Origin of the sequence: Methylobacterium sp. Leaf111 (genome assembly GCF_001423285.1) — a bacterium.
Classification (GTDB): domain Bacteria; phylum Pseudomonadota; class Alphaproteobacteria; order Rhizobiales; family Beijerinckiaceae; genus Methylobacterium.
In genome coordinates this window covers 1-53,882 of record NZ_LMNE01000067.1, presented here as the reverse complement: position 1 = coordinate 53,882, position 53,882 = coordinate 1, and the positions used below count along the sequence as shown (strand labels likewise).

Annotated in this window: 55 protein-coding genes and 10 pseudogenes (1 of these 65 running past the window's edge); 45 read left to right on the top strand and 20 right to left on the bottom strand. The window is 72.2% G+C overall.

Annotated elements, in window-relative coordinates:
- Together ASF41_RS20820 and ASF41_RS20815 are read left to right on the top strand one after the other, a co-directional pair.
- Positions 1-530 carry the 3' portion of an HK97 family phage prohead protease gene (locus ASF41_RS20820; RefSeq protein WP_056211953.1) on the top strand. The gene continues 37 nt to the left of window position 1, outside the view, so only the last 530 of its 567 coding nucleotides appear in the window; its start codon lies beyond the left edge, outside the window; the stop codon is at positions 528-530.
- Positions 531-580: 50 nt separating this feature from the next.
- Complete coding sequence (locus ASF41_RS20815; protein ID WP_082504731.1) at positions 581-1,879, top strand: phage major capsid protein; 1,299 nt, start codon at positions 581-583, stop codon at positions 1,877-1,879.
- Between the two features lie 536 nt (positions 1,880-2,415).
- On the opposite strand, the gene ASF41_RS20810 is transcribed toward ASF41_RS20815, so the two are convergent.
- Positions 2,416-3,327, bottom strand: coding sequence for a trypsin-like serine protease (locus ASF41_RS20810; protein WP_082501477.1), 912 nt, complete (start codon positions 3,325-3,327; stop codon positions 2,416-2,418).
- Positions 3,328-3,441: 114 nt separating this feature from the next.
- The gene (locus ASF41_RS20805) at positions 3,442-4,230 is read right to left on the bottom strand and encodes a trypsin-like serine protease (RefSeq protein ID WP_082487288.1); all 789 of its coding nucleotides are present in this window, start codon (positions 4,228-4,230) and stop codon (positions 3,442-3,444) included.
- A gap of 40 nt (positions 4,231-4,270) precedes the next feature.
- Here ASF41_RS20805 and ASF41_RS20800 point away from each other — a divergent pair, with 40 nt between their 5' ends.
- Genes ASF41_RS20800 through ASF41_RS20765 form a run of 8 tightly spaced genes read left to right on the top strand, consistent with a single transcriptional unit; the run spans position 4,271 to position 7,912 of the window.
- Positions 4,271-4,840: a hypothetical protein gene (locus ASF41_RS20800; RefSeq protein ID WP_056496644.1), complete on the top strand. Its 570-nt coding sequence runs from the start codon at positions 4,271-4,273 to the stop codon at positions 4,838-4,840.
- Positions 4,841-4,866: 26 nt separating this feature from the next.
- The gene (locus ASF41_RS20795) at positions 4,867-5,235 is read left to right on the top strand and encodes a head-tail adaptor protein (RefSeq protein WP_056496641.1); all 369 of its coding nucleotides are present in this window, start codon (positions 4,867-4,869) and stop codon (positions 5,233-5,235) included.
- Entirely contained in the window at positions 5,232-5,678 is a 447-nt protein-coding gene (locus ASF41_RS20790; protein WP_056496638.1) for a DUF3168 domain-containing protein, read from the top strand. The genes ASF41_RS20795 and ASF41_RS20790 overlap by 4 nt, the downstream gene beginning before the upstream one ends.
- A 23-nt stretch (positions 5,679-5,701) precedes the next feature.
- A complete protein-coding gene (locus tag ASF41_RS20785) occupies positions 5,702-6,109 on the top strand; it encodes a phage major tail protein, TP901-1 family (RefSeq protein WP_056496635.1) in 408 nt (135 codons plus the stop codon).
- A complete protein-coding gene (locus tag ASF41_RS20780; protein WP_056496632.1) occupies positions 6,109-6,432 on the top strand; it encodes a gene transfer agent family protein in 324 nt (107 codons plus the stop codon). Before ASF41_RS20785 ends, ASF41_RS20780 begins: the two co-directional genes overlap by 1 nt.
- Positions 6,429-6,647 (top strand): phage tail assembly chaperone, encoded by a 219-nt coding sequence (locus tag ASF41_RS20775; protein WP_056277409.1) that lies wholly within the window; start codon positions 6,429-6,431, stop codon positions 6,645-6,647. Before ASF41_RS20780 ends, ASF41_RS20775 begins: the two co-directional genes overlap by 4 nt.
- 16 nt (positions 6,648-6,663) lie before the next feature.
- Entirely contained in the window at positions 6,664-7,239 is a 576-nt protein-coding gene (locus tag ASF41_RS20770) for a phage tail tape measure protein (RefSeq protein WP_056496629.1), read from the top strand.
- Positions 7,240-7,258: 19 nt separating this feature from the next.
- The gene (locus tag ASF41_RS20765; RefSeq protein ID WP_056496625.1) at positions 7,259-7,912 is read left to right on the top strand and encodes a DUF2460 domain-containing protein; all 654 of its coding nucleotides are present in this window, start codon (positions 7,259-7,261) and stop codon (positions 7,910-7,912) included.
- On the opposite strand, the gene ASF41_RS20760 is transcribed toward ASF41_RS20765, so the two are convergent.
- Positions 7,893-8,843 carry a pyridoxamine 5'-phosphate oxidase family protein gene (locus ASF41_RS20760; protein WP_056496618.1) on the bottom strand — a complete coding sequence of 317 codons (951 nt, stop codon included), beginning with the start codon at positions 8,841-8,843 and terminating at the stop codon, positions 7,893-7,895. The genes ASF41_RS20765 and ASF41_RS20760 overlap by 20 nt on opposite strands.
- 29 nt (positions 8,844-8,872) lie before the next feature.
- Complete coding sequence (locus ASF41_RS20755) at positions 8,873-9,487, bottom strand: glutathione S-transferase family protein (RefSeq protein WP_056211931.1); 615 nt, start codon at positions 9,485-9,487, stop codon at positions 8,873-8,875.
- A gap of 149 nt (positions 9,488-9,636) precedes the next feature.
- Here ASF41_RS20755 and ASF41_RS20750 point away from each other — a divergent pair, with 149 nt between their 5' ends.
- Genes ASF41_RS20750 through ASF41_RS20740 form a run of 3 tightly spaced genes read left to right on the top strand, consistent with a single transcriptional unit; the run spans position 9,637 to position 11,891 of the window.
- Positions 9,637-10,512: a LysR family transcriptional regulator gene (locus ASF41_RS20750; protein WP_056496615.1), complete on the top strand. Its 876-nt coding sequence runs from the start codon at positions 9,637-9,639 to the stop codon at positions 10,510-10,512.
- 22 nt (positions 10,513-10,534) lie between these two features.
- Positions 10,535-11,416, top strand: a complete 882-nt coding sequence (locus tag ASF41_RS20745; protein ID WP_056496612.1) for a DUF2163 domain-containing protein — start codon at positions 10,535-10,537, stop codon at positions 11,414-11,416.
- 7 nt (positions 11,417-11,423) lie between these two features.
- Positions 11,424-11,891, top strand: coding sequence for an NlpC/P60 family protein (locus tag ASF41_RS20740; RefSeq protein ID WP_244479739.1), 468 nt, complete (start codon positions 11,424-11,426; stop codon positions 11,889-11,891).
- On the opposite strand, the gene ASF41_RS20735 is transcribed toward ASF41_RS20740, so the two are convergent.
- Together ASF41_RS20735 and ASF41_RS20730 are read right to left on the bottom strand one after the other, a co-directional pair.
- The gene (locus ASF41_RS20735) at positions 11,888-12,262 is read right to left on the bottom strand and encodes a helix-turn-helix domain-containing protein (protein ID WP_056211922.1); all 375 of its coding nucleotides are present in this window, start codon (positions 12,260-12,262) and stop codon (positions 11,888-11,890) included. The genes ASF41_RS20740 and ASF41_RS20735 overlap by 4 nt on opposite strands.
- Positions 12,263-12,310: 48 nt before the next feature.
- Entirely contained in the window at positions 12,311-12,565 is a 255-nt protein-coding gene (locus ASF41_RS20730; RefSeq protein WP_056496842.1) for a type II toxin-antitoxin system RelE/ParE family toxin, read from the bottom strand.
- Between the two features lie 85 nt (positions 12,566-12,650).
- On the opposite strand from ASF41_RS20730, the gene ASF41_RS20725 reads away from it, so the two are divergent.
- Both ASF41_RS20725 and ASF41_RS26290 read left to right on the top strand, forming a co-directional pair.
- Positions 12,651-16,544, top strand: coding sequence for a glycoside hydrolase/phage tail family protein (locus ASF41_RS20725; RefSeq protein WP_056496607.1), 3,894 nt, complete (start codon positions 12,651-12,653; stop codon positions 16,542-16,544).
- A 42-nt stretch (positions 16,545-16,586) separates the two neighbouring features.
- The gene (locus ASF41_RS26290; protein ID WP_056496602.1) at positions 16,587-18,095 is read left to right on the top strand and encodes a DUF2793 domain-containing protein; all 1,509 of its coding nucleotides are present in this window, start codon (positions 16,587-16,589) and stop codon (positions 18,093-18,095) included.
- A gap of 10 nt (positions 18,096-18,105) precedes the next feature.
- Here ASF41_RS26290 and ASF41_RS20715 read toward each other — a convergent pair whose 3' ends face one another.
- The gene (locus ASF41_RS20715; protein ID WP_056211916.1) at positions 18,106-18,315 is read right to left on the bottom strand and encodes a hypothetical protein; all 210 of its coding nucleotides are present in this window, start codon (positions 18,313-18,315) and stop codon (positions 18,106-18,108) included.
- 98 nt (positions 18,316-18,413) lie between these two features.
- Between ASF41_RS20715 and ASF41_RS20710 the strand changes: the two genes are divergently transcribed.
- The 6 genes from ASF41_RS20710 (at position 18,414) to ASF41_RS20685 (ending at position 21,605) form a co-directional block, all read left to right on the top strand.
- A complete protein-coding gene (locus ASF41_RS20710; RefSeq protein ID WP_056496600.1) occupies positions 18,414-19,109 on the top strand; it encodes a lysozyme in 696 nt (231 codons plus the stop codon).
- A 50-nt stretch (positions 19,110-19,159) separates the two neighbouring features.
- The gene (locus ASF41_RS20705) at positions 19,160-19,741 is read left to right on the top strand and encodes a hypothetical protein (RefSeq protein WP_244479738.1); all 582 of its coding nucleotides are present in this window, start codon (positions 19,160-19,162) and stop codon (positions 19,739-19,741) included.
- Between the two features lie 45 nt (positions 19,742-19,786).
- Positions 19,787-20,134 carry a hypothetical protein gene (locus tag ASF41_RS20700; protein WP_056277385.1) on the top strand — a complete coding sequence of 116 codons (348 nt, stop codon included), beginning with the start codon at positions 19,787-19,789 and terminating at the stop codon, positions 20,132-20,134.
- Between the two features lie 10 nt (positions 20,135-20,144).
- Positions 20,145-20,354 carry a hypothetical protein gene (locus ASF41_RS20695; protein ID WP_056211911.1) on the top strand — a complete coding sequence of 70 codons (210 nt, stop codon included), beginning with the start codon at positions 20,145-20,147 and terminating at the stop codon, positions 20,352-20,354.
- A 100-nt stretch (positions 20,355-20,454) separates the two neighbouring features.
- The gene (locus tag ASF41_RS20690) at positions 20,455-20,826 is read left to right on the top strand and encodes a PepSY domain-containing protein (protein ID WP_056211910.1); all 372 of its coding nucleotides are present in this window, start codon (positions 20,455-20,457) and stop codon (positions 20,824-20,826) included.
- Between the two features lie 101 nt (positions 20,827-20,927).
- Positions 20,928-21,605, top strand: coding sequence for a response regulator transcription factor (locus ASF41_RS20685; protein WP_056211908.1), 678 nt, complete (start codon positions 20,928-20,930; stop codon positions 21,603-21,605).
- Positions 21,606-21,607: 2 nt separating this feature from the next.
- Here ASF41_RS20685 and ASF41_RS20680 read toward each other — a convergent pair whose 3' ends face one another.
- Together ASF41_RS20680 and ASF41_RS20670 are read right to left on the bottom strand one after the other, a co-directional pair.
- The gene (locus tag ASF41_RS20680) at positions 21,608-21,814 is read right to left on the bottom strand and encodes a hypothetical protein (protein WP_056350955.1); all 207 of its coding nucleotides are present in this window, start codon (positions 21,812-21,814) and stop codon (positions 21,608-21,610) included.
- Positions 21,815-22,054: 240 nt separating this feature from the next.
- Positions 22,055-22,312, bottom strand: coding sequence for a type II toxin-antitoxin system prevent-host-death family antitoxin (locus ASF41_RS20670; protein ID WP_056211904.1), 258 nt, complete (start codon positions 22,310-22,312; stop codon positions 22,055-22,057).
- 240 nt (positions 22,313-22,552) lie between these two features.
- On the opposite strand from ASF41_RS20670, the gene ASF41_RS20665 reads away from it, so the two are divergent.
- From ASF41_RS20665 to ASF41_RS20630, 8 genes and pseudogenes are all read left to right on the top strand, one after another.
- Positions 22,553-23,971, top strand: coding sequence for a sensor histidine kinase (locus ASF41_RS20665; protein WP_056211902.1), 1,419 nt, complete (start codon positions 22,553-22,555; stop codon positions 23,969-23,971).
- Between the two features lie 207 nt (positions 23,972-24,178).
- On the top strand, positions 24,179-25,708 hold the full coding sequence (ccmI, locus tag ASF41_RS20660) for a c-type cytochrome biogenesis protein CcmI (protein ID WP_056496597.1): 1,530 nt from the start codon (positions 24,179-24,181) through the stop codon (positions 25,706-25,708).
- Positions 25,709-25,853: 145 nt separating this feature from the next.
- Positions 25,854-26,375: a cytochrome c maturation protein CcmE gene (ccmE, locus tag ASF41_RS20655; protein ID WP_056211898.1), complete on the top strand. Its 522-nt coding sequence runs from the start codon at positions 25,854-25,856 to the stop codon at positions 26,373-26,375.
- Between the two features lie 76 nt (positions 26,376-26,451).
- Complete coding sequence (locus ASF41_RS20650; protein ID WP_056350958.1) at positions 26,452-28,452, top strand: heme lyase CcmF/NrfE family subunit; 2,001 nt, start codon at positions 26,452-26,454, stop codon at positions 28,450-28,452.
- Positions 28,449-28,919 (top strand): cytochrome c-type biogenesis protein, encoded by a 471-nt coding sequence (locus ASF41_RS20645; RefSeq protein ID WP_056496594.1) that lies wholly within the window; start codon positions 28,449-28,451, stop codon positions 28,917-28,919. The genes ASF41_RS20650 and ASF41_RS20645 overlap by 4 nt, the downstream gene beginning before the upstream one ends.
- Before the next feature lie 219 nt (positions 28,920-29,138).
- Complete coding sequence (locus ASF41_RS20640) at positions 29,139-29,834, top strand: DUF1007 family protein (protein WP_056211892.1); 696 nt, start codon at positions 29,139-29,141, stop codon at positions 29,832-29,834.
- Positions 29,825-30,832, top strand: a complete 1,008-nt coding sequence (locus tag ASF41_RS20635; RefSeq protein WP_056496591.1) for a nickel/cobalt transporter — start codon at positions 29,825-29,827, stop codon at positions 30,830-30,832. Before ASF41_RS20640 ends, ASF41_RS20635 begins: the two co-directional genes overlap by 10 nt.
- A 121-nt stretch (positions 30,833-30,953) precedes the next feature.
- Positions 30,954-31,666, top strand: a pseudogene (locus ASF41_RS20630) (hypothetical protein).
- Positions 31,667-31,674: 8 nt separating this feature from the next.
- Here the strand turns inward: ASF41_RS20630 and ASF41_RS20625 are convergent.
- A complete protein-coding gene (locus ASF41_RS20625) occupies positions 31,675-32,259 on the bottom strand; it encodes a histidine phosphatase family protein (protein ID WP_056211886.1) in 585 nt (194 codons plus the stop codon).
- 152 nt (positions 32,260-32,411) lie between these two features.
- On the bottom strand, positions 32,412-32,921 hold the full coding sequence (gene irr / locus ASF41_RS20620; protein WP_056211884.1) for a Fur family transcriptional regulator Irr: 510 nt from the start codon (positions 32,919-32,921) through the stop codon (positions 32,412-32,414).
- A 337-nt stretch (positions 32,922-33,258) separates the two neighbouring features.
- Between irr and fabA the strand changes: the two genes are divergently transcribed.
- From fabA to fabI, 3 genes are all read left to right on the top strand, one after another.
- On the top strand, positions 33,259-33,834 hold the full coding sequence (fabA, locus tag ASF41_RS20615) for a 3-hydroxyacyl-[acyl-carrier-protein] dehydratase FabA (protein ID WP_056211882.1): 576 nt from the start codon (positions 33,259-33,261) through the stop codon (positions 33,832-33,834).
- 114 nt (positions 33,835-33,948) lie between these two features.
- Positions 33,949-35,175 carry a beta-ketoacyl-ACP synthase I gene (fabB, locus tag ASF41_RS20610; RefSeq protein ID WP_056496587.1) on the top strand — a complete coding sequence of 409 codons (1,227 nt, stop codon included), beginning with the start codon at positions 33,949-33,951 and terminating at the stop codon, positions 35,173-35,175.
- Between the two features lie 405 nt (positions 35,176-35,580).
- Positions 35,581-36,414 carry an enoyl-ACP reductase FabI gene (fabI, locus tag ASF41_RS20605; RefSeq protein ID WP_056211878.1) on the top strand — a complete coding sequence of 278 codons (834 nt, stop codon included), beginning with the start codon at positions 35,581-35,583 and terminating at the stop codon, positions 36,412-36,414.
- Positions 36,415-36,515: 101 nt separating this feature from the next.
- On the opposite strand, the gene ASF41_RS20600 is transcribed toward fabI, so the two are convergent.
- The 5 genes from ASF41_RS20600 to ASF41_RS20580 all read right to left on the bottom strand — a co-directional run bounded on the left by ASF41_RS20600 (position 36,516) and on the right by ASF41_RS20580 (position 40,130).
- Positions 36,516-37,085, bottom strand: coding sequence for an NUDIX hydrolase (locus ASF41_RS20600; RefSeq protein ID WP_056382871.1), 570 nt, complete (start codon positions 37,083-37,085; stop codon positions 36,516-36,518).
- 75 nt (positions 37,086-37,160) lie between these two features.
- Positions 37,161-37,340, bottom strand: coding sequence for a hypothetical protein (locus tag ASF41_RS20595; RefSeq protein WP_156653419.1), 180 nt, complete (start codon positions 37,338-37,340; stop codon positions 37,161-37,163).
- A 23-nt stretch (positions 37,341-37,363) separates the two neighbouring features.
- On the bottom strand, positions 37,364-37,816 hold the full coding sequence (locus ASF41_RS20590) for an RNA polymerase sigma factor region1.1 domain-containing protein (protein ID WP_056496581.1): 453 nt from the start codon (positions 37,814-37,816) through the stop codon (positions 37,364-37,366).
- Between the two features lie 198 nt (positions 37,817-38,014).
- Positions 38,015-39,058 carry a YihY/virulence factor BrkB family protein gene (locus ASF41_RS20585; RefSeq protein WP_056496578.1) on the bottom strand — a complete coding sequence of 348 codons (1,044 nt, stop codon included), beginning with the start codon at positions 39,056-39,058 and terminating at the stop codon, positions 38,015-38,017.
- Between the two features lie 64 nt (positions 39,059-39,122).
- Positions 39,123-40,130: a LysR family transcriptional regulator gene (locus tag ASF41_RS20580; RefSeq protein ID WP_056496575.1), complete on the bottom strand. Its 1,008-nt coding sequence runs from the start codon at positions 40,128-40,130 to the stop codon at positions 39,123-39,125.
- Positions 40,131-40,245: 115 nt separating this feature from the next.
- Between ASF41_RS20580 and ASF41_RS20575 the strand changes: the two genes are divergently transcribed.
- From ASF41_RS20575 to ASF41_RS20535, 9 genes and pseudogenes are all read left to right on the top strand, one after another.
- Positions 40,246-40,866: a YceI family protein gene (locus ASF41_RS20575; protein WP_407067311.1), complete on the top strand. Its 621-nt coding sequence runs from the start codon at positions 40,246-40,248 to the stop codon at positions 40,864-40,866.
- 34 nt (positions 40,867-40,900) lie between these two features.
- Complete coding sequence (locus ASF41_RS20570; protein WP_056496564.1) at positions 40,901-41,503, top strand: cytochrome b; 603 nt, start codon at positions 40,901-40,903, stop codon at positions 41,501-41,503.
- A complete protein-coding gene (locus tag ASF41_RS20565; protein WP_056496559.1) occupies positions 41,500-42,081 on the top strand; it encodes a YceI family protein in 582 nt (193 codons plus the stop codon). Before ASF41_RS20570 ends, ASF41_RS20565 begins: the two co-directional genes overlap by 4 nt.
- A gap of 328 nt (positions 42,082-42,409) precedes the next feature.
- Complete coding sequence (locus tag ASF41_RS20560; protein ID WP_056496556.1) at positions 42,410-43,888, top strand: MmgE/PrpD family protein; 1,479 nt, start codon at positions 42,410-42,412, stop codon at positions 43,886-43,888.
- Between the two features lie 40 nt (positions 43,889-43,928).
- Positions 43,929-45,179, top strand: coding sequence for an MFS transporter (locus ASF41_RS20555; RefSeq protein WP_244479737.1), 1,251 nt, complete (start codon positions 43,929-43,931; stop codon positions 45,177-45,179).
- A gap of 154 nt (positions 45,180-45,333) precedes the next feature.
- A pseudogene (locus tag ASF41_RS20550) lies at positions 45,334-45,717 on the top strand (transposase); the annotation flags it as partial.
- Between the two features lie 54 nt (positions 45,718-45,771).
- Positions 45,772-45,901 (top strand): annotated as a pseudogene (locus ASF41_RS25295) (IS630 family transposase); the annotation flags it as partial.
- Between the two features lie 93 nt (positions 45,902-45,994).
- Positions 45,995-47,194: pseudogene (locus tag ASF41_RS20545) on the top strand (IS256 family transposase).
- A 66-nt stretch (positions 47,195-47,260) separates the two neighbouring features.
- Positions 47,261-47,698, top strand: a pseudogene (locus ASF41_RS20535) (winged helix-turn-helix domain-containing protein); the annotation flags it as partial.
- Between the two features lie 237 nt (positions 47,699-47,935).
- On the opposite strand, the pseudogene ASF41_RS24410 reads toward ASF41_RS20535, so the two are convergent.
- Positions 47,936-48,796 (bottom strand): annotated as a pseudogene (locus ASF41_RS24410) (IS110 family transposase); the annotation flags it as partial.
- Between the two features lie 241 nt (positions 48,797-49,037).
- Positions 49,038-49,237: pseudogene (locus ASF41_RS26720) on the bottom strand (IS110 family transposase); the annotation flags it as partial.
- A gap of 174 nt (positions 49,238-49,411) precedes the next feature.
- Here ASF41_RS26720 and ASF41_RS24405 point away from each other — a divergent pair.
- Positions 49,412-49,738, top strand: coding sequence for a transposase (locus ASF41_RS24405; protein ID WP_162242140.1), 327 nt, complete (start codon positions 49,412-49,414; stop codon positions 49,736-49,738).
- A 129-nt stretch (positions 49,739-49,867) separates the two neighbouring features.
- On the opposite strand, the gene ASF41_RS24400 is transcribed toward ASF41_RS24405, so the two are convergent.
- Positions 49,868-50,308 carry a transposase gene (locus ASF41_RS24400; protein ID WP_082504716.1) on the bottom strand — a complete coding sequence of 147 codons (441 nt, stop codon included), beginning with the start codon at positions 50,306-50,308 and terminating at the stop codon, positions 49,868-49,870.
- Positions 50,309-50,547: 239 nt separating this feature from the next.
- Here ASF41_RS24400 and ASF41_RS20515 point away from each other — a divergent pair.
- From ASF41_RS20515 to ASF41_RS20505, 3 genes and pseudogenes are all read left to right on the top strand, one after another.
- Positions 50,548-51,106: pseudogene (locus tag ASF41_RS20515) on the top strand (transposase); the annotation flags it as partial.
- Positions 51,107-51,269: 163 nt separating this feature from the next.
- A complete protein-coding gene (locus ASF41_RS20510) occupies positions 51,270-52,133 on the top strand; it encodes an IS481 family transposase (protein WP_156653417.1) in 864 nt (287 codons plus the stop codon).
- Positions 52,130-52,615 (top strand): annotated as a pseudogene (locus ASF41_RS20505) (transposase); the annotation flags it as partial. The gene ASF41_RS20510 and the pseudogene ASF41_RS20505, both read left to right, overlap by 4 nt.
- A gap of 525 nt (positions 52,616-53,140) precedes the next feature.
- Here the strand turns inward: ASF41_RS20505 and ASF41_RS20500 are convergent.
- A pseudogene (locus ASF41_RS20500) lies at positions 53,141-53,882 on the bottom strand (IS701 family transposase); the annotation flags it as partial.

Below are 53,882 nucleotides of genomic sequence, written 5' to 3'. Positions count from 1 at the left end.
GCGTGCCCGATCTCGGGCGCGACGTGGTGGCGCCGGGCGCCTTCGGGCAGAGCCTCGCGGCGCGGGGCGTCGCGGGGGTGCGGATGCTCTGGCAGCACGATCCGGCCGAGCCGGTGGGGCGCTGGCTCGCCCTGCGCGAGGATGCCCGCGGTCTGCGGGTGGCGGGCCAGCTCAACCTCGCGGTTCAGCGCGCCCGCGAGCTCGACGCGCTGCTCGGCGCGGGCGGCCTCGACGGGCTCTCCATCGGGTTCCGCACGGTGCGGGCGCAGCCCCAGCGCGGCGGCCTGCGCCGGCTCGAGGCGATCGACCTCTGGGAGATCTCCCTGGTCACCTTTCCGCTCCAGGCGGGCGCGCGGATCGCCGCCCCGGCCCAGGCGGGCCTCGCCCCGGCTCGGGCCGCCGCCCTGGCGCAGGACATCCGGGCTCTCGCCCACCGCATGGCGCCGCCCCGGCGCGCGGCTTCCCCCTCCACCCGGCCCGGGCCCCGGCCCGCCGCCATCCTGCCCGCCCGCTCCGCGAGGTTCGCATGACCGTCCCCGTCCCGTCCGAGACCCACGCCGCCGCCCCGCGCGCCCCCGAGATGAAGGGCGCCTGGCCGCCCCTGGAGGACAAGGCCGCGGGCCGTGCCTCGAACGATCCGGCCCCGTCCGACCCGGCGGTGGGCACCGCCATGGCCGAGCTCGCCCGCGCCTTCGAGGCGTTCAAGGAGACCAACGACGCGCGCTTGGCCGCCATCGAGGGCCGCGCTCCGGGCGACGTGCTCACCGAGGAGAAGCTCGCCCGCATCGACGCCGCCCTCGATACGGCGCGCACCCGCCTCGACCGCCTCACCCTCGACGGCCGCCGCCCGCCCTTGGGAAGTGGCGCGCCCCTGGGCCAGGGCGGGCCGGCGCCGCGCGACGGGGCCAGCCTCGAGCACAAGGCGGCCTTCGACCTCTACGTCCGGTCCGGCGAGAGCGGCGGCCTCAAGCGGCTCGAGGCGAAGGCCCTCTCGGCGGGGTCCGGCCCAGATGGCGGCTACCTCGTGCCGGCCGAGGTCGAGCGCATGGTGCTGACGCGCCTCGCCACCCTGTCGCCGATCCGGTCGCTGGCCACGGTCCGGGTCATCTCCGGCGGGCAGTACAAGCGCGCGGTCTCGGTGCGCGACGCGGTCTCGGGCTGGGTCGCCGAGACGGCGCCGCGACCGCAGACCGACTCGCCGGTCCTGTCCGAGCTGACCTTCCCGGCCATGGAGCTCTACGCCATGCCGGCGGCGACGCAGACGCTCCTCGACGACGCCGTCGTGGACATCGATGCCTGGCTCGCCGACGAGGTCGAATCGGCCTTCGCCGAGCAGGAGGGCACGGCCTTCGTCACCGGCAACGGGGTCAGCCGCCCGCGCGGCTTCCTGACCTACGAGCTCGTGGCGAACACCGCCTGGGTGCCGGGCAAGATCGGAACCGTCGCGACGGGCGTGTCGGGCGGCTTCGCGGCCGCGAACCCGTCCGACGTGCTGTTCGATCTCGTCTACGCCCTGCGGGCGGGCTACCGGCAGAACGCCACCTTCGTGATGAACCGGCGCCTGCAGAGCACGATCCGCAAGTTCAAGGACGCCGACGGCAACTACCTGTGGCAGCCGCCCCTGGCCGCCGACCGCGCGGCCACCCTCATGGGCTTCCCCGTGGCCGAGGCGGAGGCGATGCCCAACACGGGCGCCAACAGCCTCTCCCTCGCCTTCGGCGATTTCCGCCGCGGCTACCTCGTGGTGGACCGCGCCGGCCTGCGGGTGCTGCGCGACCCCTATTCGGCCAAGCCCTACGTGCTGTTCTACACCACCAAGCGCGTCGGCGGCGGCGTCCAGGACTTCGACGCCATCAAGCTCCTGTCCTTCGGCGCGTGAGCCCGACACCCCCGGGCCCCCGGGCCCGGGGGTGTCCGCTCCGAAGAGCGGGATCAATCTCTGGCTCGGGCCCGAGACCCAGCGTGACGGCGGGACCGGCAGGCTTCAGGAACCCCATCCGTGCGGCTCTCCCGCGAATGGCAGTGATCCGATGGCAGACCGTCCCGATGGCGCGGACGCCCTGACCGTCATGATCTCGGGCGGCTTCGCCCTGGCCTACCAAGCGGCGCTGCCGGCCTTCGAGGCGATGACGGGCTGCGCGTGCGGACCCTGTCGGGCGCCTCCCAGGGCCAGGGTCCGAAGACGATGCGCCATCAGCGAGAGCACGGCGCGGCGGTCGACGTGGTGCCCCTCTCAAACGAGGGCCTGCACAACCCGGTGAAGGCGGGGTGGATCGCCGCAGGTTCGACTGTCGCTCCGGCGAGCCCCCCTCACCTCGGATCGGACCGCGGACGCGATCCGCAGCACGGACATGACCCCCGCCAAGCCCGGCCCGGCCCCGTAGGTCGGCAGCCGTTGTCGCCGAGCGCCTCGGCCTACCGCCGGCCCGGCTTGGCCATCCAGTCCGACCGGGTCGCGCCGATGGCGGCGCCGGAGGGCATGCGGGCGAAGTCGGCCGCGCGGGCGTTGATCCAGCCGGCATGCTCGCCGGTGGGCGTCACGGCGGTGAAGCCGCCGCAGGCGGTGCGGGCCTTCCGGTCCTGGCGCATGGCGCCGCTGGACCAGCTCACCACGCCGACGATCTGGTAGCCGCCGGGGCCGCCGCGCAGGATCGGGCCGCCGGAATCGCCCAGGCAGGCACCGGCCCCCGCCGTCTCGGCCATGCGGCGGCGGTCGGTGACCACCGTGACCCGGTTGGCGACCTGCAGCGAGCCGATGGAGACGAGGTGGGCCTGGCGCAGGGTCCGGGCGGTGTTGCGCCGGTTCTCCGCGACCACGCCGAAGCCCGCGATGTCGACGGCGTCGCCGGTGTTGATGGCGCCGCCGCGGGGATCGAGGGGCTGGAAATCGCCGCTCAGGGGCTCGGCGAGCTTGATGACCGCGAGGTCGATGCCCGGCTGGTCCTCCGGCGTGGTGCCGGGCACGAAGTCGGGATGCATGGCAAAGGCGATGGCGTTGATGCGGCGCGAGCGGAACGCCCGGTCGACCGCCACCACGCTGTAGCCGGCCTGATGCATGACGCAGTGGGCGGCGGTGAGCACGAGGTCGCGGGCGATGAGCGTGCCCGAGCAGATCTCGCCCTGGGTGCTCTCGATCCGCACCACCGAGGCGCGCAGGCCGTTGGGATCGCGCGAGACCTCGCCGTTGATCACCGCGGAGGCCGGCAGGGGCGCCAGCGCGCCGAGGGCCGCCGCCAGCACCGTCGCTCCGATCCGGAGGCGGGTGGGACGGGTCGTGTGGCGCACAGCCTTGCTGGGGGCAGCCTTGCGCAGCGCGGTCGGCAACATCGTGTCTCTCCCGCGTCCGGCGATGTTCTGGACGAGAACGGCGTGGAGCCTATCGGAAGGCAATGGCTCGGCCAAGCTCTGGTTCCGCGGACCTTTCGTCATCCGGAGACCCGTTCAGACGCCGGACCAGCGCGCGGCGCTGCCCCAGCCCGACAGGGTCCGGTCGATCCAGTCGCGCTGCGGCCCGAGGAGGACGCCCTGCGAAACGCCGCCGCAGGCCTTGCCGGCGGCCCAGGCGGAGACCGCGAGGACGGCGGGCCCCGCGCCGATCGGCCCGCCGGAATCGCCCTGGCAGGCGCTGGCGCCGCCGGGACCGGCCCCGAGCCAGACCAGGAGGCGGCTCGGTCCGTGGGGCTCGATCACGCCGAGCTCGACGCTGCGGTAGGTCCCGGTGCTGCGGGCATCCCCGGCGGCGGCGACGCCGTAGCCGGACAAGGTCAGGCGCTCGCCCGCCCGCGGCAGCGCGGCGCTGAGGGCGGCCGGCACGAAGCGGCCCGGCAAGGGGGCGGCCAGGCGCACCAGGGCGAGGTCGACCGAGCGGCGGCGCCCCGCCACCGCACCCGCATCGTAGCCCGGATGGAGCGCGCGGGCCGTGATCTCGGCCAGCACCGGCGCGCCGGCCGCGTCCTTGTAATGCACCCGGTGCTCGGCCCGGGCCGCCACGCAGTGGCCGGCGGTGAGCACCGCGTCCGCCGCCACGACGATGCCGGTGCAGACGCCGCCGTTCGAGGACAGCACCATCACGGCCGAGCCCGCCGCCTCGGGGGCGGGGCGGCCGCCCACCACGGCGCCGGCCGGCCCGGAGGCCGGCGGTCCCAGCACGGCCAGCAGCACCGGAAGCCCCAGCAGGGCCGGGGCCCCGCGCCGCGCCGCGCGGCGGGTCCGGCCAGCGTTGCGCGCCATCGGGATCCCTTTCCTGGACGGCCCCCACACGGAGACGACGATGACCCCGATACGCGTCGACGATGCCCGCGTCGAGCCGGTGACGCTGGCGGAGATGCGCGGCGTCCTGCGCCTGGACCCGGACGATGGCGGGGCCGAGGATCCCCTGGTGGAGCGCCTGATCGCGGCGGCCCGGGCGCAGGTGGAGGTGGCCACCCGGCGCATCCTGGCGCCGGGGCGCTACCGCGTGATGCTCACGGCCTGGCCCGGCGACGGCTGGCTGCCCCTGCCGCTCAGCCCCCTCGTGGCCGTGGCGCGGACGGGCCTCGTCGATCCCGGCGGCACCGTCACCGACCTCGCCGCCGGGCTCGTCCGGCCCGGCGCGGACGGGATCGACGCGCCCGGCCTCGTCATCGACCCGGCGGTGCCGGCCCTCGACCGGCGCGCCGCCCTGATCGAGGTCGACGCGGGCTACGGCGGCGCCGGGCCGCCGCTGCCGCCGGCCCTGGCCCAGGCGATCCGGCTCCTCGTGGCCCACGCCTTCGAGCATCGCGGCGACGGGGCCGGCGACGACGTCCCGCCGCCCGCCCTTGCCGCCCTGGTCGCGCCGCTGCGGCGGCTGCGCCTGTAGCGCGCCCCGTCCCGGAGATCGCCGCCATGCCCCAGCCCCTCCCCCCCGTGCCCATCGGCGCGCGCCGCCGACGCTTCGTGCTCGAACGTCCCGTGGAGACGCCGGACGGCTTCGGCGGCGTGGTGCGCCGGTTCGAGGCCGGCCCGCTGCTCTGGGGGGCGATCGAGCCCCTGCGCCCGGTCGAGCGGCTCCGCTTCGGCCGCGCCGAGGCGGTCGCCACCCACCGGATCCGATTCCGCTTCGGCCCCACGATCACGCCGGCGATGCGCCTCGCCAGCGGCCCGCGCCGCTTCGCCGTGCGCAGCGCGGGCGATCCGGACGGGCGCCGGCGCGACCTCGTCTGCCAGGTCGAGGAACTCAACGTCGAGGAACTCGGTGCCGGGGCCGCCGCATGAGCCTCGCCCCCGCTCCCGCCGGCTCGCCCACCAGCCCGCTCCTGGCGCTGCGCGCCGCCATCCTCGCCTGGCTCGCCACCGACGCGCCCCTGGCGCGGCTGATGGGCGGGTCCCTGCGCCTGGCCGACGAGCCGCCCCGGGGCGCCGCGCCGGTCTACGCCCTGTTCGGGGACGCCGAGATCCGCGACGATTCCGTCGACGGCGCCCGGCGCCACCGGCACGCCCTCGGCCTGACGGTCTTCGCCCGGCCGGGCTCGCTCCGCAGCGCGGTGGATGCCGCCGAGCGCATCGCCGACCTCCTGCACGACGCGCCCCTCGCCCTCGCGGGCCACGTCCTCGTGCGCCTCGACCTGGAGGCCATCGCCGTGCGGCGCGATCCCGCCAGCGGCGAGGCCCGCGCCACCCTGACCCTGCGGGCGATCACCGAGCGCCTCTCCGCCTGACCCCTCGATCCACGGAGCCCCCCATGGCAGCCCAACGCGGCAAGGACCTGCTCATCCGCATCGCCTCCGGCAGCGGCTTTCTCGCGGTGGCGGGCCTGCGGGCGCGCCAGTTCGCCTTCAACGCCGAGACGGTGGACGTGACGAACGCCGATTCCGCCGGGCGCTGGCGCGAACTCCTGGCCGGGGCCGGGGTGCGCCGGGCCGCCCTGTCGGGCTCCGGGGTGTTCCGCGACGAGGCCTCCGATGGCCGCCTGCGGCAGGTGTTCTTCGACGGCAGCCTGGAGACCTACCAGATCGTGGTGCCGGCCTTCGGCACCCTGGAGGGCGTCTTCCAGATCACCAGCCTGGAATACCGCGGGGATCACGCCGGGGAGGTGACCTTCGACCTGGCCCTCGACTCGGCCGGCCCCCTCGCCTTCACGGACGCCTGATGGCCAACCGCCGGCGCGGCGAGGTGACCCTGGCCCTGGGCCCCGAGCGCTACACCCTCTGCCTCACCCTCGGGGCCCTGGCCGAACTCGAGGATGCCCTCGGGGCCGCCGACCTCACCGAGCTCGCCGCCCGCTTCGGCGAGGGGCGGCTCAGGAGCCGGGACCTCATCGCGCTCCTCGGCGCGGCCCTGCGCGGCGGCGGCCACGACCTCGACGCGGCCGCCGTCGCGGCCCTGCCGCTGGCGGGCGACCTGGAGGCGATCGGAACGGCGATCGGCGCCGTGCTCGCCGCGGCCTTCGGCGAGGCCCCCGAAACCCCTTGAGCCCCACGGGCGGGACCGCGCCGGAGCCGCCCTCCGCCTTCCCGTGGGACGAGGCGCTGGCGCTGGGCCTCGCCCGCCTGCGCTGGCGCCCGCGCGACTTCTGGCGCGCCACGCCGCGCGAACTGATGGCCGCCGCCGGCCTGACCGGGGCCCGCACCGCCCTCGACGGGGCGGCCCTGCGGGACCTGATCGCCCGCTTCCCCGACCCGACCTGATGCGAGGAACCCCGCCATGGCCGAGACCGACCCCGACCGCAGCACCGCGGCCCGCGCCCGGCAGCTGGAGACCCTCGACCGGCTCGCCCAGCGCTTCGGCCGGAGCCTGTCCCAGGCGCTGAGCCTCAATGTCGGGGCCGGGCGCCAGCTCGACAGCGTCCTCGGCACGCTGGCGACGAAGCTCTCCAGCGTGACGGTCAAGGCGGCCCTGAGCCCGGTCAAGGCCGGGATCACCCGGCTGGTGAACGGGCTGATCGGGTCGGGCGCGGGCAGTGCCGAAGCGGCCTTCGCCGACGGCGGGGTTCTGCAGCGGGGCCGGGTCCGCCCCTTCGCGGCCGGCGGCGTCGTGGCCGCCCCGACCTACTTCCCCATGCGCGACGGCCTCGGCCTGATGGGCGAGGCCGGGCCGGAGGCGATCCTGCCCCTGAAGCGCGGCAGCGACGGGCGGCTCGGCGTCGCGACGGGCGGCCAGGCCTCCGCCCCCGTGACCATCCACATCGCCACTCCGGACCTCGAGAGCCTCCGCCGCTCGGAGGCGCAGGTGGCCGCCGGCCTCGCCCGGGCGGTGGCCCGGGGCCGGCGCGGCTTGTGAGGCGAAAGGAGGAATCCAGATGGCCGAGGACCCGCCGAGCGACTTCCACGAGGTCCGCTTTCCCCTCGATGTGGCCCTGCGCGGCAGCGGCGGCCCGAGCCGGCTGACCGAGATCGTCACCCTGGCCTCGGGCCGCGAGCATCGCAACAGCCGCTGGGCCGATTCCCGCCGGCGCTACGATGCCGGCTTCGGCATCCGCACCCTCGACGCCCTGCACGCGGTGCTGAGCTTCTTCGAGGAGCGGCGGGGCCGGCTCTACGGCTTCCGCTACCGCGACCGGGTCGATGCGACCTCCGGGCCGCCCTCGCGCCCGATCGCGGCCACCGACCAGCTCCTCGGCCTCGGGGACGGGGCCACCCGGGTGTTCCAGCTCGCCAAGACCTACGGCACCGGGCCCGCGCCCTATCGGCGGACCATCGCCAAGCCGGTGGCCGAGAGCGTGCGGGTGGCGGTGGACGGCGTTGCGGTGCCGGTGGCCAAGGTCGCCTGCGAGGCCGCCACCGGCCGCCTTACCTTCGCGGCCGACGCCGTGCCGGCGGCGGGCGCGCGGGTGACGGCGGGCTTCGCCTTCGACATCCCGGTCCGCTTCGACACCGACGACCTCACCATCGACCTCTCGGCCTTCGCCGCGGGAGAGATCCCGCGGGTGCCGCTCATCGAGATCGTGCCGTAGGGGGCGCGAACCGCAGCGGCCAGGCGCCCGGGCGCCGGATCACTTTGCGGGGCGTGACGCGCCAGAGGCGCTCGGCGCCGGGGTGGTCCGCGAGGTCGGGAGCGTCGAGGACGACCTCGGAATGCCCGGTCATCTGCACGAGGTCGCCGGTCGCGAAGTCGATGAACAGAAGCCCGGCGCGCGGGTTGGCGAGCAGGTTGCCCAGTGTGTTGAAGAACCGGTTGCCGGCATAATCCGGCACCGTCAGGACCCCGTCCGCGCCGATTCGGACGAAGCCGGCGGGACCGCCTCGATGCGAGACGTCGACCTGCCGGCGGCCATCGGCGCCGACGGCGTAGCTCGCCACGAACATCGTCTCCGCGCTCCCGATGAGGGCGCGGGCCTGCCCGTCGAGGTGGTGCGATACCCGGGGCGCGGCCAGCGAGGCCGGGACTGGCGCCGGATCGGTCCGGACGCGGATGTATTGCGGGCAGTTGCCGAAGCTCTGCGCCATGCGGACCGCGAAGCCGTCCGGGCGGTCGCGCACCACCGTGCCGTTCAGGCGGTTGCGCCGCCGCGTGCCGAGGTCGATCCCGAGGAGGCCGAGGGCGGCGCCGTCCGAGAGCCCCGCCTCGGCGGGATCGTCGGGCTCGGGAGCCGCCCGGATCCGCAGGTGCCCGGGATCGGGTGCGTCGAGGAAGCCCGGCGCCCCGGTCCGCACCGTCGCCCAGGCCTCGCCGTCCGGGGCGACCGTCCCGAGCACCACGAAGGGGAGTTGGCGGTAGAAGGCGCGGTGCTGCGCGATCAGGTGGTCGCGGATCACCCGAGGACCCAGTTCGGCCATCCGCTCGGCGACGCCGACCCGGGCCTGGAGGGCGGTCTCGCCCGCGTGCCAGGGCGGGGTGGGCCGGGTTTCCGGGAGGGCGCGGGAGGGGTAGTCGGTGGGAGACATGGGCGTTCTCCTGACGGGAGGGATGGGACTCAGGCGGCGCGCAGGCCTGCCGGCGTCTGCGGGAAGGGCACGAAGCCCGGCAGCGCCTCGATGCGGGCGAGCCAGGCGCGGACGGCGCCGTAGGGGGCGAGGTCGACGTTCCCCTCCGGCGCGGCGGCGACGTAGCTGTAGAGCGCCACGTCCGCGAGGGTCGGGTGGTCGGCGGCGAGCCAGGGCCGCTCGGCGAGTTCGGCCTCGATGCGGCCGAGGATGGCGTGGGCCCGGGCGATGACCTCGGCCGCGTCGAAGGCGGCGCCGAAGACCGTGATCAGGCGGGCGGCCGCCGGCCCGAAGGCGATGGGCCCGGCCGCCACCGAGAGCCAGCGCTGGACCCGCGCCGCGCCGGCCGCGTCCTCCGGCAGCCAATCGGTGCGGCCGAGGCGCTTGGCCAGGTAGACCAGGATGGCGTTGGAATCGGGGACGACCGTCTCGCCGTCCACGAGCACCGGCACTTGGCCGAAGGGATTTAGCCTCAGGAAGTCCGGCGTCCGGTGCTCGCCCTTCGCGAGATCGACCGCGACGATCTCGCAGGGCTGGCCGACCAGGGACAGGAACAGGCGGGCCCGGTGGGCGTGGCCGGACAGGGCGACGTGGAACAGCTTCATGGGAGGCCTCATCGGGGACGGGGACAGAACCAGGGCCGGGGCACCGGCGACATCCGCATTCAAGACCAGGGTCCGGACGGGGAGAATGCGCTTTCCGCGCAAGCCACTGTTCCGCAAAATGGAACAATCGCGAGTCGGCGGAGGACGGCATGGATCGGTGGCAGGCGATGCGGGTCTTCGTCCGGGTGGCGGAGGGCGGGGGCTTCGCCGAAGCGGCGCGCCAGCTCCACCTCAGCCCGCCGGCCGTGACCCGGGCGGTGGCGGCCCTCGAGGCGCGGATCGGGGCGCGGCTCCTGACCCGGACCACCCGCTCGGTGAAGCTCACCGAGGCGGGCGGGCGCTACCTGGAGGATTGCCGGCGCATCCTGGCGGAGATCGCGGAGGCGGAGGCCGCCGCGGCGGGCTCCTACGCCACGCCCTCCGGCACCCTGACGGTGACGGCGCCGGTGCAGTTCGGCCGCCTCTACGTGCTGCCGGTGATCACCGAATACCTGGCCCATCACGCCGCCGTCTCGGCGCAGGCCCTGTTCCTCGACCGGATCGTCAACATGATCGAGGAGGGTGCCGACGTGGGCGTCCGGATCGGCGCGCTTGCCGATTCCGGCCTCGCGGCGATCCGGGTCGGCACCGTCCGCCGGGTGCTCTGCGCCGCACCGGCCTACCTCGACCGGCACGGGACGCCCGGGACGGTGCGGGACCTGCGCGACCACGCCGTGATCGGCTCGGCCAGCACCGGCCCCGGGACCGTCGCCCTGCGGCCCCGGCTGACCTGCAACACCATCGACGCCGTCCTGGCGGCGGCGCTGGCCGGCCAGGGCCTCGCGCAGCTCCTGTCCTACCAGGTCGCCCCGGCCGTGGCGGAGGGGCGCCTGCGCCTCGTCCTCGACGATCCGGAGGCGGCGGCGATGCCGGTCCACGTCGTGAGCCCCGAGGGGCGGCGCGCACCCGCCAAGGTGCGGGCCTTCATCGATCTCGCGGTGGCGCGGCTCCGGGCCGACCCGCGGGTCAACCCGACCCGTTCCTGACATTCTTCGGGGCTTCCAGACCATGCGCGACCTCGCCGCGCATCTCGCCGGCGGGGCGACCACGCTGTGCCATTGCTGGGCCCTGACCCGGCGCGACGGCGTCCGCCTCGGCTTCACCGACCACGACCGCGACCTCAGCTTCGGCGGCCTGACCTACGCCGCCCGCTCCGGGCTGGAGGCGGCCGAAGCCAGCGCCGAGCTCGGCTTTGCCATCGGCGGCGGCGAGGTCGCCGGGGCGCTCTCGGCGGTCGGGCTCACCGACGCCGACATCGCCGGCGGCCTCTACGACGCCGCCTCGGTGGAAACCTGGCTGGTGGATTGGCGCCGCCCCGAGACGCGCCTGCTCCTCGAAATCGGCACGGTCGGCGAGGTGCGCCGGGCCGGCACCGCCTTCGTGGCCGAGTTGCGCGGGCTGATGGACCAGCTCGACGCCGAGCGCGGCCGGACCTACCGTGCCACCTGCGGGGCCGATCTCGGCGATGCCCGCTGCCGCGTGGACCTGACCGATGCCCGCTTTGCCACGACCGGCACGGTGCTGGCGGCGCCGGAACCCGGCCGCCTCGCCGTCGCCCTGGCGGGAGATTTCGCGCCAGGGTGGTTCGCCGGGGGGCGCCTCGCCTGGATCGGCGACGGCCAAGCCGGACAGGAGGCCGAGATCCGCGACCAGGCCGGCGCAACGGGGACGATCCGCCTCGACCTCTGGCAGGCCCCGCCCCGCCCGGTGGCGCCGGGCGACCGCTTCCGCCTGACGGCGGGCTGCGACAAGCGCCTCGCCACCTGCCGCGACAAGTTCGCCAACGTGCCGAACTTCCAGGGCTTCCCGCACCTGCCGGGCAACGATTTCGTGCTGCGCCCCGCCCCTGGCGCCGGCCCGGGCCTCGACGGCGGCAGCCTGTTCCGGTGAGGCCGCCATGACATTCGAGACGATGACATCCGAAACGATGACGCCCGAGAGGATCGTCACCCTGGCGCGGGCCTGGATCGGCACGCCCTATCGCCACCAGGCCTCCCTGAAGGGCGTCGGCTGCGACTGCCTCGGGCTGCTGCGCGGGGTCTGGCGCGAGGCCCTCGGCCCGGAGCCCGAGGCGGCCCCGCCCTACGCCGCGTCCTGGGCCGAATCCGCGCCGCCCGGCTGCGATCCCCTGGCGGACGCGGCCGCGCGCCACCTCCTGCCCGTCGACGGTCCGCCATCGGCCGGCGACGTCCTGCTGTTCCGCTTCCGCGCCCACCTGCCGGCCCGGCACTGCGCCCTCGCCACCGGCGCCGGCACGATGATCCACGCCCATGACGGCGCCGCCGTCACGGAGGTCGCCCTGACGGCCTGGTGGCGCCGCCACCTCACCCAGGTCTTCCGCTTCCCGGGCGTGGAGGGCGGCTAACCGACGAGGTCGTCGATCGTGACGGACAGGACCTCGGCGATCCGGCGCAGGGTGTCCACGGTGCCCTCGCGCTTGCCGGTCTCGATCTGCGACAGGAACGGCTGGGCGATCCCGGCGGCCTCCGCCAGGGCGCGGGCGGTAAGGCCGCGGTGCTCGCGCCAGACGCGGATGCGGTTCTCCCCGCCAAGGATGCGGTCCACCATCCCGGAGGGCAGCAACTCCTCCTCGCCGGCGGCGAGCCGACGGCGGAATTCCTGGATCGCGAGGCGGTCGGCATTGTCCTCGGCCGCCTCGCTCAGGGCGCGAAAATCGGCTTCCGACAGGACGACGAGGCGCTCGCCGGCCGGGGTGACGATGGTCTGGGCGTTCATGGGCGAAGGTCCGTTCCGGCAGTGTCCGATGCGACGGGTTCGTCGGGGTCAGTCATAGGCGCTGCCCCGGGGGGCGACCCGGATCACGGCGAGGATCTCGCCCTCGTCCGTATAGAGGACCCGCCAGTCGCCGACCCGCAGGCGGAAGACCCCGGGTTCGCCCTTGAGGGCCTTCACGTTGTTGGCCTGGGCGGCCGGATCGGCCGCCAGCAGGGCGATCTTCGAGCGGATCATCGCCGAGACGTTGGCCGGCATCCGGCTCAGCGTCTTCAGGGCAGCCTTGCTGTAAGCGATCCGTTTCACCAATGAAAAATAGCACATCGCTATAATACCGCAAGGGCGAGTTGCCCCGAGATCTCAGACCTCGCCCCCACTCCCGGAGTCCGCCATGGCCACGCTGATCCTGCAAACCGCCGGGGCGGCGGCCGGTACGGCGCTGGGCGGGCCGATCGGCGGGATCATCGGCAGTGCCCTCGGGGCGGCGGCGGGCTCCGGCCTCGACGCCGCCCTGTTCGGGGGACTGGCGGGCGGGCGCACGGTCGAGGGGCCGCGCCTCTCCGACGTGGCGGGCCTCAGCTCCGGCGAGGGCGACCCCATCCCGCGGGTCTACGGCCGGGCCCGCATCGGCGGCACCCTGATCTGGGCGACCCGGCCTCTGGAGGTGGCGAGCCCCGCCGCCGCCAGCGCGGCCGGCGGCAAGGGCATCGGCGGCGGCAAGGTCAAGCGGACGGCCTATGCCTACTTCGTCGACCTCGCCATCGGGCTCTGCGAGGGCCCGGTGGCGGGCCTCCGGCGGGTCTGGGCGGACGGGCGCGAGATCGACCTGACCACGGTCACCCTCCGCCTGCACGTCGGCGACGGGGACCAGGCACCGGACCCGCTCATCGTCGCCAAGGAGGGGGCGGCGAACGCCCCCGCCTATCGCGGCCTCGCCTATGTGGTGTTCGAGCGCCTCGCCCTGGCCGAGTTCGGCAACCGGATCCCGCAATTCGCCTTCGAGGTGCTGCGCCCCGTGGCAGGCCTTGCCGGGATGATCCGGGCGGTCTGCCTCATCCCCGGCTCCACCGAGTTCGGCCTCGATCCGCTGCGCGTCACCGAGGAGGCGGGCTACGGCACGACCCGCCCGGCCAACCGGTTCCAGCTGCAGGCGGGCACCGACGTCACCGCCTCCCTCGACGCGCTCCAGGCGCTCTGCCCGCGGCTGGAGCGCGTCTCCGTGGTGGCGAGCTGGTTCGGGGACGACCTGCGCGCCGGACTCTGCACCCTCGCCCCCCGGGTCGATTCCACCGCCAAGGTGACGAGCGGCGACGCCTGGTCGGTGGCGGGCCTGGGCCGCGACCAGGTGGCGCCCGTCTCGACCGGGCCCGAAGGCGGGCCGGCCTATGGCGGCACGCCCTCGGATGCGGGCCTGACCCGCCTCGTGGCCGACCTGCACCGGCGCGGCCTCGCGGTGGTGCTCTACCCCTTCGTGATGATGGACGTGCCGGCGGGCAACCGCCGGCCGGACCCGCGCGACCCGGCCGCCGCCGGCCAGCCGGCCTATCCCTGGCGCGGGCGCATCACCTGCGACCCCGCCCCCGGGCAGCCGGCGAGCCCGGACGGCACCGCCGCGGCCGGCACGCAGGTGGCGGCCTTCCTCGCGCAATATCGCCCCTTCGTGCTGCATTACGCGACGCTCGCGGCCGCCTGGGCCGCCGCGGGGATTCCCCTCGCCGGCTTCATCCTGGGCAGCGAGTTCGTCAGCCTCACCCGGGTGCGGGCGGAGGCGGGGCGCTACCCCGCCGTGGAGGGCTTCCGCAGCCTGGCGACGGCCCTGCGCCAGCGCCTCGGCCCGGACGTCGCGCTCGTCTACGCCGCCGACTGGACCGAGTACGGCGCCGACGTGCGCGACGGCGGCGCCACGGTCCGCTTCCCACTCGACGCCCTGTTCGCGGACCCGGCCATCGACGCGGTGGGGATCGACTACTACCCGCCCCTGACCGACTGGCGCGACGGGGACGCCCATGCCGACCTGGCGCTCGCCGATTCGATCTACGACCCGGCCTATCTCAAGGGGCGGCTCGGCGCCGGCGAGGCCTTCGACTGGTTCTATGCCGGTGCGGCCGACCGGGCCGCGCAGGTCCGCACGCCGATCACCGACGGGGCCGCCGCCAAGCCCTGGATCTTCCGGGCCAAGGACCTCGTTGGCTGGTGGGCGAACCCGCACATCGAGCGGGAGGACGGGCGCGAGACCCGGGCGACGGCGTGGGTGCCGCGGGGCAAGCCGATCTGGCTCACCGAGATCGGGGTGCCGGCGGTGGACAAGGGCACCAACGGCCCCAACGTCTTCCCCGACCCGAAATCCGCCGAGAACGCCAGCCCGCCCGCCTCGCGCGGCACCCGCGACGACCTGATCCAGGCGCGCGGCCTCGCGGCGATCCTGGGGCGGTTCGACCTCGACCTGCCCGGCTTCGAGGCCGCCCACAACCCGGTCTCGCCGGTCTATGGCGGGCCGATGGTGCCGGCGGAGGGGATCTTCGTCTGGTGCTGGGACGCCCGGCCCTACCCGGCCTTTCCCGACTTCGACACCGTCTGGGCGGATGCGGGCAACTGGCCGGTCGGCCACTGGATCACCGGGCGGATCGAGGGGCTGGAACTCGACCGGCTCATCGCCGCGATCCTGGCCGACCTCGGGATCACCGTGCCGGCCGCCATCACCGCCGACGCGACCCTCGACGGCTACGTCATCGACCGGCCGATGTCGGCCCGGGCGGCCCTGGAGCCCCTGGCGCAGCTCTACGGCCTCGACGTCTCCGCCGCGGCCGGCGCGCTGATCGTGCGCGGGCCGCGCCGGGAGGTGCCGCAGGCGATCGCGGCGGACGACCTCGTGGTCCTGCGCGACGCGGAGGCCCCCCTGGCCCAGGTCCGGGCCGAGGAGGCGGAGCTGCCGCGCTCCCTGGCGATCGGCTTCACCGACGGCGAGACCGCCGAGTACCGCCGGGCGAGCGCCGCCGCGACCCGGCCGACCGGCCGGCGCCGGCGCGAGACCCGGATGGAGGCCGCCGTGGTGACCCGGCGCGCCAGCGCCGAGGCCCTGGCGGAGGCCGCCCTCGACGCCGCCCTCGCGGCCCGCGACACCGCGCGCTTCACCCTGAGCCCGCGCCGGATCGACCTCGCGCCGGGCGACCTCCTGGCCCTGCCGGGGGAGCGGCTGCCGCACCGGATCCTGCGCATCGCAGACAGCCCGCGCGGGCGCGCCATCGAGACGCGGGGCGTCCCCCGTCACGGCCGGGCGCCGCGCGCGGGCGAACCGGCCGGACCGCGCCCGCGCCGGGCGGTGCCGGCCCTGGCCGGGCCGCCCTTCGCGGTCGCCCTCGACCTGCCGGCCGACCGCGGCACCCCGACCACCCTGCAGGCGCTGGCGGTGACGGCCGACCCCTGGCCCGGGCCGATGGCGATCTGGCGGGCGGAGGGCGAGGCCGCCCCGCTGGTGCCGCAGGGCTTCGTCGACCACCCCGCCTGCCTCGGCGAGACCCTGACGGCGCTGCCCCCCGGCCCGCTCTGGCGCTTCGACCGGGGCGCGGCCCTCACAGTCCGCCTGCGCCACGCCGGGGACCTCGACGCCATCGGCGAGGCGGCGGCCCTCGCGGGCGGCAACCTGTTCGCGGTGCGCAGCGCCGGGGACGGGGCGATCGAGCTGATCGCAGCCGCCGGCGCCACGCTGGTGGGGCCGGGCACCTACCGGCTCACCGGGCTCCTGCGCGGGCTGGCCAGCAGCGAGGCGCAGGCCGGGCGCGCGGCCCCGGCCGGCAGCCTAATCGTGCGCCTCGACGGGGCGGTGGTGCCCCTGGTCGAGCGCCTCGACGAGGCCGGCCGCCCGTTCCGCTACCGGCTCGGCCCGGCGGCGCGCGATCCGGCCGATCCGGCCACCGTCGCGCTGCGCGCCACGGCGGGCCTCACCGCCCTTAAGCCCCTGCGCCCCGTCCATCTCCGGGCACGGCGGGCGCCAGGGGGCGTGCGCCTCGCCTGGATCCGGAGGGCCCGGCGCGACGGGGATTCCTGGGACGCCGTCGAGGTCCCGCTGGAGGAGCCCGAGGCCTACCGAGTCACGTTCTACGCCGCCGCGGGCCACCCCCTCCGGACCCTGAGCGCGGAGCGGTCGGACCTCCTTTACGCCGCGGCGGACGAGGCGGCGGATTTCGGCACGCCCCAGGACCGCCTCGACGTGGCGGTGGCGCAGGTCGGCGCGGCGGCCGGGCCCGGCCCCGAGACCCGGGCGCGGGTTCCGGTGGAGCCCGCCTGAACCCGCGATTCAACCCAGTCCCGAGACACCCGGAGCCCGACGATGCCCGAGACCACCCCGATTCTGGCGCTGCCGCTGATCGCGGCCGGCCAGGCCCAGAAGCACGTCACCCACAACGAGGCCCTGATCCAGCTCGACGCGGTGGTCCAGCTCGCCTGCCGCGACAAGGACCTCGCCGCGCCGCCGGCCGCCCCCGCCGAGGGCGACCGCTACCTCGTGCTGAGCCCCGCCCCCACCGGGGCCTGGGCGGGGCTGTCCGGCCAGGTCGCCCAGTTCCAGGACGGGCGCTGGCGGGGCCTCGCGCCGAAACCTGGCTGGCTCGCCTGGATCCTCGACGAGGACGAACTCTACATCTTCACGGCCGCCGGATGGGTCAGGTTCCGCAGCACCCTCCGGCAGCTTCAGACCCTGACGCGCCTCGGCCTCGGCACCACGGCGGACGCCGCCAACCCCTTCGCGGCCAAGCTGAACACCGCCCTCTGGACCGCCCTGACGACGGCCGAGGGGGGCACCGGCGACCTGCGCTGCACCCCCAACAAGCAGGGGCCCGGCAACGTCCTCTCCCTGCTGTTCCAGAGCGCCTTCACGGGACGGGCCGAGATCGGGCTGTCGGGCAGCGACGATCTCACGATCAAGGTCGCGCCCGACACCGGGGGGTTCCGGGAAGCCCTGCGGATCGACCGGGCGACGGGCCGGGTCGACGTCGCCGGGCCGGCGCCCGCCCCTCTCCTCGGAGCGCCAGCCCTCCGCCTGACCCAGGACCTCGCCACGGATGGCAGCCTGCTGGCCGGCGGCCTGACGATGCAGGCGTCGAGCGGGGGCCTCGCCTGGACCGTCGCCGGCCTGGCCGGAACGGGCGGAACGGCGGGCGGCTTTGCGGGGGGCCTCGCGGTCTTCGTCAAGCCGGCGGACGGAGCCCGCCCCGGCGCCCTGCGCGAGGCGGCGCGCTTCGGGCCGGAGGGCAATCTGGGCCTCGGCACCAGCGCCCCCCTGACGACGCGGCTCGGGGTCGCCGGCATCATCGCCCACGCCGCCGACAACACCTGGAGCCTCGGCACGCCGGCGCTGCGCGCCTCGGTGCTCTATGCCGGGACCGGAGCGATTAGCACGTCCGATGCCCGCGAGAAGACGCCGGTCGCCCCCCTCTCGGAGGCCGAGATCGCCGCCGGCCGCGCGCTGGCCCGGGAGATCGGCCCCTTCCGGTTCCATGACGCCGTGGCGCGGAAGGGGGACGGGGCCCGGCGCCACGTCGGCCTCACCGTCCAGCGGGCCGTCGCGATCCTAGAGGCCGAGGGCCTCGATCCCTTCGCCTACGGCTTCGTCTGCCGCGATTCCTGGCCGGCGGTCGCCCCGCAGGAGGCCGGCCCGGCCACGGAGGCCGTGCGCGACGCGGACGGCGCCACGATCGCGCCGGCGGTCCCGGCACGGGCGGCCTGTCCCGGGCGCGCGGCCGGCGAGCGCTACGGCTTCCGCACCGACCAGCTGCTGCTGTTCCTCGCCCGCGGCTTCGAGGCGCGGCTTACCGCCCTGGAGGCGGCCGCCGGTCCCTGATCCGCGCGGGTCAGCGCAGGTATCCCGCCGCCCGCAGGTCGGCCTCGACCGCCTCGCACAGGGCCGCCAGCGGGTTGTCGTTCCGGGCGGCGGGCGGCTCGACCGGCCGCATGGGCGGGAACGCGAGGTCGGGCGGCCGCGCCGACCCCTCACGGGCGATGTCGCCGGTCTCAGTCTCGGTCTCGCGTCGCAAGGCCGTCGAGATGAGCTTTCGCAGCATGTCCGCCCCCGACCCCGCGGTCCTTCCAAGTATCGCGTCAGTTATCGCGTCGCGTATCGCGCAAGTCTAGCTGCCACGCCATCAAGCGGAGACAGGCCATGAACTTTAGTGCCATCGGCGAAGCCGTGCTCATCGCGCGCGAAGGGCGCCGCCTCACCGCCTATCGCGACAGCGTCGGGATCTGGACCATCGGCATCGGCCACACCGCGGCGGCCGGGCCGCCCCTGGTGACGCCGGGCCTGCGCCTGACCGCGGCCGCCTGCGACGCCCTCTTCCGGCGCGACGTCGCCCGCTACGTCCGGGCGGTGGACGATGCCATCCAGGACGCCTTGCCCGACGCCTTGCCCGACGCCTTGCCCGACCACGCCTTCGACGCCCTGGTCTCGCTCTGCTTCAACATCGGCCCGTCGGCCTTCGCGCGTTCCACCGTCGTCCGGCGCCTGAAGGCCGGCGACCGCGACGGCGCCGCGGCGGCGATCCTGCTCTGGAACCGCCCGGCCGCGCTGATCCCGCGGCGCGGCGCCGAGCACGACCAGTTCCTGACGCCCTACGACCGCGCCCTGCCGCGGGCGCGCCGGAGCGACGCGGCGCCGGTTCCCGCGGCAAGTGCCCTGACCCCGTCCCTGCAGCTTCCCCTGACCCCGTCCCTGCCCGTGCAGCGCCGGACGGTGCCGCGCATCCCGCCGCTGCCACGCCGCGGCCTCGAGCCGGCCCCCGATCCGGCGCCCGGGCGGCCCGTCGCCCTGGCCCGCCTGTGGGCGACCCTCCGCAACCGCCTGCGCGGCGGCCCCTGAGGGCCGGCCCCTCCGCCTTCGCTTCGATGTCCCCACCGATGGAGTCCGCGATGATCCGATTCGTCCCCGTTTCCTCGCGCGCCCGCCCCTTGCGCGCCCGCCCCTTCGCCGCCCCCTTCGCCGCCGGCGTCGGCCTCGCCCTCTTGGCGGTCGCAGCGGCCTCGGTCGCGGGGGCTTCGGCGGCCCCTTCGGCCGCACCGGCGACCGCCGCCGTGACCGTCCCCTGGGGCGACGCCCTCGCGGCGGCCGTCCAGGGCATCGGGAGCGTGGTGGTGCCCCTCGCGGTCACCGCCCTGACGGCGGCCCTGGCGCGGATCGCCGGGCCCGTGCGGGTCCTGATCACGGCCAGCCTGGTGGAGCGTCTGGTGCGCAATGTCGGCGCCTACGCGGTCAACGCGGTGGCGGGGGCGGCGCAAGGCCGCACGCTGACGGTCCCGATGGGATCGCTGGTGATCGCGGGCGCGGTTCAGCGCGGCCTCGACGCGGCTCCGGGCTGGCTCATCCGGGCCGCAGGCGGCGTCGACGGCCTCGGCGAGAAGGTGTTTCGCAGCCTGCCCCTGGCGGAGGAGGCCACGGTCGCCAACACGCTTCTGCCCGCGCTCCGGGCGGCGCGGGCGCACCGCCCGGCCTGACGGACGGGGTCCGCGGGCGGGGGGAATCTCACGAGGGAGGGGGCCTTGCAGAAGATCGCCCTGGAGGCCGCGCACCTGCTCGTCTCGCAGGAGGGCGCGGGATGGATCGTCGCCGTCCTCCTCGGCCTCGCCTGCTTCCATCTCCACCGGGACTCGGTGCGCGCCCAGGAGGCGCGCCTCGGGGATACCGGCGCCACCGCCACCGCCCTCGAGCGGGCCTCGCAGAGCCATGCCGCCGTGGCGGCCGCCCTGGAGAGCCGGACCCGGGTGCTGGACGACCTCGCCCGCGTGATCGCCGAGCTCGCGCGCAGCGTCGAGCGCAACGACGAGCGGGCGCGGGAGAAGCTGGACGACATCCTGCGCCGGCTCGCCGAGATCCGGCCGCGCCCCTGAGGACACCGCCATGGACCGCCTCGCCCTCCTGCTGAATCGCCGCCGCGACCGCCGCCGGGTGGCGGCCCTGCGCCTGCACGCCGCCCGGACGGGGTTCGACCGCTCGTCCCAGGCCCTGCGGCGGGCCGCCCTCGCGCATATCGACAGCCAGGCCCTGGTCGGAGCGACCCTCCGGGCGACCCTCGCGCGCCTCGCCGCCCAGGCCCCCGGGCCGGCCTGAGCCGCGAGCCCCCGGGAGCCCGGCGGGAACCGAATGGCCGAGGTTGGGCTTGGGTCGGCATTCAGGGCACATTCAGTGCATCCTTCCTAAACGTCATCGCATGCGCATCCTCCTCGCCCTGGTGTTGATCGGACTGACCGTCGCGGGCTTCGCGACGGGTTCGATCGACACGTTCGCGGAGGAGACGACGACGGGCACCAGCGCGGTCTCGGCGCCCTTGATCGCGATGCCCCGCAGCGAAACCTGTCTCAGTCCGGCGGACCTGCGCGAGGCCGTCGCCGAGAAGCGGGTGATCGCCCCGGTGGCGGCCATCCGCGCCGCCCGCCAGGTGATTCCCCGCGCGGAGATCCAGCGGGCCCGCCTGTGCCGGAGCGACGACACCCTCGTCTACCTGCTCACGGCCCTGCGCCGGGACGGCCAGTTCGTCCACGTCGTCGTCGATGCCACCACCGGGCAGGTCAGCGGACCGTGAAGGCTTTCGGCCGGAAGCCGTTTCGCGCCGGCGCGGAGACGTCTAACGTGCGCGCCGCGCCGACCCGCGGGTCCGGGCCATCATCGTAGGAGTTCGGGACCGTGCGGTTGCTCGTCGTGGAGGATGACCGGGACATCAACCGGCAGGTGGTGAACGCCCTCGAGGAGGCCGGCTACGTCGCCGACAAGGCCTTCGACGGCGAGGAGGGGGGCTATCTGGGCGAGAGCGAGCCCTACGACGCCATCATCCTCGACATGGGCCTGCCCAAGACCGACGGCGTCAGCGTTCTGCAGAAGTGGCGCCGGGCCGGCATCAAGACCCCGGTCATCATCCTCACCGCCCGCGACCGCTGGTCCGACAAGGTCGACGGCTTCGATGCCGGGGCCGACGACTACGTCACGAAGCCGTTCCACATGGAGGAGCTGATGGCGCGCGTGCGCGCTCTGCTGCGCCGCGCGGCCGGCCACGCCACCAGCCAGATCGCCTGCGGTCCGGTGGTGCTCGACACCCGCTCGGGCCGGGTCTTCGTGGACGGCAACCCGGTCAAGCTGACCAGCCACGAATACCGCCTGCTATCCTACCTGATGCACCACACCGGCCGGGTGGTCTCGCGGGCCGAACTGACCGAACACCTCTACGACCAGGATTTCGACCGCGATTCCAACACCATCGAGGTCTTCGTCGGCCGCCTGCGCAAGAAGCTTGCCGTCGATCTGATCCAGACCGTGCGGGGCCTCGGCTATCTCGTCGACCCGAACCAGCCCGCGCCGCGGGTGTGATCTCAACGACGCGGACTCACCGCGAGCCGCCTCGCCCGGATCAGGGTCTGCATGTGCGCGAGCACGAGGGCGAAGAAGCGCCGCGGCACGGTTCCGTAGATCACGCTCGGCGGGTCGTGGTCGGGAATGGACCGTAGGTCCGGTCCCGGCCAAACGAAATCGTTGCCCGCGGACACGATGACCCACTGTCGCCGGTCATCGAGGCCCACGCTTTTGCAAACCTCCGCGGAAATTTACAGGCCGACGGTTCGGCCCTCGGGCTCCCGATGGGTGATCGGAACCACGATGCAGCTTCCGTCCGTGGGTTTGCGTGCGATGACCAGGACGGCGGGTCGGTCCTTCCGCGCCGATTCCAAACCCTCGCGACTCTCGTCCGACCAGAGGAACGCGTACCGGATCACGGTTCCGGCGATCGGCGGCTCGCCCGGGACCATGGTCGGAGACCTGCGCTAATCCGTGTCCGTCAGGCCTTTCGGGACCTCGGCGCTCAGGATCGCGTCGGCGATGTCGTCCGGGATATCATCGATCGTGAACGAACGCCGGTCGCGTTCGCGCAGGCGGATGAATTCGTCATAGGCCACGAGGACCGTCTTCGGGCGCCCGTTCTTGCTGATCACGACCGGGTTACGGATCACCTCGTCCTGATAGAATCCTGCGCGCTTGGCGAAGTCGGTGGCATCCGTATCGATCAGTTTGAACAGGTTCATACCGATCCAAGCCTCGACAACAAGCGGAGACAGATCCGTATTCTGCGGATTATACGGATCGAGTCATGGTGAGACACGGGCCTGCGCCCAGGCTAGAATGGGCGTGCCGGTCAAGCCGGAGTCGATCGAAATCTCAGGCGACCACCCCAAGACCCGTGCGATCGGCGGCGGCACATCCTCGGCCGTCGCGTTGATTTTCGGCTGCAACGCAGATCGGCTGCAACCCAGACTTTGGCCAGCATGATTCCCTCCCCCTCCTGGCTCCCGATGCGCCGCCGCTCGATCGCGGTGCGCCTCGCCACCTCGGCGCTGCTGGCGAGTTCGGCGATCCTGCTCATCGCCGCCTGGATCCTCACGACCCTGTACCGCGAGAACACCGAGCGCGCCTTCGACAGCCGCCTGCTGGTCTACGCCAACAACCTCGCCACCGACCTCGTCTCGCCCAACGACCCCGAGAGCCGGTCCTTCACCCTGAGCGATCCGCGCTTCGACCTGCCCCTGTCGGGCTGGTACTGGCAGATCGGCCGGCCCGACGCGAAGCCGCGCGACCTGCGCACCTCGCGCTCCCTGGTGGGCGTGCCCCTGAAGGCTGCCGCCACCCCCGACAGCAAGGCGGGCATCGGCCAGATCCGCCAGGGCTACGGCCGGGCCCAGGACGAGCGCCGCCTGCGCATCATCGAGCGCGACGTCGATCTCGGCGAGGAGGGCCGCTACACCGTGCGGGTGGCCGGCCCCGCCGACGAGATCGAGAACGACGTCGACCGCTTCCGCTTCTCGCTGATGGTCACCTTCGGGCTCCTCGGCCTGTCGCTCGCCCTGACGACCCTGCTGCAGATCCGCTTCGGCCTCGCGCCGCTCGCCAAGCTGCGCACGGCGCTGGGCGCCATCCGGCGGGGCGAATCGGACCGCATCACCGGCGAGTATCCGCGCGACATCGCCCCCCTGGCGGGCGAGGTGAACCTTCTCATCGAGACCAACCGGGAGATCCTGGAGCGGGCGCGGACGCAGGTCGGCAACCTCGCGCACGCCCTGAAGACCCCGCTCTCGATCATCGTCAACGAGGTTGGCGCCGCCGATGCACCCGACGACCTCGCGGCCAAGATCCGCGAGCAGGCCGCGGTGATGCGCGACCAAGTGAACTACCACCTCGACCGCGCCCGGGCCGCGGCACTCGCCGGCACCCTCGGCACCTCCACGGAAGTCGAGCCGGCGCTGGCCGGCCTCGTGCGCACCTTCGGCAAGATCTACCGCGACAAGGACATCGCCTACGAGGTCCACGTGCCGGCCGGCCTGCGCTTCCGGGGCGAGCGCCAGGACTTCGAGGAGATGATCGGCAACCTCGTCGACAACGCCTCGAAATGGGCCCACGGCCGCGTGGCGATCCGCGCCGAGGCGGTGGGCAAGAACGATTATCCCCACCTTCTCGTGGCGATCGAGGATGACGGCCCGGGCCTCGCCCCGGAGGACCGGGCGGACGTGCTCGGGCGCGGCCGCCGCCTCGACGAGACCAAGCCCGGCTCCGGGCTCGGCCTCTCGATCGTGGCCGATCTCGCGGCCCTCTATCGCGGCCGCTTCCGCCTGGAGGAGGCGACGCTGGGCGGCCTGCGGGCGGTGATCGAGGTGCCGGGCGATGCGCCGGCCGGCGTGGCCCCGCACTGAGCCGCGGACTCGCGGAGCGCCGTGCAGCGGCGTGAGGGCCGCCGATCCCCGGCCGGGATCCCGGGACCCGGTTTCCCCGCAAGCCGTCATGCTCTAGGGTTGCGTCCTCCCCCCGACGTGCTGCGCGTGACACCGTGTCGCCCGAGGCCTGCATCGTGCCGGCGGGGGCCCGCGTCTACATGCAAGCGGGGCAGCGTTCGGGGCGTGATGACGGCACTTTGGTTCATACTGGCGGTCATGACCGGCGCGGCGGTGTTCGCCCTGCTTTGGCCGATGTCGCGCCGGGCCAATCCCGCCGCCCCGCCGGAGGGCGGTGGCCTCGCCACCGAGACGGGCTTCTACGAGGACCAGCTCCGCGAGATCGAGCGCGACGAGGCCCGCGGCCTGATCGCGCCCCCCGAGGCGGAGGCCGCGCGCACCGAGGCGGCCCGGCGCCTGCTGCGCGCCAACCGCGCCGGCGTCCCGGCGGCCCAGGACATCGCCGAGCCGGCCCTGCGCCAGCGCCGGGCGGCCTCGGCCTTCGCCCTCTCCACCATCCCCCTGGTCGCACTCATCGCCTACGGTCTCTACGGCTCGCCGCACATGCCGGCTCAGAGTGCGGCGGAGCGCCAGTCCGCCCAGAGCGGCGACCAGGACCTGCTCAAGGCCATCGGCCAGATCGAGGCGCGGCTCGCGGCCGATCCCACCGACGGGCGCGGCTGGTCCGTGCTCGCCCCCGTCTACATGCGGATGGGCCGCTTCGACGACGCCGCCCATGCCTACGAGGCCGCCACCCGCATCCTCGGCGAGACGGCGCAGCGCCTGTCCGACTGGGGCGAGGCCCTGGTGGCGGCGGCCAACGGCGCGGTCACGCCCCAGGCCAAGGCCATCTTCCAGCGGGCGGTCGACCTCGACGGGCAGGTCGCCAAGCCGAAATTCTACCTGGCGCGGGCGGCCGAGCTCGACGGCGACATTCCCCAGGCGATCCAGCGCCTCCAGGCCATGGCCGACGCGGCGCCGGCCGACGCCCCCTGGCTGCCCCTCGTCCGCGAGAACCTGGCGCGCCTGAAGGGCGAGGCCGCGCCCGGCGAGACGAAGGCCCCCGAGGCCGGCGCCGCGGCCGCCCTCCAGGCCCTGCCACCGGCGAGCCGCGACGGCGCCATCCGCGCCATGGTCGACAGCCTCGACAAGCGCCTGGCCGACCGGGGCGGGAGCCTGGAGGACTGGCTGCGCCTCGTGCGCTCCTATGGGGTGCTCCAGGAGCGCGACAAGGCGAAGGACGCCCTGGAGCGGGCGCGCAAGGCCCTGGGCGACGATCCCGAGGCGAAGACCCGCCTCGACGCGATCGCCGCCGAGGCCGGTCTGGCCGCGGCCCCCGCGGATGCGGCTGCGGCCACGCCCTCCGCTCCTCCCGCCCGGACCGGTTCGGCCTCCGACGAGGCCGCCCGAGCCGGCACGGAGGCCGCCGTCGCGGCCGTCAAGGCGATGCCGGTGGCCGAGCGCGACGCCGCCATCCGCGGCATGGTCGCGGGTCTCGACCGCCGCTTGGCGGCCAAGGGCGGCAGCGTCGACGATTGGCTGCGCCTCATCCGCTCCTACAGCGTGCTCGGCGAGCGCGAGCGCGCCCTGCAGGCCCTCGATCGGGCCCGCATGGCCCTGAGCCCCGATGCGGCGGCCATGGAGCGGCTCGGCGAATTGTCGCGCGAGCTCAGCCTCCAGCCCAATGCGAAGCCCGGCAATGCGGCGGCAAAGCCTTGAGCCCCTGACAATCGGTCCCGGCCCCGGCCCTTGACCCGGGTGGCGCCCCGGCCGACACCGGAACCTGCAAGAAACCCCGCCGGGCGGTCCGGCGTGGAACGCGCGCCGCCCCACCGTCCGAGCCATCAACCGGGATCCTGTCCACGTGACCCGCAAGAGCCGCCGCCTGATCCTGATCGCCGCCTGCGGCGCCGTGCTGGCGTTGGCGCTCGGCCTGATCCTGTCGGCCATGAGCGGGTCGATCGTGTTCTTCCGCTCGCCCACCGAGGTGGCCGCGCAGACCGTGGCCCCGGGCACGCGCTTCCGCCTGGGCGGCCTGGTGAAGGACGGCTCGCTCCAGCGCGGGCCGGACCAGACCGTCGACTTCGCGGTGACGGACACCAACGCCACCATCGCGGTCCAGTACCGCGGCCTGCTGCCCGACCTGTTCCGCGAGGGCCAGGGGGTGGTCGCCGAGGGCACCCTGCTGCCGGGCGGCCTGTTCCGGGCCGACACGGTTCTGGCCAAGCACGACGAATCCTACATGCCGCGCGAGGTCGCCGACGCCCTCAAGGCGCAGGGCCGGTGGCAGGAGGGCAAGGGCCTGGTCGACAAGCCCGCTGCGGCCGCCCCCGAGGCCCAGACGGTCGCCGGCGACAAGACCCTCGGCCAGCGCAGCGAGCGATGATGCCCCGCGCGCCCCGGCCCGTCCCCCGTCGGCCCCGCGTCCCGCGGCACATCCTCCCTTGGAAGGACACCCCGCCTTGCTGATCGAGGTCGGCCATTTCGCGCTCGCTCTGGCGCTCGCCCTGTCCCTGGTCCAGGCGGTGATGCCGGTCTGGGCCGCCCGCTCGGGCGACCAGGCCCTGCGGGCCGTGGCGACGCCCGCCGCCCTGGGCGCCTTCGCCTGCATCCTGTTCAGTTTCGGGGCGCTGACCTACGCCCACGTCACGTCGGACTTCTCGGTCCTCAACGTGATCGAGAACTCCCACACGGCCAAGCCCTTCCTCTACAAGATCTCCGGCGTGTGGGGGAACCACGAGGGCTCGATGCTGCTCTGGGTCCTCATCCTCGCCCTGTTCGGGGCGCTGGTGGCTGTCTCCCGCGAGTCCGTGCCGCCGACCCTGCGGGCGAACACCCTGGCGGTGCAGGGCCTGATCACCTTCGTGTTCGTGCTGTTCATCATCACGACCTCGAACCCGTTCACCCGTGTGAGCCCGGCCCCGGTGGAGGGCAACGACCTCAACCCGCTGCTCCAGGATTTCGGACTCGCGGTGCACCCGCCGCTCCTCTACGTCGGCTATGTCGGCTTCTCGATCACCTTCGCCTTCGCCATCGCGGCGCTGATCGACGGGCGCATCGACGCGGTCTGGGCCCGGGCCGTGCGGCCCTGGACCCTGATCGCCTGGAGCTTCCTGACGCTCGGCATCGCGATGGGCTCGTACTGGGCCTATTACGAGCTCGGCTGGGGCGGCTGGTGGTTCTGGGACCCGGTCGAGAACGCCTCGCTGATGCCCTGGCTCGCCGGCACCGCCCTCCTGCATTCCACCGTAGTGATGGAAAAGCGCGACGCCCTGAAGGTCTGGACGGTGCTGCTCGCCATCCTCACCTTCTCGCTCTCGCTCCTCGGCACCTTCATCGTCCGCTCGGGCGTGCTGACCTCGGTCCATACCTTCGCCACGGACCCGACCCGCGGCGTCTTCATCCTGGCGATCCTGATCCTGTTCATCGGCGGCTCGCTCACCCTGTTCGCCTGGCGGGCGCCGATGCTGCGCCAGGGTGGCATCTTCGCGCCGATCTCCCGCGAGGGCGCGCTGGTGATGAACAACCTGTTCCTGGCCGCCGGCTGCGCCACCGTCTTCGTGGGCACCCTCTACCCGCTGCTGCTGGAGATGCTGACCGCCGAGAAGATCTCGGTGGGGCCGCCCTTCTTCAACTACACCTTCGTGCCCCTGGCGATCCCGCTGCTGCTCATCGTGCCCTTCGGCCAGACCCTGGCCTGGAAGCGCGGCGACGTGCACGCGGCGACGCAGCGCCTGTTCGCGGCCCTGGCCGCCGCGCTGGTGGTCGGCCTCGCCGTGACGGCCCTGACCTGGGGCGGCCCGATGATGGCACCCGTCGGGATCGGCCTCGGCGCCTACCTCGTCATCGGCTCCGCGATGGAGATCGTGTCCCGCGCCCGCGGCTACGGCGGCAACCGCGCCCGCGGCGCCGCGATCTGGCGCCGCGCCGCCGGCCTGCCGCGCTCCGCCTGGGGCACCGCGATGGCCCATGCGGGCGTCGGCGTCGTGGTCCTGGGCATCGCCGCGCAGGGCTGGGCGACGGAAGGGCTGAAGACCCTGAAGCCCGGCGAGTCCCTCGCCTCCGGCCCCTACGTGGCGACCCTCGACCGGGTCGGTCCGCGCACCGGCGAGAACTACGCCGAGACCACCGCCTTCCTGACCATCCGCAACGCGGGCGGCGACTTCGTGGGCACGGTGGAGACCGGCAAGCGGTTCTATCCGAGCCGCAAGATGACGGTGACGGAATCCGGCCTGCTGACCATCGGCGCGAGCCAGGTCTATGCCAGCCTCGGCGAGGTCCTGCCGGAGGGCGCCATCGGCCTGCGGCTCTACTACAAGCCCCTCGTGCTGCTGATCTGGCTCGGCGCCGTGGTGATGGCGCTGGGCGGCGCGATCTCCCTGACCGACCGGCGCATGCGCGTCGGCGCCCCGGCGCGGGCACGGGCCAAGCCCGTCCCGCCCGGCATGGCCCCCGCTGAATGAGCCGGGCCGTGCTCCCGCACCTCGCCCTGGCGCTCGGGCTAACGCTGGCCTCCGTCGGCGGCGCCCTGGCGGTCCAGCCGGACGAGGTGCTGAAGGACTCGGCCCTGGAAGCGCGTGCGCGGGACATCTCGTTGGGCCTGCGCTGCCTCGTCTGCCAGAACCAGTCCATCGACGATTCCGACGCTCCCCTCGCCCGGGACCTGCGCCTCATCGTGCGCGAGCGCCTGACCGCCGGCGACGACGACAAGCAGGTCCAGGCCTACGTGGTCGGGCGCTACGGCGAGTACGTGCTGCTGCGCCCCGTCTTCGCCCTGCACACCCTGCTCCTGTGGCTGACCCCGGTCGCGGTGATCGGCCTGGGCCTGTTCGGGCTCTGGCGCCTGTCCCGCCGCCGCCCGGCCGCGGCCGCCGCGGGCCTCAGCGCCGAGGAGCGTGCCGAGATCGCCGCTCTGACCCGGCGAGACTGACCCCGGCCGGCTGCGGGCCGAGCGCGGTCGGCGTCGCTCCCACCCGCCTGCGCGACACGGCCTCCGAGGTCCCGGGGCGCGTGCTCCGGAGGCACAAGCGCCCATGGGCCTACGCCTCGCTTTTGCCCCAGTGAGGCGGGAGACCGGTCAGCAGCGACGGACCCCGCGGCCGGCGCGGCTTTACGAAGTCTTTACCCTGACTCGCGAGCGTCCCGTGCCATGCCGACCGCCTCGCTTTTCCGCCTCGCCGCCCTGGCCGGAGCCGCCCTTGGGGCCGCCCTGTCCGCGCTCCCCGCCCAGGCGCATCCCCACGTCTGGGTGACTACCAAGGCCGAGATCGCCTACGGCGAAGGCGGCCGCGTCACCGGCGTCCGCCACGCCTGGACCTTCGATGCCTCGTATTCGGCCTTCGTGACCCAGGGGCTGGACACGAACAACGACGGCAAGCTGACGCCGGACGAACTCGCAGGCCTCGCCGCCGAGAACACCGCCAACCTCGCCGAATTCGCCTACTTCACGAAAATGAAGGTCGGCGGCAAGGAGCAGGCCTTTGCCGATCCCGTCGAGCCCCGCATGGCGATGGAGGGCGACAAGCTGACCCTGAGCTTCCTCCTGCCCCTGAAGACGCCGGTGGCGCAGGGCCGCGGCGTCACGGCCCTGGAGGTCTACGACCCGACCTTCTTCGTCGCCTTCAGCCTGGCGGAGGGCGTGGATGCCGCCCGCCTCGCCGGGGCGCCGACCGGCTGCGCCGCCACCCTCACCCGACCCAAGACCGAGACCCCGGACGCCAAGACCGCCGATGCCAAGCCCGGCGATGCCAAACCGGGCATGTCGGAGGCGTTCTTCGAGGCGCTGACCTCGGCCTCGAACTACGGCGTCCAGTTCGCCAACCGGATCATCGTCGCGTGTCCGTAGGCACCGCCCTCGACGCCGCCCGCCCGGACGGCCGGTCCCGCCTCACCCGGCAGGTCGTCCTCGTCCTGGCGGCCGTCGCCCTCGCGACCCTGGTCGTTGCCGGCCTCGCCTGGCTGGTGAGCCCGAGCGTCACCGCGCCGCCGCCGCGCTCGCCCTTCGGCATCGGTTTTCGCGAGGCCACCCCGTCCGCCAGCGGCCTCGGGGGCCGGATCCTCGCCCTGCAGGCGAGCTTCTCCCGCAGCCTCCAGGCCGCGGTGCAGTCCCTCAAGGCGGGCGGCGCCTGGGGGCCGATGATGCTCCTCGGCTTCGCCTACGGCGTCTTCCACGCCGCCGGACCGGGCCACGGCAAGGCGGTGATCGCCGGCTACATCGTCGCCGGCGAGCGGGCCCTCACCCGCGGTTTCAGCCTCAGCTTCGCCGCCGCCCTGCTCCAGGCCCTGGTCGCCATCGCCCTGGTGGGCATCGGGACCCTGGTGCTCGGCGCCACCGCCGCCGGCATGACCCGCGCCGGCACGGTGATCGAGACCGTGAGCTTCGCCCTCGTGGCGCTCCTCGGCCTCAGCGTCACCTGGCGCAAAGCCGGCCGACTGGCCGGCCGCACCGATCCGGCCTGCGCCCCCGGCTGCGGCCACGTCCACCTGAACGACGCCGCGGCCCTGGCCCGGCTCGACTCGTGGCGCGAGCGCGCCGGCGTCGTGCTGGCCGCGGGCACGCGCCCCTGCGCCGGGGCGGTGCTGATCCTGGTCTTCTCCGCCTCGCAGGGCCTGCTGGCCGCCGGCATCGCCGCGACCCTGGCCATGGCCCTCGGCACCGCGCTGACCACGGGCACGCTGGCGAGCCTCGCGGTCTTCGCCAAGGCCTTCGCCCTGCGCCTCGCGGGCGGACGCGGACGGGCCGGGGTGCTCGCGGTCGGCGGCCTCGAACTCCTGGCCGGCGCCTTCGTGCTGGTGCTCGGCCTCGCCATGCTGGCCGGGCTCGCGGCCGATCTCGGCGGCTGACGCCTCTGGCGCCCTTACTCGCCAAGCCTTCCCTCGCCAAGCTCTCCCTCGCCAAGCTCTCCCTCGCCAAGCCCGTGAGGCCGTGGCACTCTCGCGATCCGAAGACGGAGAGAGCGCGGGCATGGCGGCGGGCTTCGAGCATATCCTGAACTGGCGGCTGCTGGCCGGCTCGCACGATTTTCCGGTCCGGATGGCGGCACCTGCATCAACGAGGCGGCGATCGTGGCCGCCGGCCTGCCCTATCGGGCGATCCGCGCCTCGGCCGATTGCCCGCCCTGTTTCTCGCCGCCCCTGTCCGCCTACGCCCTCGGCCTGAACGATGCGATGCCCGATGCCGAGCGGCCGCGCCTGATGGCCTTCGTGCTGCGGCTCTCCGGCTCGGCGGACGTCCCGGCCGTGGAGGCCGAGCGCGTCGCCTTCCTCGCCCTGGCGAGCGTCCGTCGCATCCTGCCGCCCCTCCTGGATCTGGCGGGCCTGCCCACCCTGGCCGCGGCCTGCGACGGGGCCGCGGATTCGGACCGGGCCCGGGCGGTCGCCCGGGACGCCGCCTGGCAGGGCGGCGCGCGGGCGCAGGAGGCCTCGCAGCGCGGGGCCTGGAGGCAGGGCGCTCGGGCCGCGGCGGTCGCCCGGGCCGCCACCGCCGCCGGGAAGGCCTTCGCGGATGCGCGCTGTGCGGCTGAGGTCGCGGAGGGTGCCGCGGCCTTCGTGCCGGAGGTCTGGGCGAGCGCCGTGGCGATCCTCGACGAGGCCCTGGAGATCGGCCGCCGGGCGGCGCCTCTCGAGCGCGCGCTGGTGCAGCGGCGCCTGGACGCCGCGCGGTCGGGGCTCGCGTAGAGCCCGGCTCAGACCGGGGCGGGCGCCGCCATCGGGTCGAAGGTCACGGTCTGGCAGTTGTCGAGCCAGACGCCCGTCAGGTGATAGAAGAAGGTGCCGTGGCCGACCACCGCGATGCTGTGCTCGGGCCGAGCCGCGAGCCAGTCGCGAAAGCCGAGGACGCGGGCGTCGAAGAGGGTGCGCGGCTCGATATGCACGCCGCGGGCGTCGGGCGCGCCCTCGGCATGCCACCAGATCTCCGGCAGATGGTCGACGGCGACGTCCGGGAACTCGGCGGCCAGCACCGAGGCGGCCCGGCCAACATCGCAGCTGCTTTCCTGGCACTCCCGATGCAGGACCTCGACGAGGATGCGCGGGCGGCTCGGATGGTCGCCGAAGATGCCCTGGGTTGTCTGGATCGCCCGGGTCAGGGGCGAGGTCACCACCAGATCGAAAGGGATGTCGTGCAGGGCCGCCCGGGCCGCCCGGACCTGGCCCTGCCCCCGCTCGGTCAGGCGGGCGTCGACGTGGCCGGGATCCTGTCCGGTCAGGCGGTGCGCGGCGTTGAAGGTCGATTCGCCGTGGCGGACGCAGACGATGCGAGTGGGGGCCATATGGGTCCGGTTTCGATGGGATGGGGGAACGGCGCGCCGGCGATAACTTCGCGAGGCGCGCCATCGTTGCGCGGCGCGTCAGGGCACCGCGCCAAAGAAAAAGGCCCGGTTGCCCGGGCCTCGATGACGGTGCGTGCGGATTCGGCGGGCGGTCAGGCCTTGCGGGCGACCGGGCCACGGCGGCGCAGGCGGACGATCACCTCGACGCCGGCGATCTCCATGCCCTCGGGGGCGTCCGGCAGGGAATCCACGGTGATCCCGCAATCGGGCATGTCCAGCACCTGGCCCTCGTCCTCGAGGAAGAAGTGGTGGTGCTCGCTCGGGTTGGTGTCGAAGTAGGCCTTCGAACCGTCGAGGGCGAGCTGACGCAGGAGGCCGGCCTCGGTGAACTGGTGCAGCGTGTTGTAAACGGTGGCCAGCGACACCGGCACCTTGGCGCGCATCGCCTCGTCGTAGAGCATTTCCGCCGTGAGGTGGCGATCGCCGCGGCCGAACAGCAGCCAGCCCAGGGACAGGCGCTGGCGGGTCGGGCGCAGGCCCGCCCGGCGCAGGCGATCGCGCAGATCCGACAGCGGGCAACCGCGACGGCCGGCGGCCATGTCGCCGCCGGGAACGGAGGCCCGCGCGTTCAGCACGGCCTGCAGGGGCAGAAGGTTCGACATCGGGCGTACAAACATCCCACGCGGAAAACGGGAAACTCAGCGGATATGTATACGGAACCCGCTGCCGCATCGCAACCCGAGCTGCACGCGGGGCTGGCCCTGCCCTATGCGGCGGCCCCCTCCGTCCCGTCGTGCCTCCGAGCAGCGGCCGCGGATTGGGACGCTTCGAACGGGCGGGCAGCTTTGAGGCGCACAAGCCCTGTGTTAACGAAGCGCCGATTTCACGCCGCAGCGCCGGCCGGATCGGCCCGTGCCGTGTCCGTTCCGGCGCCGACGGCGCGACGCCGAGGGGGCCACGCGCGCCCCGGACCCAACCCTGAGGACCGATCCGCTCATCATGTCTTCCGCTTCCGATCCGAACGCTCCGTCGGGCACCGCCCCGGCGACCGCCGCGCCCCAGCGGGCCTCGCACTATTCCTACGAGGAACTGCTCGCCTGCGGCCGTGGCGAGCTGTTCGGCGCCGGGAACGCGCAGCTGCCCCTGCCGCCGATGCTGATGTTCGACCGCATCGTCTCGATCGGCTCCGAGGGCGGCGCCCATGGCAAGGGCCACGTGCTGGCCGAGTTCGACATCCGACCGGACCTCTGGTTCTTCGGCTGCCACTTCAAGAACGATCCGGTGATGCCCGGCTGCCTCGGCCTCGACGCCCTCTGGCAGCTCGTCGGGTTCCATCTCGGCTGGCTCGGCGCCCCCGGCCGCGGCCGGGCGCTCGGCGTCGGAGAGGTCAAGTTCACCGACCAGGTCCTGCCGACGGTGACCAAGGTCGTCTACGGCATCGACATCAAGCGGGTGCGCCTCGGCAAGCTCGTGCTCGGCATCGCCGACGGTTGGCTCGAGGCCGACGGCACCCGGATCTACGAGGCCAAGGACCTGCGCGTCGCGCTGTTCCAGGCCCAGGCGGCGGGCGGCTGAGCCCGACGCGGTTGAGATCGGGACGCCCGAGTCCTACCTGAATCCACGCGAAGGTGCCGTCTCGAGAACAAGCACCGCGAAGAACAAGCCCCGGCGGCGGAGAGCATCGTGTCCATGCGGCGTGTCGTGATCACCGGGATGGGCATCGTCTCATCCATCGGCAACAACACCGAGGAAGTCCTCGCCTCCCTGCGCGAGGCCAAGTCCGGCATCGGGCGTTCGGCCTCCTACGCTGAGCTCGGCTTCCGCAGCCAGGTCGAGGGCCGCCCCACCCTCGACCCGGAGGGCGTCGTCGACCGGCGCGCGATGCGCTTCCACGGCGGCGGCACCGCCTGGAACCACGTCGCCATGGACCAGGCGATCCGGAACGCCGGCCTGGAGGCGGGCGACATTTCCAATGATCGCACCGGCATCATCATGGGCTCGGGCGGGCCGTCCACGAAGGTCATCGTCGAATCCGCCGCCATCGCGATCGACAAGGGTCCCAAGCGCGTCGGCCCCTTCGCCGTGCCCAAGGCCATGTCGTCCACCGCCTCGGCGACCCTGGCGACTTGGTTCAAGATCAAGGGCGTGAACTATTCGATCTCCTCGGCCTGCGCGACGTCGAACCACTGCATCGGCAACGCTGCCGAGGTCATTCAGGGCGGGCGCCAGGACATCATCTTCGCGGGTGGCTGCGAGGACCTCGACTGGACGCTCTCGGTGCTGTTCGACGCCATGGGCGCCATGTCCTCCAAGTACAACGACACCCCCGCCCGGGCGTCCCGCGCCTACGACGCCAACCGCGACGGATTCGTCATCGCGGGCGGTGCCGGCGTGCTGGTGCTCGAGGAATTGGAGCACGCTAGGGCGCGCGGCGCGACGATCTACGGCGAGATCGCCGGCTACGGCGCCACCTCGGACGGGCACGACATGGTCGCCCCCTCCGGCGAGGGCGCGGTCCGCTGCATGCGCCAGGCGATCGAGGGCCTGAAGGGCGCCAGGATCGACTACATCAACCCGCACGCCACCTCGACGCCCGTGGGCGACGACAAGGAGATCGAGGCGATCCGCGAGGTCTTCGGGCGCGGCGACGACTGTCCGCCGATCGCCGCCACCAAGTCCCTCACCGGCCACTCCCTCGGCGCGACGGGCGTGCAGGAGGCGATCTACGCGCTGCTGATGATGAACAACGACTTCATCTGCGAGAGCGCCCATATCGACGAGATCGACCCGGCCTTCGCCGATATGCCGATCCTGCGCCAGCGCCGTGACGGGGCCAAGCTCGGGCACGTCCTGTCGAATTCCTTTGGATTCGGCGGCACCAACGCGACGCTCGTCCTCAAGCACGTCGACGCCTGAGGGCGACGGATCCGGATCAGGCTTAACGTCCGGCCCGGCCCGTTAAGGAACTGGAGAGACCTTCCGCCGTTCCTTGTTTCTCGGGATTGCTGGAAGGCACAGCCATGTTGTGGTTCACGCTGGGAACCGTCGGCGGCCTCGCCCTTGCCGGGACCACGGCCGTCTACATCAAGCAGGTCATGATAGACCGCGCCAATTGCGACACCGACGGCTACTTCTAGCCGCCGCGCCGCCCCGCCTGCACCCAAAGGCCCCGTCGCGGCTCCCGCACGACGGGGCCTTTGCGTTTCGGCGAAGGCGCCTTCGGCTCCGGTCGGATTGGACAGGGCCACGACCCCCGCGCTAAGCCTCCCACCAACGATGACGGGTCCGAGGGGCCCGAGGATCCGCGACCGGGGGACGTGCATGACGGGTTTGATGGCGGGAAAGCGCGGCCTCATCATGGGGGTCGCCAACGATCACTCGATCGCCTGGGGCATCGCCAAGGTCCTGCACCGCCACGGGGCCGAGCTGGCCTTCACCTACCAGGGCGACGCCCTCGGGCGCCGGGTGACGCCGCTGGCGGCCTCCGTCGGCTCGGACATCGTCCTGCCCTGCGATGTCGAGGACATCGCCAGCGTCGACGCGCTGTTCACCGCCCTGGACGCGCGTTTCCCCGAGGGCCTCGACTTCGTCGTCCACGCCATCGGGTTCTCCGACAAGGGACAGCTCAAGGGCCGCTACGTCGACGTCACCACCCGCGAGAATTTCTCGCGGACCATGACGATCTCCTGCTTCTCCTTCACCGAGATCGCCCAGCGCGCGGCCAAGCGGATGCCCCGCGGCGGCTCGCTCCTGACGCTGACCTATGGCGGCTCGACCCGGATCATGCCGAACTACAACGTCATGGGGGTCGCCAAGGCGGCCCTCGAGGCCTCCGTGCGCTACCTCGCGGGCGACCTCGGCCCGGACGGCATCCGGGTCAACGCCCTCTCGGCGGGCCCGATGCGGACCCTGGCCGGGGCCGGCATCGCCGATGCCCGCCTGATGTTCAACCACCAGAAGGCGCACGCCCCCTTGCGCCGGACGGTGACCCAGGAGGAGGTCGGCGGCTCGGCGATGTACCTGCTCTCGGATCTTTCGGGCGGCGTCACCGGCGAGATCCACTTCGTCGATTCCGGCTACAACATCATCTCGATGCCCCGCCCCGACGTGCTGCAGGCCCAGGACGAGGCCGGGGTCATCGGCGACGCGGTCTAGCGTTTGTCGGGGATCAGTGGAAACCGGTTATCCCGAACAGATAAACGAGACGAAAGGACCCGAGAATCTGTCAGGTTCAGGACTCCGGACAGACTCTCGGATCAGCCCGAGAACAGCGCGGGCCGGCGGGCGCGCAGGGCGAGGACCAGGGTCAGGGTCTTGAGGTCGGTCAGCTCGCAGCGATCGGCCATTCGGGCGAGTTCGGCCAACGGCATCTCGACGACCCGGATGTTCTCGTGCTCGCCGTCCGCGCCCCCGCCCCCGTCCACCCGGTCGGTGGCGGCGTAGGCGGCCAGGAACAGGTGGATGCGCTCCGTCGAGATGCCGCCGCAGGAATAGGTGGCGCCGACGAAGTCGAGGTCGCCGAGGCGCAGGCCCGCCTCCTCCAGCACCTCCCGCCGGGCATTGTCCTCCGGGGTGCCGTCGTCGATCAGGCCGGCGGGGGCCTCGAGCTGGCTCTGCTCGCCGGCGACGTAAAGGGCGGGCACCCGCAGCTCCCGCACCAGGGTCGCGACCCGGCGCACCGGATCGTAGGGCAGCACGCCCACGGAGTTGCCGTGGTCCTCGATCTCGCGCTCGGCCTCGCTGCCGTCGGCGAGGCGGACCCGCGCCAGCGAGTAGCGGCTCCAGCCCTCGTGGAGGGTCCGTAGGCTGAGGATCTCGGCTTTCATCGCGGGACGGTCTTTCTCGCCCGGGGGGCGCGTTCCGGCTGGCCCGGGGGCGCGGGCCTGTCGTGCGGGTGGCCGTCAGGGGCCACCTGCCGGGGCGCCCTCGATCCCCATGATGGGCTCGCCGCGGTTGATCCGGCCGTCGATCGTCAGGTAGCCCGGTTCGCCGGCCTCGACCCTGTGGTCCTGCTCGCTCGCCTCGGCCCGGCACTTCAGTTCGACGACGATCGCCGCCGCGAGGGGCGTCTGGATGTCCATGTCGGTCTCCCGAGCGCCGCGCTTCATCGGCCGAGGGCGATCAGGACCGCCCCCATCAGCACCAGCACGATCAGGGCCGCCACCAGCACGGCGTTCCGGACCCGGTGCCCCTCGGCCGGTGGGGTCGCGGGACCCGGTTCCGCACCGGCGGCCACCGGCGCGCCGGCCCGGGACGCCGGCGCGTCCGGGCGCGGCGCGGCCGGTGCGGCGTCGAGGGAGGGCGGTCCGGGCGCGGGCGCGAGGGGCAGCGGCGCAATTCCGTCGGGATGGGCCCGCCCCGTGAGCAGGTCCTCGAGCTCAACCGGAATTCCGGCGGCCTCGAGGTCCAGGACCACCTGTGCGATCGCCTCGGCGCTCATGCCGTGGATCGGTAGGGCAGCCTGGAGGTCGGCCGGGGAGAGCTCGCCCTTCTGCCGCCCGAGGGCGATCAGCCGGCCGAGATCCCGTTGCGCGACGGTCGCCGAAGCGCTCACCATGGGCGCGACCCCGTCACGGCTGCGCCTCCGCCGGCCCGCGCCGCGGCGGCCCCTGCTCCGCCCGGCCCGGGTGGTCGTGCGTGTTGTCGTCCGGCCATCCGCCACTCCCGACGCTCTGCCGTCCGGAAACCCGTCGGGCGTCGGCGCTGTTCCCGGGCTCAGGGGGGGCGACGGCGCCGCCCGGCTCCGGGCTCCCGCTCAGTCCTGGCTCGGCCCGACGCTGTCGGCGGCGAAGGCCTGGCGGACGCCCAGGGGCTTCGGCCGGCCCTCGGTGCTGTCGCAGGCGGTCTGGCGCTCCATCTCCGAGTTGATCTCGGCCCCCACGAGAACGATGACGATGGACAGCCACATCCAGGTCATGAACCCGATGCCGGCTCCCAGCGACCCGTAGATGCGGTTGTAGCTGTCGAAGCTCGCCACGTACCAGGAGAACATTCCCGAGGCGCCGACCCAGAACAGCGCCGCGAGGCTGCTGCCCCAGGTCACCCAGCGCCACTTCGCCCGGTTCCGGCTCGGGCCGTAGCGATAGATCAGCGACAGGCTGAGGGTGACCACGCCAAGGAGGGCCGGCCAGCGCACGATCTGCAGGACGGTGTCGGTGGCGGTGATGAAGCCGAGGCGGTCGAGGATCGCCGGCAGCAGCACCACCGCGCCGGTGGAGACGAGGAAGAACACCACGCTGGTGATCGTGAACAGGAAGGTGGTGGCGTAGAAGCGGACCAGGCTGCGCTTCTCGCGCTCCTTGTAGATCACGTTAAGGGCGTCGAAGAGCGCGCTCACCCCGGAATTGGCGCTCCACAGGGCGATCAGCAGACTGATGCCGGACGTGGTGCTCAGGGAGCCGGTGCTGCGCTGCGCGATCCGCACCAGCTGGTCCGAGACCAGTTCGAGGGCGCCCGGCGGCAGGATGTCCGTCAGCAGGCTGACGTGCTGGCTGATGACGTGGGGATCCGAGAACAGCCCGTAGATCGACACCACCGCGACGAGGCCCGGGAACACCGCCAGCAGGGCGAAGAACGCGACGCCGCCCGCCGTGGTCAGCACCCGGTCCTGCGGCATCGCCCAGAACACCCGCCACAGGATGTCCCGCCAGCCGGCCTTGGGGATGTCGACGGGGTCGGTCGCGCCCCGGCCGCGCCCGGGCTCGTGCGCGCGCTGGCGCGCCTCCGCCAGCTCTTCCGGGTTCAGGGGGCGGGTGCTGACCGAGCGCCAATCCTGCCCCTCATCGTCGTCTCGCACCATGCCGACACCCTGCCGGACCGCTCGTCGCCGGAACCCCGCCGCGCGGGGCGCGCCGCCCCCGGGATCACACTCTGCCTGAACTCTCGTCACAGGTCGCCACCGATGCCGGCACAGGCGTGGGACGATCGAGCCCGGACCTGGGGCAGATCGCGGCCCGCCGGGCCATCTCCGTGCGGACGTGCTCGCGGAACAGGCGGACCCGCGCGGGGAGTTCGCGGCCCGCGAGGGTGACGGCGCGCAGGGTCCCGCCCCGGCTCGCCCATTCGGGCAGGACGCGCACGAGGTCGCCCCGGGCCAGGGACTTGGCCGCGACGAGGCTCGGGATGTGGCCGATCCCGGCCCCGGCCAGGGTGAGGCGCAGCACCGTGGCGAAATCCGTGGCCCGCACGGCCGGCCGCAGGGTGATCCCGGCCTCGCGCCCCGCCACGTCCGAGACGAGGATCTGGGTGGCACCGAGACGCTCCCGGGCCAGCACCACGTCGTGCGCCGCCAGCCCGTCGATGTCGGCCGGGGCCGGGCGCTGGGTCAGGTAGGCCGGGGCCGCGTAGAGGCCGATCGTCAGGTCGGCCAGGATCGGCGCAGTGTAGCCGCTGTCGGGGTGGTCGCCGCCGCCGAGGCGGAGCGCAAGGTCGACCCGGTTGGCCGCGAGATCGAGGCGGCTGTCGGTGATGAGGAGTTCCAGGGTGATCTGCGGGTGCCGGGCCCGGAAGCTCGCCACGAGATCCGGCAGCACCTCGACCCCGAAATCGATCGAGGCCGTCACCCGCAGGTGCCCCCGCGGCAGGGTGCGGGCACCGCGGGCCGTCTGCAGGGCCTCGTCCAGGAGGGCGAGACTCTCCAGGGCCCGGGCGTGGAAGGCGAGCCCCTCGGCGGTGGGCGAGACCGCCCGGGGCGTACGGGCGAGCAGCGTCACCTTCAGCACCGATTCGAGGCGGGCGACGCGCCGGCTGACGCTGCCCTTGGTCTCGCGCAGGAAGGCGCCCGCCTGGGTCATGCTGCCGAGGTCGACGACGGCGCAGAAGGCCCGGACATCGTCGAGGTTTCCGGCGAAGGTTTCCAGATGCGCAACCATGTGTCCCCGATTAGCGCGCTATCGCACCCGCGGGAAGCGGCCTATTGGCGCTCCACCGACCCGGCGCCCAGATGCCACCCTCATCGGCGCCCTCATCCTCGGAGCGAACCCCGTGATCCGTCTCTCGCCATCCCTCGTCGCCCAGACCGTCTCCCTCGCCCTCGCGTTCGCCGCGCCGGCCCTCGCCCAGACCCCGCCGACCCGCGACCCGGCCCAGATCCAGGCCGGCACCTACGCGGTCGATCCCGGCCACACCCAGGTCGGCTTCACCGTCTCGCATATGGGCTTCTCGAACTACTCGGGCGGCTTCTCGGACGTCTCGGGCACCCTGGAGCTGCAGCCGAAGACCCCCGCCGCCTCGAAGCTGTCCATCAAGATCCCGGTGGCCTCGGTGATGACGACCAGCGAGAAGCTGACCGGCGAGCTCAAGGGCGACCAGTGGCTCGACGCGGCTAAGTTCCCCGAGATGACCTTCGTCTCCACGAAGGTGACGCCCGAGGGCAAGGACAAGGCGAAGGTCACCGGCGACCTGACCCTGCACGGCGTGACGAAGCCGGTGACCCTGACCGTCACCCTCATCGGCGCCGGCGTGAACCCGCTGAACAAGAAGGTCACCGTGGGCTTCGAGGCCACCGGCACGCTCAAGCGCTCCGAGTTCGGCGTGAAGACCTACGTGCCGCTGATCGGCGACGACCTGCACCTCACCATCGCGGGCGCCTTCGAGCGCAAGGAATAGGCCTTTCCGTCCACCCCGCCGAAGGGAGCGCGTCATGACCGAGACCGCCCGCGTCGGGCCCGAGCCGCGCTACACCCGCGTCGCCATCGCGCTGCACTGGCTCAGTGCGCTGGCGGTGCTGGGGCTGATCGCGATCGGTCTCGCCATGACGCACGGGGACCTGGCGCCGATGCGCCGGTTCCAGCTCTACCAGTGGCACAAGTCGGTGGGCCTCACGGTGCTGGCCCTGACGCTGCTGCGCCTCGGCTGGCGCCTGGCCCACCGGCCGCCGCCCCTGCCCGCGACGCTGCCGGCCCGGGAGCGGGCCGGCGCGCACGCGGCCCATGCCCTGCTCTACGGGCTCCTCCTCGGCCTGCCGCTCGTCGGCTGGGCCGTGGTCTCGGCTTCGCCCTTCAACCTGCCGACCGTGCTCTACGGCGTCCTGCCCTGGCCGCACCTGCCGGTGCTGCCGGAGCTGGCGAACAAGGCCGCCGTGGAGGCGGTGCTGAAGCAGGTCCATGCCTGGGGGGCCTGGGCGCTGATCGGCCTCCTGCTGCTGCATGTCGGTGCGGCCCTGCGCCACCACCTCGTCCTGCGCGACGACACCCTCCGGCGGATGCTGCCCCGCGCCCCGCTCAAACCCGGATTCCAGCCATGATCGCCGCTCGCCTCGCCTTCGCGGTCGCCCTCGCGGCGGCGCCCCTGGCCCTGCCCGCCTGCGCCGCGGCCGCGGCCTGGACCGTCGATGCGGCCCAGAGTCGGATCGGGTTCTCGGGCGTCCAGGTCGGCACGCCCTTCAAGGGTCGCTTCAAGCGCTTCAGCGCACAGATCACCCTCGACCCCGCCACCCCGGAGACGGGGCACGCCGTGGTCGATATCGACCTCGCGAGCGCCGAGACCGGCGATGCCCAGCGCGATACCGCCCTGCCCCAGGCGGAATGGTTCGACGTCAAGGCCACGCCGCAGGCCCGGTTCGAGGCGACGCGGTTCGTCGCCAAGGGGGGCGACGCCTACGAGGCCGTCGGCAGCCTGACGATCCGCGGCATCCGCCGCGATGCGGTCCTGCCCTTCCGCCTGACGTTCGCGGGAGCGACGGCCCGGGCGGTGGGCCACCTCGACCTCGTGCGCACGCAGTTCGGCGTCGGGCAGGGCCCCTGGGCTTCGGGCCAATGGGTCGCCCTGGAGGTCGGCGTCGACATCGACCTCACTGCGACGGAGACGGCCCCCAAGCCCTGAAGCGGATCGGCCAGCACATTGGCCGTCGGCGGGCTCGTCGGGATTCACGCGGGATCGCATCTCTCCGATTGCACGTCGCCGGAAGGACGCTCCGAAAGCGAAACCTGTGCTTGCACGGCGCATCGAGACCTTTGTATCCGACCGGATATCTTGTTTCTCATGCGTAACCGGCGCGCAAAACCGCGGATGGCTTGCAGAAAGCGGGAGCCCTGCCGCGAGGGTCGGGTTATGCCTCGGTTCCGGTCCCGCCGGCGGCCTCGGCCCCGGCGCGTCCGGCACGGCGGCGTCCACGCGGGCGCGAGCCGCAGGACGCCAGAGGAAGAGATCCATGCCCGTGCCGACGATCGACCGCCGCGCCCTGCTCGGCTCCGCGAGCCTCGCGCTCGCGGGAACCGGCAGCGCCGTCCGTCCCGCCCAAGCCGCACCGGAGCCGAAGGGCGAGGCCAAGGCGGAACCGAAGCCGGTGCCGCCGGAGGTCACCCGGATCCTCGCCCGCTACGTGGTCGGCGCGCGCTACGCGGACCTGCCCGAGGCCGTCCGCCGCGAGGGCACCCGCACCCTGCTGAACTGGGTCGGCGTCGCCATCGGCGGATCGCATCACGAGACCCTGGACGTCGCGGTCTCGGCCCTCAAGCCGTTCTCCGGCCCGCCGCAGGCCGGCCTGTTCGGGCGCCCCGAGCGTTTCGACATCCTGAACGCCGCCTTCCTGAACGGCGTCGCCAGCCACATCTTCGATTACGACGACACCCACCTGAAGACCGTGATCCACCCGGCCGGCCCCGTCGCCTCGGCGATCCTCGCCTACGCCGAGATGAACCCGGTCTCGGGGGCGGACTTCCTCAACGCCCTGGTGCTCGGCGTCGAGACGGAGTGCCGGATCGGCAACGCGGTCTACCCGAACCACTACGATGTCGGCTGGCACATCACCGGCACCGCCGGGGTGTTCGGGGCGGCGGCCGCGACGGGCAAGCTGATGGGCCTCACCGAGCAGCAGATGGTCTGGGCGCTCGGGCTCGCCGCCTCGCAGCCCGTGGGCCTGCGCGAATCCTTCGGCTCCATGAACAAGAGCTTCAATCCGGGCCGGGCCGCCTCGAACGGCCTGTTCGCCGCGATCCTGGCCGCGAAGAACTACACGAGCTCGGACGGAATGATCGAGGCCAGGCGCGGCTGGGCCAACACCATCTCGACGAAGCAGGATTACCGCGAGATCACGGAAGGGCTCGGCACCCGCTACGAGGCGGCGCTGAACACCTACAAGCCATTCGCCTGCGGCATCGTCATGCATCCGGCCATCGACGCGGCGGTGCAGCTGCGCAACGAGGCCCATCTCACCGCCGACATGATCGAGCGGGTCGACATGAAGGTCCATCCCCTGGTGCTCGAACTCACCGGCAAGACCACGCCGCGCACCGGCCTCGAGGGCAAGTTCAGCATCACCCACGCCGTCGCGGTGGCGCTGGTGGAGGGGGCCGGCGGCGAGAAGCAGTTCAGCGACCGGGCGGTGAACGACTCCGTGATCGCGGCCCTGCGCGCCCGGGTGAAGCCGGTGGTCGACCCGGCGATCCGGCCCGAGCAGGTCGAGCTCACGGTGGTGCTGACGGACGGCCGCAGCCTGCCCCGGCGCATCGAACATGCCATCGGCAGCGTCGAGCGGCCGATGGCGGACGCCGCGCTGGAGACCAAGTTCACCGACCTCGCGGACGGGATCCTGCCCAACGCCCAGGTGCGCCGGGTCATGGACCTGTGCTGGCGCATCGCCGAGTTGCCGAATGCCGGCGACGTGGCCCGGGCCGGGGTCCAGGCCTGACCGCAGAGGATCGGGATCGACGGGCCGATCCCGGCCGCGTATGGCGATGCCCGCTCCTGGGCCTCGCCCTGCGCCAGCCCGCCATCGCCCGCCGCCAGCAAGGATCACGGACCTGAAGGCCGAGTTCTCGACCACGCGCCTGATCGTGATCCTGGCCTTCGCCGGTTTCGCCAGCACCTTCGCGGGCCGCTCCATCGAGCCGCTGGTTGGCGTGCTGGCGCGAGACCTGCGCAGCGATCCCCACACGGTGGCGCTGCTCTCCACCGCCTTCGCCCTGCCCTACGCGCTGATCCAGCCGATCCTCGGCCCCGTGGGCGACGCCCTGGGCAAGGAGCGGATCATCGCGATTTGCCTTGGCATCCTAACCCTGGCGCTGGCCTCCTGCGCGCTGACCACCAGCCTCGACATCCTGTTCGTCCTGCGAATGATCGCCGGGGGTAGCGCCGGGGGCGTCGTGCCCCTGGCGCTCGCGCTGATGGGCGACCGCATCCCGATCGAGCGCCGGCAGATCGCCATCGGTCGCTTCCTCGTGGCGGTGATCCTGGGGCAGCTCTCGGGTTCGACCTTCGCGGGCCTGATCGAGGGGGCGATCGGCTGGGCCGGCGTCTTCGCCATCACCGCGGCGGTGGCCGCCCTCGGCTGCGGCGCGGCGCTCCTTGGGTTCGACCGCCGCGCGGCGGCCCGGGCTCGGCGGCCGGAATTCCACACGGCGGTGGCGCGCTACCGCACCATCGTGGGCAATCCGCGCGCCCGCACCCTGTTCGGGGCCGTGTTCGTCGAGGCGATCGCGGTGTTTGGGATCTTTCCGCACCTCGCCCCGCTGATCGAAGCCCGCGGCGAGGGCGGAGCCCGCGAGGCCGGCCTGGCGCTGGCCGGCTTCGCCGCCGGAGGGCTGCTCTACTCGTTCTCAGTCGGCCTGCTCCTGCGCTTCCTCGGCATGTCGCGGATGCTGATCGGCGGCGGCCTGATCTGCGCCGGCGCCCTCGTAACCATCGGCCTCGCCGGCACTTGGCAGCTCGACTGCGCCGCCCTGGTGGCCATGGGGCTCGGCTTCTACATGCTCCACAACACCTTCCAGGTGCAGGTGACCGAGGTGGCGCCGACCGCCCGCGCCTCGGCGGTGGCGCTCCACGCCTTCTCGTTCTTCTGCGGACAGGCCCTCGGCGTCGCGATTCTCGGCGGTGCCCTCCAGGGCCTCGGCCAGTTCCCCGCCCTCAGCCTCTGCGCCGTCGTCATCGCGGGCCTCGGGTTTGTCACCGCCCGGCGTCTGGCAACGACGGCGTCAAGGTAACGTTCGCAGGGGCGACGGACAGGTCGCGCCGCATTCGATACTCAACTTGACAGGATCTTCGAGGAGAAAACGGTAGTTTACCCGGCATCTAGTAATACTATGTCACAAAGTTTAGGTGTGGGATTGAGGATTCGATCTCGCGATGGAGCGAGGCATGGATCGCTTGAACTCCCCGTTGGCTGCCGACCAGCTGCGTTTTGCGGCCTATCTGGAGGCTTTGTCAGGCGTCCTGGGTCATGCGGATCGGATGGGGCCGCTGAAGGCCTACTGTACGGGCCTGCTGCTGCCGGGTGCTCGTAAAAGCATCGAGCCGATGGCGGCTTGGATCGCGCCGGCGCGTGTCCAAGCCACCCATCAGGCGCTGCATCACTTCGTGGCCAAGGGCGAATGGTCGGACAGCGCTTTGCTGGCCCGGGTACGCAGCGAAGTTTTGCCCCTGATCGAAAGCCAGGGCCCGATCCAGGCCTGGATCGTCGATGATACTGGCTTTCCCAAGAAGGGCCGCCACTCGGTCGGGGTGGGACGGCAATACTGCGGTCATACCAAGCCTCGTTGAGCGAGACTCACGCGGGGTGGCGTCGATATGCGGGTCATGATTCTGTCCTCAGGTTTTGGAGCCTGAGGAGGATGCGATGGCTGCTCCGGTGCCGCTGCGATCGGATTTTGATGCGCAAGCCTTGCGCGGTCTGGCCAAGGGGTCGCGGGATCCGCGGCCCGGTCGTGTCCCAGGCGGTGGTGTAGCTGACGGGTGGTCATCGGCGATTGCCGGGTAGGGTCGGGTTGCGAGCACCAACCCCGAACCCGAGAGATCCCCGATGACCGACGAGATGATGAGCCTACGTGGGCTGATGGAGAAGAGCGCCGACGCGGATTTGCTACGCGAGATGATCGGCTTTGCGGCCGAGCGGCTGATGGAGCTGGAGGTGGGCGGCCTGACTGGGGCCGCCCACGGCGAGAAGAGCACCGAGCGCCTGGTCCAGCGCAATGGGTATCGCGACCGGGACTGGCAGACGCGGGCGGGTACGGTCGAGCTGCGCATTCCGAAGCTGAGGAAGGGCTCGTACTTCCCTGGCTTCCTGGAACCGCGCCGCATGGCCGAGAAGGCGCTCACCGCGGTGATCCAGGAGGCCTACATCCAGGGGATCTCGACCCGCTCGGTCGACGACCTCGTCCAGGCCATGGGCGGCACGGGCATGTCGAAGAGCCAGGTCTCGCGCCTGTGCCAGGAGATCGACGAGCGGGTCGGCGCGTTCCTCGACCGGCCCATCGAGGGCGAGTGGCCCTATCTCTGGATCGACGCGACCTACGTGAAGGTGCGCCAGGACGGCCGGATCGTCTCGGCGGCCGTCATCGTGGCCGTCGGCGTCAACACCGACGGCCGGCGCGAGGTCCTCGGCATGGACGTGGGCTCGTCGGAGGCTGAGACGTTCTGGACCGCGTTCCTGCGCAAGCTCGCGCGGCGCGGCCTGCGCGGGGTCAAGCTCGTGATCTCGGACGCCCACGAGGGCATCAAGGCCTCGGTGGCCAAGGTGATGAACGCGACATGGCAACGGTGCCGCGTCCACTTCATGCGCAACGTCCTCGCCCATGCCGGACGCAGCGGGCGGCGCGTCGTCTCGGCCTTCATCGCCACCGCCTTCGCGCAGGACGACGCGGAGGCGGCCCGTCAACAATGGCGGCGGGTCGCCGATCAGCTCCGGCCCAAGGTGCCCAAGCTCGCCACCCTGATGGACACGGCCGAGCCTGACGTGCTGGCCTACATGGGCTTCCCGGCCGCCCATCGGGTCAAGCTCCACTCCACGAACCCTCTCTAACGCCTGAACGGCGAGATCAAACGCCGGACCGAGGTCGTGGGCATCTTCCCCAACGAGGCTGCCATCACCCGCCTCATCGGCGCGATCCTGCTCGAACAAAACGACGAATGGGCCGTTCAGCGGTCCCGTTACATGACGCTGGAAAGCATCACCCCGATCGGCGATGATCCCCTCGTCAGCCTGCCGACCCTGGAAGCCTGATCCTCCCAGCCCAAGCCGGTGATCGTGGTGGCCCTCAGTGAGCTACACCACGCCCAGGGACACGACCATCCGGCCCAGACCCGTCGCCTGTTGGCGGTGTCCGTGATCTCGGCGGGGGGAGCTCGCGCTCGGAGGCGGCCGAGATCGGCGGGGTCGGATTGCAGACGGTGCGTAACTTTCGTCGTGGCCTTCAACACGGACGGCCCGGCCGGGCTGATCGACGGCAAGGCCCCTGGTGCCCGTCCGCGCCTGAACGCCGAGCAACGCAATCTCCTGAAGGCCTTGATCGAACAGGGGCCGACGCCCGCCGCTCACGGGGTGGTGCGCTGGCGGTTGTGCGATCTGGCCCAGATCATGTCCGAGGATCACGGCGTGTCGGTCTCCGAGCAGACCTTGAGCCGGGTCTTGCGGGCCATGGGCTACCGCCAACTCTCGGCTCGCCCGCGCCATCACGCCCAGGACCCAGACGCCGCGGCGGCTTTTAAAACGTATGGCCCGCCCCGTCTGCAAGATGCGTTTTGATGGCGATGCGGTCTGCATCAACGTATCCGGTCTCAGGACCGTGTCCTGGCCAAGATGGATATCCRCGCGCCTTGGGTCCTCATAAAGCCTGCGGTGTCCCGCACCGCATTTAAAACCAGGATCACCACGACGCCGGTTCGACCGTTATGCCATCTGTCCGTCACCTCACGCAGACTGCTTCAACTCCGGCTGGAAGCGCCGGTCGCTGTCGATGTGCGATCAGGCCGTCGCGAGCGCGCCCTGATCGAAAGCTTGTTTTCGACGCAGTAGCGCCCACACGATGCGGGCCAGCTTGGCGGCCAGTGCCACCACGACCACGTTCGGGTGAGAGCGTGCGAGCAAACCTTGCAACCAARCCCCGAGCGGTGTCGGTTTGGCGGCCAGATGGGGCATCGCGGCGCGAGCCCCATGGATGAGCTGCTTGCGCAGATAGCGRTTTCCGCGCTTGCTGATGCCCAGCATCTTTGTCCGACCGCCTGTCGAATGCTGACGCGGGGTCAGACCGAGCCAGGCCGCCAGATCCCGAGCTTTGGAAAACGCACTTGCGTCGCCGACCGCAGCAAGGAGAGCGGTCGCGTTGATTATGCCGACGCCGGGGATACTGCTGAGGCGTCGCGCCTGCKCAWCGGTGCGCGTCAGGTCGGCAAACTCCTCATCATAGGCTCTGATTCGCTCGTCCAGGGCMGATGCTTCTTCGCAGAGATCCTCGATCAGCCTGCGKGTTCGACCGCTTACGGGCAGCTCGTCCATCCCGATCTCTCGCAAGCGACGCATCAGGACGAGGCGGCCCTTCGGCAGAACGATGCCACGCTCCAGAAGCACCGCGCGTAGCTGATTGATCAAGCTGGTGCGTGCAAGCACGAGGCGTTCGCGGGCTCGATGCAGGACCTGCAGGTCCAACTACGTCTCGCTCTCGAGCGAGACGAACCGCATGGTCGGTCGTGTCGCGGCTTCGGCAATCGCCTCCGCATCGCGGTCATCGGACATCTCACGCCTTGACGTAGGGCTGGACGTACTCGGGCGACATCAGCCGGATCGTGTGGCCCTGTGCAGCGAGCGTGCGACCGAGGAAGTGCGCGTNGAAGCACCGCGCGTAGCTGATTGATCAAGCTGGTGCGTGCAAGCACGAGGCGTTCGCGGGCTCGATGCAGGACCTGCAGGTCCAACTACGTCTCGCTCTTGAGCGAGACGAACCGCATGGTCGGTCGTGTCGCGGCTTCGGCAATCGCCTCCGCATCGCGGTCATCGGACATCTCACGCCTTGACGTAGGGCTGGACGTACTCGGGCGACATCAGCCGGATCGTGTGGCCCTGTGCAGCGAGCGTGCGACCGAGGAAGTGCGCGYCGCAGCACGCTTCCATCGCGACGATGCAGGTCGGCAAGCTCGCCGCGAAGGCAATCACGGCCTCGCGCGTCATGCGGCGCCGAAGCACGATGGCCCYATTTATATCCAATCCCGCCAAGCTGCAGGTGTACTTGCCCAGGTCGATCCCGAGCACTGCGATGGGTGTCTTGATCATCGGTCCTCTCCTCCTGACGCCGACAGCGTACCGTCAGGACGTGAGGGGCGGGCCATCCCATAAAGACTTCCCCGACCGTCTGGCGCAGATCGCGCAGGCCGTCGGCGGCAAGCCGATAGAGGTCTGGTTCTGCGACGAGGGGCGGATCGGCCAGAAGAACACGCTTACCCGGCGTTGGACAGCACGCGGGACGCGACCCTCGGCGCCAAAGGATCAGCGCACGCAGTCAGCCTATATCTTCGGAGCGATCTGTCCGGCCCGAGGCTTGGGGCAAGCCTGGTCATGCCCCGTTGCACCACGTCGGCCATGGCCCATCACCTCGAAGAGATCTCCGCAACCGTCGCGCCCGGCGCCTACGCCGTGCTCCTGCTCGATCAGGCCGGCTGGCACACCACCAGGAAGCTGCTCGTTCCGGGCAACATCACCCTGCTGCCCCTCCCAGCCCGCTCGCCCGAGCTGAACCCCGTTGAAAAACTCTGGCAGTTCATGCGGGACAACTGACTCGGCAACCGCATCTTCCGATCCTATGCCGACATCCTCGACCAGTGCTGCGAGGCCTGGAACAAGCTCATCGCCCAGCCCTGGCGCATTACCTCCATCGGACGGCGCCAATGGGCTCATGCATGCTGATCAATGAGAGTTGGTATCAGTGTCCACCAAACTGGGGCAATCCCAATCCCAGGCATCGACCAATGCGACGCGTTTGCGACCGACCAGCTTCTTGGCTCCGTCATAACTGCGTGGCCCGCGCACACCGATGCACTTGATGCTTTGCGTGTCGACGATTGCCAGCCGCGGCTCCGGCCGGCGTCCGCAACGCTGTCGTTGCCGGCGGGCCAGATTTCGCATCGGGTCCTCGAACAGGCCCTTCTCGATCCAGCGTCGGAACCAGCCGTACACCGTACGCCAGGTTGGAAAGCCCGCTGGCAGCGCCCGCCACGCGCCGCCAACCCGCAGGTGCCAAGCAATCGCTGCCAGAACTTGGCGCGCAGGCGTCGCTCCCGGACTACTTGGCGGATCTGCCCCCTCCACGAAGCGGGTGACCTCGTCCAAGCCTGCCTGCAGCACCATGTCCTTCAGACGCGCCTCATGACGCGTCCGATGTCAGTCCGTCCACATCTGCTCTCCACTCCGCCCCGCCAGGCGGAATTCGTGTTTGCACACGAAGCAGATGGGGACGGACGGCTGAGGGCCTCAGACAGATGGGGTCATTGGGGTCACGCTGTGGGTCCGCTGAAGGCGGCTGCTCCTATCGAGATGTGAGATCGTGGTCGACGTTGGATCGCCACAGCATCAGGAAAAGAGCAGCCATGATTTACTTTGCCGGACTCGACGTCTCCCTGGAAGAGACCGCGATCTTATGAGACGGGTCGGATCATCAAGGAGCTGCGGGCAGCAAGCGAGCCCTCCGATCTCATCGCTGCCCTGACTGGGCTCCGCCTGCCCCTGGAGCGTGTCGGCCTGGAAGCGTGTTCGCTGACGGCCTGGCTGCACGACGAACTGCGCGCTGCGGGTCTACCGGCGATCTGCATCAAGACACGGTCTGCCAACGCGGCCATGAAGACGATGCCCAACAAGACCGACCGCAACGATGCCCGTGCGCTCGCCGAGATCATGCGGACAGGCTGGTTCCGGCAGGTTCACGTCAAGTCGCGTCAGTCCCGGCTCTGGCGTTCGCTGCTGGTGGCGCGGCGCACCGTGCTCAACGAGATGCGCGCCATCGAGAACGTGGTGCGGGCGATCCTGCGCGAGGGCGGGATCAAGCTCGGCACCCCGGCCCGCGCCGCCTTTGCCGGGCGCGTGCGAGAGTTGGCCGGCGACGATCCCCTGATCCTGCCGCTCGTCACGCCCCTGCTGGCGATCCTAGCTGTGCAGTCCCGCAGTGTGGTGGCATCAGTTTGGCTGAGGTCGCTTCATACCGGGAGGCGTTATGGGACAGGTTCTTCACGGCTGCGCCACGACCACGCACGCGGTCAGAGCAGCGCTACAGCGATCGAAAGCTTCGCGCAAAGAGCTTGCCGCATAGCATGGGCTGAACCCCAAGACGGTCGCGAAGTGGCGCAAGCGTGCCTTCGTGCATGACGCGGTGATGGGACCGAAGACGCCGCGCTCGACCGTGCTCACGACCGAAGAGGAGGCGATTATCGTTGCCTTCCGCCGGCACACCCTCTTGCCGCTCGACGACTGCCTCTACGCGCTCCAGGCCACCATCCCGCACCTGACCCGCTCGTCGCTGCATCGCTGTCTGCAGCGCCACGGGATCAGTCGGTTACCCGAGGTCGGCGGCGACAAACCCGGTAAGCAAGCCTTCAAGGCCTACCCGATCGGCTTCTTCCATATCGACATCGCGGAAGTTCGCACCGGCGAAGGCAAGCTGTACCTCTGGGTGGCCATCGACAGGACATCCAAATACGCCTTCGCCCAGCTGCACGAACGCGCTGATCGGCCCGTGGCCTGCGCCTTCCTGGAGGCGCTCATTGAGGCTTGTCCTTACCGCCTGCACATCATCTTGACCGACAACGGCATCCAGTTCGCCGAGCTGCCCAAGAACCGTTGCGGCCCGACTGCCTTGTACCGCATCAACCGCTTCGACCAGATCTGCCGGGCGCACGACATTGAGCATCGGCTCACCAAGCCAAACCACCCGTGGACCAATGGCCAGGTCGAGCGCATGAACCGGACCCTCAAGGAGGCGACGGTCAAGCGCTACCACTACGACAGCCACGATCAGCTGCGGGACCATCTCGCCGCCTTCCTGGATGCCTACAACTTCGCTCGCCGGCTCAAGACCTTACGCGGCCTCACGCCATACGAAGCGACCTGCCGAGCCTGGGCAGACGATCCGGACCGGTTCAGATACGATCCGACCCACCTCACCTCGGGACTGAACACCTAGCCACGATGCTGGAGCAGCTAGACCGGCTGACCCGTCAGGTTCTCGTCATCGTGCGGGACGAGGTGGTCTGCCGGCGGCTGATGAACGTGCCGGGCGTCGGCCCGATCACTGCACTCGCTTTCCGAGCCACTATCGACTGGCCGGAGCGGTTCCGGCACTCTCGGGACGTCGGCGCTCATCTCGGCCTGACGCCGTCTCGTTACCAGTCGGGCGAGACCGACATCCAGGGCAAGGTCAGCCGCTGCGGCGACGAGTTGGCCCGCACCGCGTTCTACGAGGCCGCGCATTCTCTGCTGACGCGCTCGCGCAAATGGTCGAGCCTGGGCGCCTGGGGGATGCAGGTTGCCAAGCATCGTGGCATGGCGCGGGCTCGCGTGGCCGTCGCACGCAAGCTCGCCGGCGTTCTGCACCGGATGTGGAGCGACGAGACCGAGTTCCGCTTTGGCAAGGCGCCGGCACCGGCGATCGCGACCGCCGCTTGACGTGAGACACGCCTGCCCCGTCGAACAGAACGACGGCACGCCAGACTTCACCCGCGAGAGTGACCCGGATCGTTCCCGTGGGGACGATGGGCGAGGCGATCTCGTCGAGAGTCTCGAACCGGCCTGCGCCAGCAGTCCAGGTCGTGAAACAAATTGAGACGCCTCGCTCTCCTGACCCCATCATGCGGCGGCCTCGCGCCGACCGCGAAGAGAAGCGCGTGACCCGCGGGAGCGACACACCGGGACCAAGAAACATCGATGGGGAGATCGCTTGCCTCACGAACCCCAATCAGAGAAGGCTCAAAGAGCTAGCATTGGTGTGTGATGTCTGTCGGGTGGCTGTGCTGGGCTTTGGGCCGTGTCGTCGCCGTTTGGGGTTTGAGGTACGGCGTTTGAGATGTGCCCGGCGGGCGGCCGTCTGATGCGTCTGTCGCCAGAGCGACCATGCGATGACGTGAGCGGGCTGGATGCGCCGCTGCGCGAGTTGGACCGCGATGCGGCGGATCTCCTGCACCGACCAGCGGATCAATGGGTGCGTGGTCTCGTTCGAGCCGGTCTTTTTAGGGGCGGTGCGTTGGCGTAATGGCGGATCACCTGCCAGCAGGGCGAAGGCCATCATCACCAGGCTGACGTGTCGGTGCCAGCCGTGCCAGGAGCGGGTCTCGTTGTGAGCGAGCCCGAGTTCGGTCTTGGCCGTCTCGAACGCATCCTCGATGCTCCAACGTCGTCCCTCGACGCCGACCAGGGTCTGGATCGGCGTGCCGGCCGGGCACTAGGTCGTGAAGTAGGCCCGCTCGGCGTCAGCCAGGCTGCGCCGGATCAGGAACCCCCGCGTCCACAGGCCGGTCTGGTCGTCGGCACCATCGAGGTCGGCCAGTTCGCAGTAGGCCCAGTCGTACAGCCGCGCGCCCTTCGTCCCGTCGCCCGCCGACAGACGCGTCCAGGCCGTCGGAGCAAGGCCGTTCGCGATCGCCTCGGCGCTGCCCGCCACCGGTGGCTTGCCGATCCAGGAATTGAACAGATGATCGCTCTTGACCCCGAGCACGTAACCCTTGCCCGCCCGGCGTAGCGCCATCTCAATGTCGCTGACCCTGTAGACGGTGTCGGCCACCACCCAGGAGAACGGCACGCTGGCGGCCATCGCCAGCTCGATCATCGCCAGAGCCAGCCCCGGCTTGGTCGCGAAGCTTGTCCCCTCCGGCACGTGGACGGCGGCCAGCCGGGCCGGATCCGAGGTCCAGGTCGGTCCACGTCTCGTCGACGACGA

Bases quoted from the DNA above. Each gene is read 5' to 3' on its own strand.
- ASF41_RS20580 (WP_056496575.1), bottom strand. From the start codon at position 40,130: ATGGTTGCGCATCTGGAAACCTTCGCCGGAAACCTCGACGATGTCCGG.
- ASF41_RS20595 (WP_156653419.1), bottom strand. From the start codon at position 37,340: ATGGACATCCAGACGCCCCTCGCGGCGGCGATCGTCGTCGAACTGAAG.
- ASF41_RS20695 (WP_056211911.1), top strand. From the start codon at position 20,145: ATGGACCGCCTCGCCCTCCTGCTGAATCGCCGCCGCGACCGCCGCCGG.
- ASF41_RS20800 (WP_056496644.1), top strand. From the start codon at position 4,271: ATGACCCCGATACGCGTCGACGATGCCCGCGTCGAGCCGGTGACGCTG.
- ASF41_RS26290 (WP_056496602.1), top strand. From the start codon at position 16,587: ATGCCCGAGACCACCCCGATTCTGGCGCTGCCGCTGATCGCGGCCGGC.
- fabA (WP_056211882.1), top strand. From the start codon at position 33,259: ATGTCTTCCGCTTCCGATCCGAACGCTCCGTCGGGCACCGCCCCGGCG.
- ccmI (WP_056496597.1), top strand. From the start codon at position 24,179: ATGACGGCACTTTGGTTCATACTGGCGGTCATGACCGGCGCGGCGGTG.
- ASF41_RS20760 (WP_056496618.1), bottom strand. From the start codon at position 8,843: ATGTCTCCCACCGACTACCCCTCCCGCGCCCTCCCGGAAACCCGGCCC.
- fabB (WP_056496587.1), top strand. From the start codon at position 33,949: ATGCGGCGTGTCGTGATCACCGGGATGGGCATCGTCTCATCCATCGGC.
- ASF41_RS20670 (WP_056211904.1), bottom strand. From the start codon at position 22,312: ATGAACCTGTTCAAACTGATCGATACGGATGCCACCGACTTCGCCAAG.
- ASF41_RS20745 (WP_056496612.1), top strand. From the start codon at position 10,535: ATGCGCGACCTCGCCGCGCATCTCGCCGGCGGGGCGACCACGCTGTGC.
- ASF41_RS20570 (WP_056496564.1), top strand. From the start codon at position 40,901: ATGACCGAGACCGCCCGCGTCGGGCCCGAGCCGCGCTACACCCGCGTC.
- ASF41_RS20560 (WP_056496556.1), top strand. From the start codon at position 42,410: ATGCCCGTGCCGACGATCGACCGCCGCGCCCTGCTCGGCTCCGCGAGC.
- ASF41_RS20725 (WP_056496607.1), top strand. From the start codon at position 12,651: ATGGCCACGCTGATCCTGCAAACCGCCGGGGCGGCGGCCGGTACGGCG.
- ASF41_RS20765 (WP_056496625.1), top strand. From the start codon at position 7,259: ATGGCCGAGGACCCGCCGAGCGACTTCCACGAGGTCCGCTTTCCCCTC.
- ASF41_RS20625 (WP_056211886.1), bottom strand. From the start codon at position 32,259: ATGGCCCCCACTCGCATCGTCTGCGTCCGCCACGGCGAATCGACCTTC.
- irr (WP_056211884.1), bottom strand. From the start codon at position 32,921: ATGTCGAACCTTCTGCCCCTGCAGGCCGTGCTGAACGCGCGGGCCTCC.
- ASF41_RS20810 (WP_082501477.1), bottom strand. From the start codon at position 3,327: ATGTTGCCGACCGCGCTGCGCAAGGCTGCCCCCAGCAAGGCTGTGCGC.
- ASF41_RS20740 (WP_244479739.1), top strand. From the start codon at position 11,424: ATGACATTCGAGACGATGACATCCGAAACGATGACGCCCGAGAGGATC.
- ASF41_RS20780 (WP_056496632.1), top strand. From the start codon at position 6,109: ATGGCCAACCGCCGGCGCGGCGAGGTGACCCTGGCCCTGGGCCCCGAG.
- ASF41_RS20645 (WP_056496594.1), top strand. From the start codon at position 28,449: ATGAGCCGGGCCGTGCTCCCGCACCTCGCCCTGGCGCTCGGGCTAACG.
- ASF41_RS20715 (WP_056211916.1), bottom strand. From the start codon at position 18,315: ATGCTGCGAAAGCTCATCTCGACGGCCTTGCGACGCGAGACCGAGACT.
- ASF41_RS20590 (WP_056496581.1), bottom strand. From the start codon at position 37,816: ATGGTGAGCGCTTCGGCGACCGTCGCGCAACGGGATCTCGGCCGGCTG.
- fabI (WP_056211878.1), top strand. From the start codon at position 35,581: ATGACGGGTTTGATGGCGGGAAAGCGCGGCCTCATCATGGGGGTCGCC.
- ASF41_RS20565 (WP_056496559.1), top strand. From the start codon at position 41,500: ATGATCGCCGCTCGCCTCGCCTTCGCGGTCGCCCTCGCGGCGGCGCCC.
- ASF41_RS20665 (WP_056211902.1), top strand. From the start codon at position 22,553: ATGATTCCCTCCCCCTCCTGGCTCCCGATGCGCCGCCGCTCGATCGCG.
- ASF41_RS20585 (WP_056496578.1), bottom strand. From the start codon at position 39,058: ATGGTGCGAGACGACGATGAGGGGCAGGATTGGCGCTCGGTCAGCACC.
- ASF41_RS20795 (WP_056496641.1), top strand. From the start codon at position 4,867: ATGCCCCAGCCCCTCCCCCCCGTGCCCATCGGCGCGCGCCGCCGACGC.
- ASF41_RS20640 (WP_056211892.1), top strand. From the start codon at position 29,139: ATGCCGACCGCCTCGCTTTTCCGCCTCGCCGCCCTGGCCGGAGCCGCC.
- ASF41_RS20790 (WP_056496638.1), top strand. From the start codon at position 5,232: ATGAGCCTCGCCCCCGCTCCCGCCGGCTCGCCCACCAGCCCGCTCCTG.
- ASF41_RS24400 (WP_082504716.1), bottom strand. From the start codon at position 50,308: ATGGTGCTGCAGGCAGGCTTGGACGAGGTCACCCGCTTCGTGGAGGGG.
- ASF41_RS20755 (WP_056211931.1), bottom strand. From the start codon at position 9,487: ATGAAGCTGTTCCACGTCGCCCTGTCCGGCCACGCCCACCGGGCCCGC.
- ASF41_RS20785 (WP_056496635.1), top strand. From the start codon at position 5,702: ATGGCAGCCCAACGCGGCAAGGACCTGCTCATCCGCATCGCCTCCGGC.
- ASF41_RS20600 (WP_056382871.1), bottom strand. From the start codon at position 37,085: ATGAAAGCCGAGATCCTCAGCCTACGGACCCTCCACGAGGGCTGGAGC.
- ASF41_RS20750 (WP_056496615.1), top strand. From the start codon at position 9,637: ATGGATCGGTGGCAGGCGATGCGGGTCTTCGTCCGGGTGGCGGAGGGC.
- ASF41_RS20555 (WP_244479737.1), top strand. From the start codon at position 43,929: ATGGCGATGCCCGCTCCTGGGCCTCGCCCTGCGCCAGCCCGCCATCGC.
- ASF41_RS20770 (WP_056496629.1), top strand. From the start codon at position 6,664: ATGGCCGAGACCGACCCCGACCGCAGCACCGCGGCCCGCGCCCGGCAG.
- ASF41_RS20690 (WP_056211910.1), top strand. From the start codon at position 20,455: ATGCGCATCCTCCTCGCCCTGGTGTTGATCGGACTGACCGTCGCGGGC.
- ASF41_RS20815 (WP_082504731.1), top strand. From the start codon at position 581: ATGAAGGGCGCCTGGCCGCCCCTGGAGGACAAGGCCGCGGGCCGTGCC.
- ASF41_RS20805 (WP_082487288.1), bottom strand. From the start codon at position 4,230: ATGGCGCGCAACGCTGGCCGGACCCGCCGCGCGGCGCGGCGCGGGGCC.
- ASF41_RS20705 (WP_244479738.1), top strand. From the start codon at position 19,160: ATGATCCGATTCGTCCCCGTTTCCTCGCGCGCCCGCCCCTTGCGCGCC.
- ASF41_RS20710 (WP_056496600.1), top strand. From the start codon at position 18,414: ATGAACTTTAGTGCCATCGGCGAAGCCGTGCTCATCGCGCGCGAAGGG.
- ASF41_RS20735 (WP_056211922.1), bottom strand. From the start codon at position 12,262: ATGAACGCCCAGACCATCGTCACCCCGGCCGGCGAGCGCCTCGTCGTC.